Raw genomic sequence first — 54,237 nt, 5'->3', positions numbered from 1 at the left:
CCTACTCCCCTACTCCCCTACTCCCCTACTCCCCTATAGGCCCGATCTACGCCGCTTGCTTCCGTGACGAGTTTTTCCACAAGGGCGGCGGCCGGCATCTCCCGCAGCTTCGCAACGCCCTGCCCGGCCCAAATGGGCAAGAAATCAGCCCGCTTGCTTTCATCCTTTGCCATCGAAAGCGGCATGACCAGACTCGCCTGTAGCGGAAACGCCAGCGCAGCATCTTCCTCACCAGCCATTTCCATCACAAACCGGTTGCGCACCACGCGCGCTGGGCGGCCAGTGAAGCAGCGAGTCACCGACGTGCTCTCGTCGTTGGCCGAGCGCAATGCTACGCGATAGACTGGCTGCACATTGGCTTCAGGACAGGCCAGGAAAGCCGTGCCGATCTGCACACCAGATGCACCAAGTGCAAAGCTGGCAGCAATGCCGCGACCGTCGAAGATACCGCCGGCGGCAATTACAGGCACCCGCACGGCATCAACAATCTGCGGTACGAGGGCCATAGTGCCGGCAGTGCCGATAGCAGGGTCGCCAGTGAATGTGCCGCGATGCCCACCCGCCTCGTATCCCTGGGCGATAATGGCGTCCACCCCTCCTGCCTCAAGCTGGCGCGCTTCCGAGACAGTGGTAGCCGAACACAAGACAGTACAGCCGGCGGCCTTCAACTGCTGCACAATTGCGGTGTCGGGCAGGCCGAAGTGGAAGCTGACCACCTTGGGGCGCAGCTCGAGCACAATTTCGAGACGCTCACGATCGAAGGTGGGGAAGGGCTCGCCCGGCTCGGGCACCGGTCCGAGGCCGACCTCCTCATAGCAGCCGCGAAGGCGGTCTCGCATGCTTTGGGCTGCCGCATCATCGCGTGCCGGCGGCGGGTGCGCAAAGAAGTTGACGTTGATCGGACGATTGGTGGCGTGCTGCGTCGCCGTGAGTTGCTCGCGGATAGCCGCCGCAGGCAGAATGCCGCATCCGAGCGAGCCAAGCGCCCCGGCATTGCTGACTGCCGCCGCCAGTTCCGGCGTGGCGATGCCGCTCATCGGCGCCTGGATTATCGGGTGCTCAATGCCGAGGAGTTCCAGAAGATCAGTGCGCATCCACATTGGATCACCCTCCTCTTTCTCCCAGGAGAGATTTTACCCTAACTGACCTCCCGCTCAAGTCGGATGGGGGCTCCGAACCGGCTCGCGGCCGGCCACAGGCTAATGCACGCGGGCGGGAGTTCGGCGTCGACCCTGATCTACCTGCCGTCGATGCGCCGGGCTGGCGCCGTGTTTACGACGCGCCATGCAGCCGGCCTATCCGGCAGCCGCGGCCGACGTTAGCGGCCGACTTCCGATCCGACATAGGCGATGCGCAGCATGTTGGTCGATCCCGGCGTCCTCAGCGGCACTCCGGCCGTGATGATGACACGGTCGCCCGGCTTGCCGAAGCCTTCGTCGAAGGCGATGCGGCAGGCGCGATCGACCATGTCGTCGAGGTCAATGGCGTCGGGAGAAACGACGCAATGCGTGCCCCACAACAGCGACAGCCGCCGCGCCGTGTTGAGGATCGGCGACAGCGCAACGATCGGCACTTGCGGCCGTTCGCGCGCGGCGCGCAAGCCGGTTGTGCCGGACGCGGTATAGGTGATGATCGCCGACAGCTTCAGCGTCTCGGCTATTTCGCGAGCGGCGAGCGAGATGGCGTCGGCTCCGGTTGCTTCCGGTTCTGAGCGCTGCGCGTTGATAATGCCGGCATAGGTCGGGTCGGTTTCGACCTTGGTAGCGATCCGGTTCATCATCGCCACCGCCTCGACCGGATAGGCGCCGGCGGCGGACTCCGCCGACAGCATGATCGCATCGGCGCCTTCAAACACCGCGATCGACACGTCCGAGACCTCGGCGCGCGTCGGCACCGGCGCGGTGATCATCGATTCCAGCATCTGCGTGGCGACCACCACCGGCTTGCCAGCGCGGCGCGCAGCGCGGGTGATCTGCTTCTGGATGCCAGGCACGGCTTCGAGCGGCATCTCGACGCCGAGATCGCCGCGGGCAACCATCAGCGCATCCGAAAGCTCGATGATCTCGGCCAGCCGGGCGACGGCCTGCGGCTTTTCGATCTTGGCCATGATAAGCGCCCGGCCGCGTGCGATCTTGCGCGCTTCGGCCAGGTCCTCGGGCCGCTGCACGAAGGACAGCGCCACCCAGTCGACACCGGTCGCCAGAACCGCGTCGAGATCCCGGCGGTCCTTTTCCGTCAGCGCGCCGACCGGCAGGTCAGTGTCGGGCAGGCTGACGCCCTTCTTGTCGGAAATGATCGTGCCGGCGACGACGGTGCAGACGATCGCCTTGCCGTTGCCGCTGACCGCCTTGAGCTCGAGCTTGCCGTCGTCGATCAGCAGGCGATGACCAGCCTCGACCGAACGCAGGATTTCGGGATGCGGCAGGTAGACCCTCGTCGAAGTGCCGGGCTCGGGATTGTCGTCGAGCGTGAAGGTCTGGCCCACGGTCAGCACCTCTTTGCCGTTGGCGAACTTGCCGACGCGCAGCTTTGGCCCTTGCAGGTCGGCGAGAATGCCGATCGGCCGGCCGACTGCCTCCTCGACGGCACGAATGCGGCCGACAAGTGTGCGCATCAATTCATGGTCGGTGTGGCTCATATTGATGCGGAACACGTCGGCGCCGGCTTCGAACAGCTTCTTCAGCATCTCCTCGGACGAGGAGGCCGGACCGATGGTGGCGAGGATCTTGACCTTGCGGCTGCGTCTCATTGACTGTTTGTTCCCGGGGCGGCTGGAGCGCCATCCGTTGCGGGCTCGTCAGTCAGCTGGACCATCCAGCTTGCCTGCTCGCCCGTGTCATATTCCTGGAATCCGGCGCGCTGAAAGCCCCGGGCGACGCAATCGGTAACGCCGGCGATCTTGAACTCTTTTTCGGCCACGCACATGTTGATCGGGCCATCCCAGCGTCCGCCGCGCTCGGCGTCTTCTGCATAAAGATAGTAAAACCTTGATGACAACGGTCCCTCGATCAGCGTCTTGCAGCTCGATCCTTCGATGTGCCACCAGCCTTCGGTGATCCAGCCAGCTTTGGCGCGATAACCGATGCCGACACCAACCAGGTTCTGCGTGGCGTTGCAGACCCGGAAATCGGCCCGTGCCGGCGAGGCCGAAATCACCGCGAAAAGGCCCATGGCCGGTATCAGGAGCGGCATGGCCAAGGCATGGCGCACACGCAGCCTGCCGGCGAAACCCATCCCAAAACCCCTCAAGAACCACATTTGCATCTCTCAACGCCCCTTTTCGGAAAAGTCCGCACGCATGTCAACGCGCCGATCTGTCCAATTCCAATCGATTTAGAAGGCTCTGGCGCGCTTGCGGTCGCCCCTGCTCAGTTTTTTGGCAGAAACCGTGGCCAAACAACGGCATTGCGCGAGCGTTCTCTTCGTGGAATGACGATACCACCCTCCCCGGAAGCCAGCGAACAGACCTTTCCCGCCAATGACCCGATCCACAGTTTTCGCGCCTTTCGATATCGTCGAAGGCGATCGCAAGCGCGGCATGGTTCTTCTGGCCGATCACGCCCGCCGCGACCTGCCGGAGGAGTATGGCAGCCTTGGCCTGCCCGTGGCGGAGTTCGACCGCCACATCGCCTACGACATCGGCGTCGAGACTGTAACCCGCGAACTCGCAAGTCTGCTCGGCGTTCCGGCGGTGCTTGCCAATTTTTCGCGACTGCTGATCGACCCCAATCGCGGCGAAGACGATCCAACGTTGATTCGCCAGCTCTATGACGGCACCTTGATCCCGGGAAATTATCCCATGGCCCCGGAGGAGCGCGAAAGACGGCTGGACCGTTTTTACCGCCCCTATCATGATGCCATCGGCGCCATGATCGCCTCTGTGGCGCAAGCATCCGCGCAGGCACCCTTCATCTTTTCGGTGCATTCCTTCACGCCGACCATGCAGGGCTTCGTGCGGCCGTGGCATGTCGGCATATTGTGGGATCTCGACGACCGCGTGGCGCGGCCGCTGATCGACATGCTCTCCGAGGACAAGAGCCTCATCGTCGGCGATAACGAACCCTATGACGGCGCGTTGCGCGGCGATACCATGTTCAGGCACGCCATCGTCAACGGCTTTGCCCATGCGCTGCTCGAGATCCGCCAGGACCTGATCGCCGACCGCAAGGGTGCCCTCGCCTGGGCCGAACGGCTGGCGCCGATCGTTGACGCGATAGATCGACGTGCCGATATACATGCTGTGAAAATATTCGGCTCGCGCACCGGGCCGGTATGATTGAGGCCCAAGGGAGGCCAACAGGACATGACCGAACTCAGCGACGAACAAAAGCGCGATTTCGAAGCCGCTGCCTTCCGCCGACTGGTCGCGCATCTGCGCGAGCGTTCCGACGTACAGAACATCGACCTGATGAACCTCGCCGGCTTCTGCCGCAACTGCCTGTCCAACTGGTACCGCGATGCGGCGCAAGCCGAAGGTGTCGAACTCAGCAAGGAACAGTCGCGCGAAATCATCTACGGCATGCCCTATGCCGAGTGGCAGGCACTGAACCAGGTCGAAGCCTCCGACGCCAAGAAGGCCGAGTTCGAGGCAAGACGCCCCAGGGATCACTAGGGGAGGACGCCGTGCCTAAGATTGACGTTGCCGACGTGCCCGGACGCAAGGGCTCATCCTATCCACCGCCGTTCGGTGCACCCTGTGCCGAACGCGTGCGGCAGCGGCTGGGCAACGCAGGCGGGCTCACCGACTTCGGCATCAATCTCATGCGCCTGCCGCCGGGCAACTGGTCGAGCCAGCGCCACTGGCATTCGCACGAAGACGAATTCGTCTACGTGCTTGAAGGCGAGCTGACGCTCGTCGAAGATGCCGGCGAGACGGTGCTGCGCGCCGGTGATTGCGCGGCCTTTCCGAAAGGCTCAGGCAACGGTCATCACATGATCAACAAATCGGGCGCGATGGCGATCTATCTTGAAGTCGGTTCGCGCGGGCCCGACGACGTCACCACCTGCTCCGACATTGACATGATGAGCACCAACGCCGACGGCCGGTTTGTGCACAAGGATGGCGCGCCTTATCCCGAGCCGTAAGGATTTCGGAGTGGACCGCCGAGATGGTTGGCCGACGCGAGAGGACGTAGCGCCTGGTCCAAGCACTTTCGGCGAAGAGCGCTTGACTGTGAATTGAATCGATCTAATTTGCCGCGCAAAGCCATTTCCGGACCGGATTCTACCCGATGGACGCGCAGAAAATCACGCAGACCGCGATTCGTGGACGCTGGGCAGTGGCCGGCATCTTCCTCGCCAATGGCTTCCTGACCGGCAGCTGGGCGCCGCAGATCCCGGTGTTCCTGACCCGGCTGGACATCAGCAAGTTCACGCTCGGCCTGCTGATTCTGTTGTTCGGCGCCGGCGCCGTCACCGCCATGACCTGGTGCGGCCATCTGATCTCGAAGCATGGCTCGCGCACGGTGCTGCGCTGGTTCGGACTTGCCGGCAGCTTCGGCCTTTTGGTCGTGGCTCTGGCCCCCAACGTGCCCCTTGCAGCCGTCGCCATGTTCATCTTCGGCGGTTCGATCGGCGGCATGGACGTCGCCATGAATGCCAATGCAGTGGCAGTCGAACGGCGGCTGTCCCGTGCCATCATGTCGTCCTCACACGGCTTCTGGAGCCTTGGCGGTTTCGCTGGCGGCGCTTTGGGCGGGTTCGCCATCCAGAACTACGGTCACCTCGCCCATGCGACAGTGGTGACGGCTCTTGCCTTTGCCGTCATCGCCGTAGCGATCCGCTACCTGATCGCCGAGGACAAGCACCCAGTCGCCGAGCACCACAAATTCGCGCTGCCGGCAAACCCGCTGGTCTATCTGGTCGGGCTGATGGCGCTGCTGACGATGATCTCCGAAGGTGCGGTGCTCGACTGGGCGGCGCTGTATCTCAAGCAGGAGCTCGGCGCCGATCTTGCCATTGCTGGCCTGGCCTACGCGGCCTTTTCCGGTGTCATGGCCGTCATGCGCTTCCTTGGCGACGGCGTCCGTAACCGTTTCGGTGCCGTTACGACGTTGCGTGCCTCTGCCCTTGCCGCCGCAGCCGGCATGCTGGTGGCAGGGTTGGCGCCCTCGCCGTGGCTGGCCATTGCCGCCTTCGCCTTTTGCGGCCTCGGTATTGCCAACATGGTGCCGATCATTTTTTCGGCCGGCGGCAACCAGGAAGGCATGTCGTCGGGCACCGGCATGAGCGTCGTCACCACAATGGGCTACTCAGGCATTCTGGTAGCGCCGTCGGCGATCGGCTTTATCGCCGAGCATTCGAGCTTCGGCCCGATCTTCGTCGCCCTGTCCGGGCTGCTGATCCTCGTGCTGTTGATGGCCGGCCTCGCTCACCGCGCCGAATTTTCTGCCGAGGCCGCGCCAGCCGAGTAGCGCTTCAACTCCTCGTAGAGGAAATCCGCGACGCGGCGGATGCGCACGCTGGTACGCACGTCGCGGTGCATGGCCAACCACACCGGCAGCATCGGCAGCGGGAGGTCCGGCAGCACGGTTTCCACCAGCGCATCGCGCTCAGCCAGCGGCTCCTGGCCAAAGCCGATGCCGTTTCCCGCCCGCACCGCTTCCCAAAGCACCATCTGATTGTCGGTCCTGAAGCGGAAGGCATTGCGGGTGAGCGGCACGCCGAATTGGGCGAAGCCGCGAATGATCCCATCGCTGCGGTCGAAGCCGACCAGATCGTGGTCGACCAGATCGCGGGCCTCGCGCGGACGGCCACGCCGGTCGAGGTAGGATTTTGCCGCACAGGCGCGGAGCGGAATATCGGTCACCTTGCGCGCGACCAGTTCATTCTGCGCCGGCTTGACCATGCGGATGGCAATGTCTGCGTCGCGACGCAGCAGATTCTCGACCTGGTTCGACGCGACGATCTCGACCTCGACGCCGGGCTCCTCGATCCCAAGCCGCGCAGTCATTTCCGGCAGCACATAGGCCGCCACCACTTCGCTGGCGGCAATGCGCACCGTACCCTCGATCGCCTCGACCGATCCCAGCGCCATCAGAGAAAAGGCGCTCGCCTGCTCGCTCACCGCGCGGCCCCGCTCAAAGAGCGTGCTGCCCACTTCCGTGAGCGCATAGCCGCGCCGCCCGCGCCGGAACAGGGTGACACCGAGCGCCTGTTCCAACTCGGTGATGTGGCGGCCGAGCGTCGGCTGGCTCGCGGCAAGTTTTCGCGCGGCCGCCGACAGGCTGCCGGTCTCCGCCACCGTGACGAAACTTTTGATCAAGTTCCAGTCTATGTCCATTCAAAATTGAATATCAGATCGCCAGCTTTAGTCAATTTCCATTCGTTTGCGAAGAAATCACATTGGGTCATACGCAAACACGGAGACGAACAATGACCAAGATCGCAATTCTCGGCGCCAATGGCCGGCTCGGCCGCACGGTGGCCAAGGCCTTCATCAATGCCGGCTACGATGTCCGTGCCGTCACCCGCAGCGGCAAGGTGCCGGCGGAACTCAAAGGCGCCACGGCGATCGCCGGCGACGCGCTCGACCATGCTGCGCTGATCCGCGCGACCGAAGGCGTCGATATCATTTTCAACGGCCTCAACCCGCTCTACACCGACTGGAGCAAATGCCTGCCGATGGCCGAGAACGTCATGGCTGCCTGCCGGGCGAATGGCGCACTGCATCTCTTCCCGGGCACCGTTTACAATTACGGCTCGCCGATGCCGGCGGTGATCACTGATGACACGCCGTTTCGCCCGACGACGGAAAAGGGCCGCATCCGCGTCGCCATGGAGGACCTGTTTCGCCGCGAGGCCGACGCGGGTCGGGTGCGCACGATCCTGCTGCGCGCCGGTGATTTCTTCGGTGGTACCGGCAGCGGATCGTGGTTCGATCTGGTTGTTGCCGCCAAGATGACTAAGGGTATCTATACGGCACCGGGACCGGTCGATCTCGTGCATGAATGGGCCTATCTGCCCGACCTGGCCAAGGCTTTCGTCGGATTGGCTGACAATCTCGACAAGCTCGGCTTCTACCAGGCGCTGAACTTTCCCGGCCATGCGGTGACCGATCTGGCGATCAAGGCGGCCGCGGAGAAGGCGCTCGGGCGCACGTTGAAACTGACGATGATGCCGTGGTGGGTGCTGCGCGCCGGCAGCCCGTTCGTGGCCATGTGGCGCGAGATCGTTTCGATGTCCTATCTCCGCTTCGAGCCGCACCGGCTCGTTTCAGGCAGGCTGGAAAGCGTTATCGGTACGATCCCGCACACGCCGCTGGAAGATGCAGTGTCGGAAGCGCTCGAGGATATCGGCATCGCCACGCTCAAGACGACGCAAAAAGTTGCCTAACAACAAACCAAAAAAGGCGGATGGCCAGATGGTCATCCGCCGCGGTTCGGGAGAGAGGTTACGCTCAGATCCGGCCCATCAACAGCAGCACCAGGACAACGATCAGGATGACGCCGACGATACCGGATGGTCCATAACCCCAAGACCGGGAATGCGGCCACGCCGGAACCGCGCCGATCAGGATAAGAATAAGAATAATGACGAGAATGGTGCTGATCGTCATCAGAAAATCCTCGCTTTGAGGTTGCAATGACGGAACAATGCAGAAGGCCGCCCATTGTTCCAGGGCGGCCTTGCTTGATCAGGATCCGACTCTATTCGGCGGCCTTCGGGAAGGCGATCGCCGGTTCGGCGCCCAGATCGGCGTCCGGGCCTTTCGACGGGATGTCGGCCTTGCGACGCCCAAACAGACGACTGAACCAGCCACGACGCGCACCGGGTTTGAGCTTGGCGCGAGTGAACACCATCAGCATCGACGGCGTCACCACCAGCGTCAGCACGGTGGCGAAGGACAGCCCGAAGACGATCGCCGAGGACAGCGAAATCCACCATTGCGTCGACGGCGCGTTGATCGTCGTCTCGTGATGGAAGATTTCAAGGCCGAGGCCGAAGGCGATCGGCAGCACGCCGAGGATCGCCGACACCGCCGTCAGCACCACCGGACGGGCGCGTTCGCGGCAGGTCTGCAGAACGGCTTCGTATTTGTCCCAGCCCTCTTCACGCAACCGGTCGTAGGTGTCGATCAGCACGATGTTGTTGTTCACCACCACACCGGCCAGCGCGATGACGCCGATGCCCGACATGACGATGCCGAACGCCTCGCCTGTCAGCAGCAGCCCGAGGAACACGCCGATCGTCGCCATGACCACGCAGGACAGCACCAGCCAGACGCTGGTGAACTTGTTGAACTGCGCCAGAAGCACGATGAAGATCAGGAAGATCGCCGCACCGAAGGCTTTGCTGAGGAAGGCACCGGCCTCCGCGCTGTCCTCATTCGAGCCGGCAAGCTTCCAGCGAATGCCGCTGCCGAGGTTCATGTCTGCGACAGCCTTGGTGACCTCCTGCTGGACGGCAGCCACCTGGGCGCCGGCAGCGACGTTGGCCTGGACGACCACCGTTCGCGCACCGTCGATGCGGTTGAGGATACCGACCGTCGGCTCCGGCTTGCGCACGACGAAGTTCGAGATCGGCACCGAGCCTTGCGCTGTCTGCACCCTGAGTTCGTCGAGCGTCGACAGCGTGCGCCGATCCTCGGGCAGGCGCAGTCTGATGTCGACGGCATCATCGGCGCCTGCGGGCCGGTACTCGCTGAGCTTCAGCCCGTTGGTCACCAGTTGCACCACCGTTCCGACCGCGGTCGGGCTGATGCCGTACTGCGCGGCCTTGGCGCGATCGACCTCGAGCGCCCAGTCGACGCCGGGCGGCGCCAGACCGTCGGAAATATCGATGACGCCGGGCACCTTGGCAATGCGCGCGGCAACGGCGCGGGCCTTGTCGTCAAGGCCCTTTGGATCGACGGCCGAAAGCCTGATCTGGATCGGCTTGCCGGTGGGCGGGCCGGCTTCCGGCACGCGAACCTCGACGTCGACACCGGGGATGCCGGCCATCACGCCGCGCAGTTCGTCCAGGATTGAGTTCGCCGATTTGCGCTCGCGCCAGTCGACGAATTCGTACTGGATCACGCCGACCACGTCTTCCGGAACGTCCTGGCCGCCGCCCTGCGTCTTGCCGACACGGGTATAGACGGACTTCACGCCCGGCCAGCCGAGCAGCCGGTTTTCCGCCGTCTTGGTGGCCGCGTCCATTTCGGCAAGCGAAAGATTGCCGCGGGCGTGGACATAGAGCAGGCCGTAGTCAGGCTCGACATTCGGGAAGAATTCGACGCCGGCGCCGAATTTCGAATAGGCGTAGCCGACGCCGAACAACAGCGCCACGGTGAGGACAAGCACGGTGATGGGATAATGCACCGCCTGCTTGACCACGGCCATGTACCAGCCGTCGCGATTGTCGTCGGGGTGATGGGCCGGCGCCTTGGCGAATATCGCGCCCAGCGTCGGCGCGAAGACCAGCGCATAGAGCATCGAGGCCGAGAGCGTCACGATCAGCGTGATCGGCATATATTTCATGAAGTCGCCGATGATGCCCGGCCAGAACAACAGCGGCGAGAAGGCGGCAATGCGCGTCATCGTCGCCGCGATGACCGGGCCGGCCATGCGCTTGGCGGCAAGCGCGAACGCTTGCTCCTTCGGCATGCCCTCGCTCATGCGTCGCTCGGCGAATTCGGTGACGATGATGGCGTCGTCGACCAGCATGCCGACCGCCAGGATGAGGCTGAACAGCACGATCATGTTGATCGTGTAGCCCATCATCGCCAGCAACAGGATGCCGATCAGGAAGGATGAGGGGATGGCCAATCCGATCAGCAGCGAGGCACGGCCAGACAGCGCATAGAGAATGACGATGAACACCAGGATGACGGCGATCATCACGTGGTTCTGCAAATCGCCGAGCAACTGGTTCACGAAGACGGACTTGTCTTGCGTGTAGGTGACGTGCATGCCCTCCGGCATCGTCTTGATGAAGGCGTCGGACACCTCCCTGACCTTGCCAATCGTATCGATCAGGTTGGAGCCGATGCGCTTCTTCACCTCGATGGCAATCGCCGGCTTGCCGTCGAGGCGGGTAACCGTCTCGGCGTCCTTGAAGGTCGAGCGGATCGTGGCGATATCCTTGGCCTGCACCACCGCATTGGGGCCGGCGACGACCGGAAGCGCCGCCACATCCTCTGGCGTCTCGATAAGCGAGGGCACCTTGACCGCGTATTTGCCCTCGGACCCTTCGATGTTGCCGGCCGCGACAAGACTGTTGGAAGCGCCGACCGCACCGATCAACTGGTCGAGCTGCAGCCCGTAGGAAGACAGCTTCATCGGATCGATGACCACTTCGACGAGGTCGTCGCGGGCACCCTGCAGCGAGCCCTCGAGCACGCCAGGCACTTCCTCGATGCGGTCGCGCAGCTCGCGCGCCGCCGCCGTCAGCACGCGCTCGGGCACCTCGCCCGACAGCGTCACGACAAGGACGGGGAATTCGGAGATGTTGACCTCGGAGACCACGGGCTCCTCAGCCGCTTGCGGCAGGTCGGCCTTGCCGTCCTGCACCTTGCTGCGCGTGTCCTGCAGCGCGGTGGCGAGATCCGTCTGTGGCTGGAATTCGACCAGCACATAACCGCCGCCCTGGAAGGCGGCCGAGCGCATCTCCTTCAAGCCCTTCAGGCTCTTCAGCTTGGCTTCCATCGGCCGCAGCAGGAGGCGTTCGGAGTCTTCCGGCGAGATGCCCTGGTAGATCAGGCTGACATACATCATCGGAATCGGGACGTCGGGTTCCGCTTCCTTCGGCGTCGACTGGTAGGCGACCGCACCGGCAACGATGAGAAAGACCAGGACCGCAATGGTCAGCCGGGCATTGCTGATTGCAAGTTTGACGATGTCCATGATTACTGCGTCCCGGTCGTCGCTTCGCCCAACAGCTTTTGAATGGTCGCCTGGTCGGCCTCGACCGGCTTGACCACTTCGCCCTCCTTCACCAGCTCCTGGCCGGCGACGATGATGCGGGCGTCGGCCGGAATGCCGCCGAGCACCAGGCCGGTCGGCGTGTCGTCGACCAGGTCGATCGGGAAGAACACGACCTTGTCGTCCTTGTCGACGGCGCGGATGCCGAGGTCGCCCTTGTCGCCGAGCGTCACCACCGAGCGCGGCAGCATCACGGCGTCGGTCGGCTGGGCGCTGAGCGCGATTTCGGCCGTCATGCCGGCCGGTACGGAACCATCGGCGTTGGGGATGGCGACTTCGACCCGGAAGGTACGGGTTGCCGACGATGCATCCCGGCTGATGTAGCGGACGACGCCTTCGACATTCTGACCGCTGACCAGACGAACATTTGCCTTGTCGCCGATCTTCAGATAGCCGAGATCGCGTTCACTGACTTCGCCGCGTGCAACCACCGGGTCGAGGCTGAGAATGGTAGCCACCTCGCCGCCCTGCATCACCGAACTGCCAAGCTCCACCGGCACCCGGTCGATAACGCCGTCGAAGGGCGCCTTCACCTCATTGCGGTCGAGCTCAGCTTGCGCGGCGTCCAGTTGCGACTTGGCCAGCGACAGGTTGGAGCGGGCCGTATCGAGCTGCAGCGTCGGCAGGTTGCCGGTTTTCATCAGCCGCAGGGCAGCAGCCAGCTCTGCCTCACGTTGCACGACAAGCTGCTTGGCGTTGTCGACCGCCGAGATTTTTTCCTCGGCGGCAAGCATCAGGATCAGGTCGCCGGTCTTGACGTGCTGACCCTGCTTGACCGGCAGCTTGTCGATGACGCCGGCGACGCGTGTCGCCAGGACGGCGCGCTTATCGGCTTCGGTCAGTCCGGAAATGCGGATAGCGCGTGCATAGGTGCGCCGTGGCGGGGTTATGACCGCGACCGTGCGCAAGGGCGCCTTGGGCTGTTCCGCCCCGGCAGTCCCCGGCTTGGCTGCGTCGGCGGCCTTGGGCTGGTCGACCTCTCCTGACTTGGGCTTGTTGTCGGCGGATGCGCTGCCGACGGACGAGAATTCGCCTGTCGCCATCCAGCCGGCGAACCCGATAAGCACAACAATGGCTGCAAGCTTGTGAAACCTGAATTTCGGCATCGTCATTTTTTCCAGTGCGCGGGGTTCGGCCAGGCCGCATCTTCTACTTGGGGCGCGTCGCCGATATGGGTGCGCGCGAGGCCGTATTCAAATTGCCGTGATCGGCGAAGCGCGCTTCTACCTCAAAGTTGCGTCGCAATATAGTCAGAAAAGTTGATGGATTGTTGCTTTGTCCGCAAAGATGCGGCTGCAGCATCGGCTGTTGATCGCCAAAACAGCGGTATGGCAGCAAGTGTCAGGATGATTGGACAGATTGCGATGTCATCTGCTTTGCGGAGGAGCCAGAGCAATTCCAGAAAATGTGTGAAACGGTTTTCCGTCGGAATTGCGTCAAAACAAAAAAATAGAGCGGTTCGGCGTTTCCGTGCAGCGATGAACCGTTCTAGGCCGGACGGCGGGCGGCCTCGGGCTGCTTGCGCGCCGCAAGAAATTCCTTGACCCTCCGGCCCGGCGCCGGCCCGCGCACCGGCTTCAAGCCGTCGTCGAGCTCGCCGGACAGATCGATCGTCGGCCGCTTGCCGACGGCGTCATAATTTTCTTCCAGCCAGTCACTGGCTGCGGTGCGGCCGAGGTCCCGCAGATAGGCAAGGAACGCCCATTCGGCATTGACCTTGGACGATGCCGACAGATCCTTGAACGCTTCGTCGGCATCGATGCGGTGCATGCGGATGTCGCGATATTCGCCGTGCGGCAATCGGCCGGCGGCGATCAATTCCTTGACGAAGGCGATCGAGCGGAATTCGCGCAACAGCCCGGCATTGAAGGTGATCTCGTCGATGCGGTTCTGGATCTCATTGGCGCTCTTCGGCGTCCCCTCGCGGACCACCGGATTGATCTGCACCAAAAGCACGTCCTCAGTGGCCGCGGTCTTGAAGAACGGGAACAGTGCCGGGTTGCCGCCATAACCGCCATCCCAATAGGGCACGCCCTTGATCTCGACGGCACGGAACAATTGCGGCAGGCAGGCCGACGCCATCACCGTGTCGAGGTCGATCTCGCCGTCCGAGAAGACCCGCAACTGGCCGGTCTCGACATTGGTGGCGGAAATGAACAGTTCCATCGACTTGCAGGCGCGCACATTGTCGAAATCGATCTCACGTTCGACCACGTCGCGCAGCGGATTGATGGCGAGCGGATTGGCGACATAGGGCGAAAATACCCGAGACATCGTATCGAACAGGAAATAGCCGGGCGTGTTCTCGATCGACCAATTGCCCCAGGCGACGTCCCAAGGCATGCGCTGCACCGGGCTGAAGCGGCCCTTTGCCGCCACCGCACGCCAGAAATCATCGAGCTTCCGCCGCGCGCCCTCGACCCCGCCGCGGACAAAGCCGTCGGCCAGCGCCACGGCATTCATGGCGCCGGCACTGGTGCCCGAAACCGCCGTTATATCGAGGCGCCCGTCCTCGAGCAGCCGATCGAGCACGCCCCAGGAAAATGCCCCGTGCGAACCGCCGCCTTGCAGCGCGATGTTGATCTTCTTTGGCTCTTCCGCCTTGCCGTTTTTCGGCATGGCGTGGCCCTTGACCGCTGGAAGGCTCACTGAGCGGTCCAGCCGCCGTCGACAGAGATGTGCGTGCCGTTGATCTGCGCCGCCTCATCCGAGCATAGGAACGCCGCGGCCGCCGCAACCTGCTCGACGGTGACGAACTCCTTGGTCGGTTGCTTTTCGAGCATGACCTCACGGACCACCGTCTCGCGGTCCATCTTGTTGGCCTTCATCTGGTCGGGGATCTGCGCCTCGACCAGCGGTGTCAACACATAGCCCGGACAAATGGCATTGCAGGTGATCTTGTCGCGCGCCAGCTCCAGGGCGACAGTCTTGGTCAAGCCCATAATACCATGTTTGGCCGAGACGTAAGCCGACTTGAACGGCGAGGCGACCAGGCCGTGGGCCGAGGCGACGTTGACGATCCGGCCGCCACCGGCTTGCTTCATCAACGGGATGGCGGCGGCGATCGTATGGAAGGCCGATGACAGGTTGATGGCGATGATCGCATCCCACTTCTCGATCGGGAAGCTTTCAACCGGCGCGACATGCTGGATGCCGGCATTGTTGACCAGGATGTCGACCGAGCCGAATGTCTCGGCTGCCTTCGCCACCAAAGCCCGGCACTCGGCCGGCTTCGACATGTCGGCCTTGACGTAGACGGTCTTCACCTTGTGGTGCTTCGCGATCGCGTCGGCGATGGCGTGGTCGTCGGCGGTGTCGGAAAAGGAATTGACGACGATGTTGCAGCCTTCGGCCGCGAGTGCGTGGGCAATGGCCAGGCCGATGCCCGAGGTTGAACCGGTGACGATGGCGGTTTTTCTAGCGGTCAAGGCGGCTTATTCCTTTCGAGGCGGGCTCCCGTGGAACCATGCTGCACTGCAGCATATAGGTTCTCTGTCACCCAAGAACAGCGGATGTGTGGAGCAATGACATGAAATTTTTGTCATGTAGACCTCTCTCATCTTGAAGAGAGAGGTGTCCGGCACCGGCTGTAGCGGGCCGGTTTCCGTAAAGCATTCGGGGAAAAATCCTCAGGCGACGAGGTCCGGCACCGGCCCGATATAGCGCGACTGCGGCCGGATCAGCCGTCCACTCGTCTGCTGCTCGCGCGCATGGGCGATCCAGCCGGCGACGCGCCCGGCAGCAAAGACATTGGTGAACGCCTCTTTTGGAAAGCCCGCCGCTTCCAGCAGAAGTGCTGTGAAGAACTCGACATTGGTCTGGAGCGAGCGCGACGGCTTGGCGATGCGAAGCACTTCGAGCGCCGCTTGCTCCACGCTTTCGGCAAACGCCAGCCGGTGGCCGGCTTCGCCCTTGGCGCCGCGTTGCCGCACCACCGCTTTCAGCACGTCGGCACGCGGATCGCGCACGCGGTAGATGCGATGCCCGAAGCCCATGATGCGCTGGCCGCGCCCGATCTCGTCGCGCAGCCAGCCGGCGGCGTCGCCATGCGCCTCGATCGCATCCAGCATTTCGATCACCGGACCTGGCGCGCCGCCATGCAGCGGCCCCTTGAGCGCTCCGAGCCCGGCCAGCACCGCCGAAGCAAGCCCAGCCTGCGTCGAGGCGACCACGCGCGCGGCGAAGGTCGACGCGTTGAGGCCATGGTCGCAAACCGTCACCAGATAGGTATCGAGTGCCTTCGCCAATTTCGGCGAGGCCGCAATGCCGGTCAGCATCCGCAGCATGTCGGCGGCATGATCGGCCTTGCTATCAGGCGCAATCGGGCTTTCGCCGCGCTGCAAGCGCAGCAAGGCCGGCGTCAGCACGGCAGGTGCTGCAACCAGCCGCAGCGCGTCCGGCAATTTGTCACTATCCGGCAGCAGGGCAATGCCGGCGCGCATCGCGCTGTAGATATCGAGGGATGCGAGAAACGGCAGCAAGGGTTCGATCAGCTCGAACACTTCGCTGCGCGCCCGACCGATTGCGTTCGCCAGCTCCCTGCCGTCGGGAAGATCGTCGAAAAAGCCGTCGAACAGCAGATGAACCACCTCGGCGTATTTCCAGCGGCCTGCCAGTTCGGGCAACGAATGGCCCCGGATGGTCAGGCGGCCACCAAGACCGTCAACATCGGAGAGCACCGTTTCCGCCGCCACCACATCATCGAGCCCATTCGCCATTGGTTTTCTCCTTGACCCTTTCCGGGCGGTAGATAAGGGTTGGCGATTGGACCATCAATCTTGATCAACTGAATCAACATGACAAGGCTGACATGACGGAGTGGCTGACGCGGGACGAAGCCCTGGAGCGTCTCAAGGTGCGCGCCCAGACGCTCTATGCCTATGTCAGCCGCGGACGCATCGGCATGCGGCCGGATCGGGCCGACCCACGCCGCAGCCAGTATCGCGCCGACGACATCGCGGCGCTGGCGAGCCGCCGGGCGCGCGGCCGAAATCCCCAGGCAATAGCCGAAAGTGCAATTGCCTGGGGTGAGCCGGCGATCGCCACCACGATCTCGACCGTTTTGCACGGCCGCCTCGTCTATCGCGGCCAGGATGCGGTCACGCTCTCCGAGACTGCCACGCTGGAGCAGACGGCAAACCTGCTTTGGGCATCTGGCGCACCAGTGTCGTTCGGGTCGGCGAGCCGCCATGGCAACGGCGCAACTGGCCGGCCGGCTGCCTTCGCGGAATTGGCCGCGTTGGCGGCCAACAGCCGGCCTTCGCTCGGCCGCCGATCGGCTTCGCTCAACCACGATGCGGCCGGCGCCATCGCCGCTTTGGCCCAGGCGCTCGGCGCGGTTCGCGGAAGCGGTGCCGTGCATGAAAGGCTGGCGCAGGGCTGGTCCCTCGATGCCGCCGGCACAGACTTGATCCGCCGCTCGCTCGTGCTGTTGGCCGATCACGAACTGAACGCTTCGACCTTCGCCGCTCGGGTCGCCGCATCCACCGGCGCACCTGTTTCGGCCTGCCTGCTTGCCGGCCTCGCCACCCTCTCCGGTCCGCGCCATGGCGCCGCCGCGGAGGCGGTCATGATGTTGGGCGAGGATGCGCAGAGATTGGGGCCGGATGCGGCTGTCGGTCGCTGGCTCGGTCACGACAGGCCACTGCCCGGATTTGGCCATCCGCTTTATCCCGACGGCGATCCGCGTGCGGAGCCGTTGCTGGCCGCGATAGATGTCGATGATGGGCTGTCAAGGCTTTGCGATGCGGCCTTTGCGGCAACAGGCATGCGCCCGAACGTCGATTTCGCCTTGGCTGCGCTGACGCGCAGCCTCCGTTTGCCGTCCGATGCGCCGTTCCGCCTGTTCGCGCTCGGCCGCAGCGTCGGCTGGGCCGCGCATGCCGTGGAGCAGGTGACAAGCAACGGCCTGATCCGGCCGCGCGCCCGCTACCAGGGACCGCTGCCGGAGCGGCTCTAGCCGCGCTGTTTGCGACGTCTCAGCGGCACTTTAACGAAGGTTCGACGCGGCGCTTCGCCGGCCGGCAGTCACGACATCGTGTCGAGCTTGCGCTGCATCGCGGCGATCTGCTCCTTCAGCTCCTGAAGGTCGTCTGGTTTTTCCGATGTTTCTTTCTTGGCCGGTTCGGGTGGTGCTGCTGCCGGCGCAGAGCCCGCGGGCGGGAACGGCGTGAACAGCCGCATGGCGTTCTGGAACATTTCCATGTTGCGCCGCGTCTGCTCCTCCAGCACCTTGATCGGCGTCGCGATCTTCATCATGTCCATCGGCGACTTGCCGAGTGCATCTTTCATCTGCTCGCGAAAGCGTTCCTGCTCCTTAGAGAAGGCCAGCATCGACTGTTCGAGAAAGCTCGGCACGATCATCTGCATCTGGTCGCCGTAATAGGCGATAAGCTGACGCAGGAACGGGATCGGCAGCATGTTCTGCCCGTCCTTGTTCTCCAGCTCGAAGATGATCTGGGTCAGTACCGGATGGGTGATGTCGTCACCGGTCTTGGCGTCCTGGACAGTAAAGTCCTCGCCTTTTTTGACCATTTCAGCGAGATCCTCGAGCGTCACATAGGTGCTGGTGCCCGTATTGTAGAGACGGCGATTGGCATATTTCTTGATAACAATAGGTTCGTCTTTTGCGGCCATCTGCATCCTCCCCGGACACCGGGCAGCTTAAGTAAGCCGCCGGTAACGATTGCGCCTTTTTAAAGGATATGCGCAAAAGCGTCATGAATCCAAGCAGTTTGTGCAGTGCGGGAACATTTTATGCTGCGCAGCACGGACGGGCCGCCGTTGCAGCGACGCGCGGCATGCTTGCGGCAGTGGGACGCCATGCCCATTTCGGGTTTGACTCGGGTTGTGGAAAGGGCAAGAAAAGTCCCCGACGGCACCCGAAATTGCTCCCCGAAAGTCTGGAGAAGAACATGTCCGCTTCCAACGCCATCGTTGTCGCCAGTGCGGCGCGCACGCCTGTCGGCTCCTTCAACGGCGCCTTCGCCAACACGCCAGCTCATGAACTGGGTGCCGTCGCCGTCAGGGAAGCGCTTGCCCGCGCCGGGGTCGACGGCAAGGAGGTGGACGAGGTCATTCTCGGCCAGATCCTGACCGCGGCTCAAGGGCAGAACCCGGCGCGGCAGGCGGCCATGGCCGCCGGCGTGCCGCAGGAGGCGACCTCCTGGGGCCTGAACCAGCTCTGCGGCTCCGGCCTGCGCGCCATCGCGCTCGGCATGCAGCAGATCGCCCAGGGCGACGCAAGGATCATCGTTGCCGGCGGCCAGGAATCGATGTCGATGGCTCCGCACGCGCAGCATCTGCGCGGTGGCATCAAGATGGGCGATTTCAAGCTGATCGACACCATGATCAAGGACGGCCTGACCGATGCCTTCTATGGCTATCATATGGGCAACACTGCGGAGAACGTCGCCCGCCAGTTCCAGATCACCCGCGACGACCAGGACCAGTTCGCCCTGGCCTCCCAAAACAAGGCCGAGGCCGCGCAGAAAGCCGGAAAATTCAAGGACGAGATCGTTGCCTTCACAGTCAAGGGCAGGAAGGGCGACACGATAGTCGACCAGGATGAATACATCCGCCACGGCGCGACAATCGATGCCATGACCAAGCTCAAGCCGGCCTTCGACAAGGAAGGCACGGTAACCGCTGCCAATGCCTCCGGCATCAACGACGGCGCCGCCGCCGTGGTGCTGATGACCGAAGCGGAAGCCGCAAGGCGCGGCATCACACCGCTGGTGCGTATCGTTTCCTGGGCGACCGCCGGCGTCGACCCGCAGGTCATGGGGACGGGACCAATCCCCTCCTCGCGCAAGGCGCTGGCCAAGGCCGGCTGGTCGGTCGGCGACCTCGATCTGGTCGAAGCCAACGAGGCCTTCGCCGCGCAGGCCTGCGCCGTCAACAAGGACATGGGCTGGGACCCGGCCATCGTCAACGTCAATGGCGGCGCCATCGCCATCGGCCATCCGGTCGGCGCCTCGGGCGCCCGCATCTTCAACACGCTGGTCTACGAGATGCGCCGCAGAAGTGCCAAGAAAGGTCTTGCCACGCTGTGCATCGGCGGCGGCATGGGTGTTGCCATGTGCGTGGAAGCATTGTGATGAGATAAGCGATACGAATAGGATGCTGGCGCAAAGCGAGTAGGGAGTAGAGGGCAAACCCCACCGCTTCAACGCTCAGTCATCTGCATTTCCCGGGAGGACACATGACAAAAGTTGCAATCGTCACAGGCGGGTCGCGCGGCATCGGCGCGGCGATATCGGTCGCCTTGAAAAGCGCCGGCTATTCGGTGGCCGCAAACTACGCCGGCAATGAGGAAGCGGCGGCAAAGTTCAAGGCCGCGACCGGCATCCCGGTCTATAAATGGTCGGTCGCCGACTACGAGGCCTGCGCCGCCGGCATCAAACAGATAGAGGCCGATCTCGGTCCCGTCTCGGTGCTGGTCAACAATGCCGGCATCACTCGCGACGCGATGTTCCACAAGATGACGCGAGAGCAATGGAAGGAGGTCCTCGACACCAACCTTTCCGGCGTCTTCAACATGACGCATCCGTTGTGGGGCGGCATGCGCGACCGCAAGTTCGGTCGCATCATCACCATCTCCTCGATCAACGGCCAGAAGGGCCAAGTCGGCCAGGTCAATTATTCGGCCTCGAAGGCCGGCGATATCGGCTTCACCAAGGCGCTGGCCCAGGAAGGCGCGCGCGCCGGCATCACCGTCAACGTCATCTGCCCCGGCTATATCGCCACCGAGATGGTCAAGGCGATGGACGAGAAGGTGCTTAACGAGCGCGTCATCCCGCACATCCCGGTCGGCCGTCTCGGCGAGCCGGAGGAGATCGCGCGCTGCGTCGTCTTCCTCGCTTCCGACGATGCCGGTTTCATCACCGGCTCGACAATATCAGCCAATGGCGGCCAGTACATTAGCTGAGGCTTGGGATGTCGCGGATGTCCCCGTACCGGCCCGACGGCAGGTACGGGCAGATAACCGCGCCGTCACGCGGCAAGCTTCAGCGCTGGGCTGGCTTCAGGCTGGGTTCGGGCGATTGCACCTGCCTCGCACGCGGGTGCCGGCAGACGGGCAAGCGGCGCCCGACTGAGGCCCGACAGCTTCAAGGCGATGCGGCGCTTCAGGAATGGTGTGAGGTTCAGCACCGACAGCACGAGGTTGCGGACGAACCGCTTCACCGGACTGCGGGTAAGCGCCATGCCGGTCATCATGCCAGCCAGGTCAAGCACCTCCTGGGCCGCCGGGCGTCGCAGCGTTTCATAGAGTTCGAGCTCCGCTTCCGGGCGCACGCCGTTCACCACGTCGCCAAGCAACTGACCAAGCACGACCGCGTCGACGATGCCGGTATTCATGCCTTGCCCTCCCGCCGGGCTGTGTACGTGCGCGGCATCGCCCATCAGGAACAACCGGTCCTTGCGGTATGACCGGACCAGGCGGTGATGCACGCGAAAACGCGAGCTCCATTTCAGGTCGAGCACCCGGCCTCGTTTGCCGGTCGGTCCGCGGCTGTCCAGCAGCGCCTGTATGTCGGCGACCGCGGGTTTTTCCGGCGCGTCGTCCATTGTCGCGACGACGCGGTACGATCCGTCCGGAAGCGGCGCCACCACCACCAGCCCGGCTGGCGCAAAGAACAGCGACACTTCGGTTGGCCCAACCGGCCAGTCGAGACGAACGTCGGCGAGAACAAACGACGCCTCATAGGCGGCGCCGTCGAACTCGATGCCGGCCGAGCTGCGCACCAGGCTGTGCATGCCGTCGCCGCCAACGACATAGCGTGCCGATATGACCTTCTCGCGGCCGTTCTCGACCACCGTCACGCACGCACCGTCAGTGTCCTGAGCCACGGCCTTGGCCTCGACCATGCGGTGGATCACGCCGCCGAGGGCGGCAATCCGCTCGGCGAACACCTTCTCGGTGAGATTCTGAGGCAGCATCATCAGATAGGGATGCCTCGACGGAAGCCTTCCGAAATCGAGCTTGAGCAGTGCCCTGTTGCGGTCGCGGATGGCGAAATTCTGCAGCTTCAGGGCAAGTTCGCTCAGCCGCTGCGTGACGCCCAGCGGCTCCAGCGCTTCCAGCGTCTGAGCGTGGATGACGCCAGCCCGCGAGGTCTGAAGGCTCTCCCCAAGCCTGTCGATCAGAACATGGTCGACCCCGGCCTGGTGCAGCACGATGGACAGCGCCAAGCCGGTTGGGCCGGCGCCAATAATCAGGACGTCCGTTGTATCGGGCAACATTTTCTCTCTCCATTTGTCACCATATGTTGACTTTTTAGCCGAAGCCATTGCATTTGTCAACGGTCGTTGGCATATGCATTTTCATGGCCGAGAATCAGTCGAAGAAACCCAGCAAGTCGGATCGCACCCGGGCTCAGATTCTTGAGGCCGCGAGGCTCCTGTTCGCCGAACGCGGCTATGACGGCGCCTCGATCCGTGACGTCGCGGCCCATGCTTCGATCGATCCGGCCATGGTGATCCGCTATTTCCGCAGCAAGGACGAGTTGTTTGCCAGGGCGGCGGTCGTCGATCTGAAATTGCCCGCACTACGGGTGATCGACCGAACCGACATCGGCAAGACACTGATCAGGCGATTTCTCGAAATCTGGGAAGATCCGACCAACGGTACCGGCATGGCAATTCTGCTGCGTTCGGCGACGTCGAACGAATTTGCCGCCGAAAAGTTGCGCGATGTATTTGCCAACCAGGTGAGGCCCCTGGTTGCGGCGGTCGCTGATCCCGCCGATGCGGGCCGGCGGGCCGGGCTCATTTCCAGCCAGTTGCTGGGATTGGCGATGTGCCGGTACCTGCTGCGGCTCCCGCCGGTCGTCGCCCTGTCTCACGACGAAATCATCCAGAACGTTGGCCCCACATTGCAGCGCTATGCCGTCGGAGCGGACGTATCCTGAACAAGCCGTTCGGCATGGTTGGCCGAGTTCTGAGCCTCACGCACTAAGCGCGTCGACCCGATGGCCATGATGCCGCGTGTGCCGAACCAGTACACAAAGGTTAACGGCCGCTGCGCAACCTGTGCAAAAACCGACCGGCAGCATGTGGATTCTCGGTGGAAAAGCTGTTCACAACACAACATGTTGCAGTGAACAAACCAAGAAACTTCGGCTATCTCTGATTCGTCGCCGATTCGTTCCGGTTTTGAGCGGAACGTTAACGGCGAGAGCTGAAAACACCCTCGAAATGATTAAAGCGCATTAGGAAACATCAATAATTTCATAATGTTGCGCGAAGCAGGTTGGCCGGCCACGATCATTCACCGGCAAAGGTTAACCGTGGTGCTGGCTTGGATGCCGCCTGCATGAATCGGGCCAGTTTCCGGGATTCAGCATGTGGTGAGATTCGCCGGCAGAAAGCCCAGATGTAGCCGTGAACAAAACCTGAATCAGCGCGAGTCAGTGATTCGTCGCTGATTCGTTCCAGACTCGTTCCAACTGTTAATCGGGAACAGATTTTTGGCTTTGAAGCGACCAATCGGCCCGCCCTCGGCACATTCCGCTTTCGCTTCGCGCCCGAAATCCCTATGTGTCGCCTGTCATACGCGGCCAATATGGGCGCGCTCCCGACAATGCGAGGCAGAGAGCCTTATTTCCAGGCCGATGAACATCCATCCGAAACACACTGAACCGCTGATCCTGTCGGGTCGAGACGTGACGGCCGTGCTCGGCCCGACCAACACCGGCAAGACCCATCTCGCCATCGAACGCATGGTGGCGCATGAAAGCGGCGTCATCGGCCTGCCGCTCAGGCTGCTTGCCCGCGAGGTCTATACGCGCGTCTGCGAGAAGGTCGGCGCCCATAAGGTTGCGCTCATCACCGGCGAGGAAAAGATCCAGCCGGCTGGCGCGAAATACTCGGTCTGCACCGTGGAAGCGATGCCGCGCGAGACCGACGCCGCCTTCGTTGCCATCGACGAGGTCCAGCTCGCCGGCGATCTCGAACGCGGCCACATCTTCACCGATCGCATCCTGCATCTGCGCGGCCGCCAGGAGACGCTGCTGCTGGGTGCGGCCACCATGCACGGCATCCTGCAGCGCCTGCTGCGGGGCGTGTCGGTGGTGACCCGGCCACGGCTATCGCACCTTGCCTATGCCGGCTCGAAGAAGCTGACCCGCCTACCGCGGCGCACCGCGATCGTCGCTTTCTCGGCCGACGAGGTCTATGCCATCGCCGAGCTGATCCGCCGCCAGCAGGGCGGTGCCGCCGTCGTGCTCGGCGCACTCAGCCCGCGCACCCGCAACGCCCAGGTGGCCCTGTTCCAGTCGGGCGACGTCGACTATCTCGTCGCCACCGACGCCATCGGTATGGGCCTCAATCTCGACCTCGACCACGTCGCCTTCGCCCAGAACCGTAAATTCGACGGCTACCAGTACCGCAACCTGACGGCGGCCGAGCTCGGCCAGATTGCCGGCCGCGCCGGCCGGCATCTGCGCGACGGCACCTTCGGCGTCACCGGCCAGGTCGATCCGCTGGATGAGGAACTGGTCAAGAAGATCGAGGCGCATGATTTCGACCCGGTGAAAGTGCTGCAGTGGCGCACCGCGCATTTCGATTTCGCCAACCTCGATGCGCTGAAGCGCTCGATTGAGACCAACGCCCCGGTCGAAGGTCTGACGCGCGCACTGCCGGCAGTAGACGCGCAGGCGCTCGAGCATCTGTCGCGCGACGAGGACGTCCGGGCACTCACCACCGATGCCAGACGCGTGGCGCTGCTGTGGGAAGCCTGCGCGCTGCCCGACTACAGGAAGATCGCGCCGGCCCAGCACGCCGACTTGATCGCCTCCATCTACATGGACCTTGCCAGGCACGGCCATGTCGACGAGAACTACATGGCCGAGCAGGTGCGCCGTGCCGATACCACCGAAGGCGACATCGACACGCTATCGCACAGGATTGCCCATATCCGCACATGGACCTTCGTTTCAAACCGGCCCGGCTGGCTGGCCGATCGGGCACACTGGCAGGAAAAGACGCGCGAAATCGAAGACAGATTGTCGGATGCGCTGCATGAGCGGTTGACGAAACGTTTTGTAGACCGCAGGACTTCCGTCCTCATGCGGCGCCTTAGAGAAAACACGATGCCTGAAGCCGAAATCAGCCCAACCGGAACCGTCCTCGTCGAAGGCCATCACGTCGGCGAGTTGCAGGGTTTCCGCTTCACCGCCGACCAGAGCGCCGGCGGCGAGGACGCCAAGGCAGTGCGGGCGGCGGCGCAGAAGGCGCTTGCCGCCGAGTTCGAGGCGCGGGCCGAGCGCTTCGGCGCCTCTGCCAATGGCGACATCGCGCTGGGTTCGGATGGCACGCTGCGCTGGATCGGCGCGCCGATCGGCACGCTGGTTGCCGGCGAGGACGCTTTGAAGCCGCGTCTCGTTCTGCTCGCCGACGAGCAACTCACCGGCCCGGCCCGCGACAAGGTTGCGGCGCGCGCCGAGCGCTTCGTCAATTTCCAGATCGAATCCCTGCTGAAGCCGCTGGTCGATCTCAAGAATGCCGAGCAGATCACCGGCATCGGCCGCGGCATCGCTTTCCAGCTTGTCGAGCATTTCGGCCTCATCAACCGTCGCGACATCGCCGACGAGATGAAGTCGCTCGACCAGGAAGGCCGCGCGGCACTTCGCCGTCTCGGCGTGCGCTTCGGCGCCTACCATGTCTTCGTGCCGGCGTTGATCAAACCGGCGCCGGCCGGGCTGATAACGCTGCTGTGGGCGCTGAGAAACGACGGCAAGGACAAGCCCGGCTTCGGCGATGTCGTTCACGCACTGGCCTCCGGCCGCACCTCGGTGGTCATCGATCCGACCTTCGACAAGACCTTTTACAAGCTTGCCGGCTACCGCAATCTTGGCCGGCGTGCCGTACGCGTCGATATTCTCGAACGGCTGGCCGACCTGATCCGGCCGGCGACCAACTGGAAGCCGGGCCTCGGGCCTCGCCCTGACGGCGCCTATGACGGTCAGTCCTTCATGGTGACGCCGCCGATGATGTCGATCCTCGGCGCCACCGCCGACGACATGGAAGAAATCCTGAAGGGACTCGGCTATCGCGCCGATGCCAAACCGGCAGCCGAGGTCAAGGCGCGGCTCGAAGCCCAGGACAATGCCGCGCGTGAAGCTGCCGCTGCAAAGCAGGCGGCGGAAGAGGCTGCGCGAGTCGAGCAGGCGAGGATAGCGGAAGCATCTGCCGCGGCAGAGCCGCAGGCGGAGGTTTCCGAACCAGTGTCGGATGCGACCCCAGTTGCGGAGGCTGCAGCCGAAGCGGCGGCAGAGCCTGTCGCGGAAGCTCCAGCCCCAGAAGCTGCGGCAGAAGTCACGCAAGAGACCCGGCCCGCCGCCGAGCCGACTGCTGAAGCGCCTGCGGAACCAGCGGCTGAGCCAAGGGCGGAACTTGGGGCGGAAACTGAGGCTGCGGCACCGGCAGAGCCGCCGGTTTTCGAAACTGCGGAAGCATCGCCGGCCGAACCTGCAGCAACGGCGGAAGCCGTCGCCGGCGAAGCTGCTCCAGAAGCCGAGGAGCCAAAACCCATCCTGTTGTGGCGGCAGGCTCGTTTCGACCAGCGCCCACGTCATCGCCAGCATGACAACCGCCCCCGGGACAATCATCGGGACAATCGTGCGCGCAATGGTCAAGCTGCGCCGGGCGGCCGCGTCGATGCGCCGGTAGATGCCGGCGCGCAACCGACGCCGGGCGACGGGCCCGCCCGTCAGGGGCGCCACGACCAGCGCGACGGCGCCGGCAAGCCGCGCTTCGACCGCAGCAAGTTCAAGCCGAGGCCGCAAGGCGAGGCGGCGGAGCAGCGCGCCGGCAAGCCGCAAGGCGAACGTCCCGAACGGCGCGAAAATCGGCCCGACTGGAAGGCTGGCCGGCAGGACGGCAAAGGCGGCGCCCAAGGCGCAAAACCCGCCTTCCAGCCAAAGCCGCGTGAGGAACGCCCGGTCCGCTTCGATCCGGACTCGCCCTTCGCCAAGCTCGCCGCGTTGCGCGACCAGCTGAAGAAGTAAGCTGCTCATCCGATGGTCACTGATGCCCGCCAGCGCATCGACAAGTGGCTGTTCTTCTCGCGCGCGGTAAAATCGCGCACGCTGGCAGCCAAGCTGGTGGTCGCCGGACGCGTCCGCATCAATCGCGACAAAGCAGCGCAGGCCTCCGACACGGTCAGGCCGGGCGACGTTTTGACCATCACGCTGGAGCGGCGGATCTTCGTCTGGAAAATCCTTGGCACCGGCGTACGGCGTGGCCCGGCCGAAGAAGCCCGCCTGCTCTACGAGGATATGTCGCCGCCCCCGGTGCCCAAGGGCGAGGCGCTTCCCGATGCGGTGCCGCCGTTGCGCGAGGCCGGCAGCGGCCGCCCGACGAAGAAAGAACGCCGCCAGACCGACCACCTGCTCGGCGACGATTGAGCAAACTCGAACGTCCGCTTTGCCGGCCCTCTGGAATTCCATTCCGGAAACCGCGGCACCGCTGGCAAGGGCCGCCCTTGCCACCAGCGGACAAAGGCGTTACCTCACCAAAAAAGCCCAACAAAATGGGACGTCCCGGAGCCGACCAATGACCTACGTCGTGACCGACAATTGCATAAAATGCAAATACATGGACTGCATTGAGGTCTGTCCGGTCGACTGCTTCTACGAAGGTGAGAACATGCTCGTCATCCACCCGGACGAGTGCATCGATTGCGGCGTCTGCGAACCGGAATGCCCGGCCGACGCGATCAAGCCCGACACCGAGTCGGGCCTCGACAAATGGCTGCAGATCAACACCGAATATGCCGAGAAGTGGCCCAACATCACCGCCAAGAAGGAGCCGCCGGCCGACGCCAAGAACTTCGATGGCGAAACTGGCAAGTTCGAGAAATATTTCTCCCCGGAGCCCGGCGAAGGCGATTGACGAGCCTGCCGGCTGCGGCGGCCTGACGCCGCGTAACAGACGTGATACATTAACTGCCTTGACAGGCGGCGACGGCGCATGGCCTTCGCGCGTGCAGCAAAACCTTGATTCTTCCGACTTTTTGTGTTACATGAGCCAAACATGCCGGTGACACAACGTCGATTTATGGCGCAAACGCCCCAAATCACTGAAAGGTGAATTTCTCAATCCGGACCAGAGCGATCTGGGGCAGGCGGTCGCAATGTTGCGATTTGCCGGTCCTGGCCTTTCCGGTGAGTTCATCGTTGTGTGGCTAAGGACCGGTCACCCCGGTCGCACGAGTTCGGGCCGGCACGATGCCGGTACCACAACAAGGAGTTCAGGGCGTAATGGCAACGATCACCCCGCAGAAGAAGTCCACCGCAGCGCGCCACGGTTTCAAGACCGGCGAGTACATCGTCTATCCGGCGCATGGTGTCGGCCAGATCGTCTCGATCGATGAGCAGGAAGTCGCGGGCCACAAGCTGGAGCTGTTCGTCATCGACTTCCAGAAGGATAAGATGCGCCTCAAGGTGCCGGTCGCCAAGGCGACCTCGATCGGCATGCGCAAGCTGTCGGAAGAGGATTATGTCGAGCGCGCGCTGAAGGTCGTGCAGGGCCGCGCCCGCGTCAAGCGCACAATGTGGTCGCGCCGCGCCCAGGAATATGATGCCAAGATCAACTCCGGCGATCTGATCTCGATCTCGGAAGTTGTGCGCGACCTTTACCGCGCCGACAACCAGCCGGAGCAGTCCTATTCCGAACGCCAGCTCTACGAGGCGGCGCTTGACCGCATGGCCCGCGAGATTGCGGCCGTCAACCGCATGTCGGAGACCGAAGCGGTGCGCCTCATCGAGGTGAACCTCAACAAGGGCCCGAAGCGCGGCGCCAAGGCCGACAACGAGGAAGCTGAGCAGGAAGAAGCTGCCTGATTTTTTCTCGCCTTCGAATTCAGAAAGACCCGGCCTCGCGCCGGGTTTTTTTGGGGTTGGACGACTTGAACCCATAGGGCCAAGCAGGTCGATCTATCCCTGTGAATTGCAAGCGCCGCGCTGCCCCTCATCCGCCTGCCGGCACCTTCTCCCCGTATAGTGACGGGGAGAAGGAACTTGTCGCGACCCTCTGCACCATTTCATGCAACGCCGGAGATTGGCGAAATCCTTTGCGAAGGCGTCTTTCTCCCCGTCACTATACGGGGAGAAATGCCCGGCAGGGCAATGAGGGGCGGCGCAAGCCTGCGAAACCTAAGCGCTCCCGCCGCCCTCCCTTTCCGCCTCGTGCTTCAGCGTGGCGATAAACCGCTTGGTCCGCTGGCGTTCCGGGTTGCTGAACAGCACCGCAGCTGGGCCTTGTTCGACGATGTTGCCGGCATCGAGGAACACCACTTCCCGCGCGATCTTCGAGGCGAGCCGCAGATCATGCGTCGCCATCACCATGGTCGTGCCCTCGCTGGCGAGCTTGCCGAGCACGTCGACCACTTCCTGCGCCAGTTCCGGATCGAGTGCAGAGGTCGGCTCGTCGCAGAGCAGGACTTTCGGCGAAGGCGCCAGCGCCCGGGCAATCGCCACGCGCTGCTGCTGGCCGCCTGACAGCGTCGCCGGCCAGGCATCGGCCTTGTGCGCCATGCCGACCTTTTCGAGCAGGGCCAGCGCCCGTTCGCGCGCCCTCTCCCTGGGCCATTTCAGCACCGTCACCAGTCCCTCCATGATGTTCTCGATCGCAGTGCGATGCGGAAACAACTGGAAATTCTGGAACACCATGCCGGTCTGCAGCCGCAGCCGCTGGATATCCCTGGTCGAGACCCTGCCGCCGGGGTGGAATTCGAGTGCATCGTCGCCGATCCGCACCGTGCCTGAAGTCGGCAGCTCGAGCAGGTTGATGCAGCGCAAAAGCGTGCTTTTCCCGCCGCCCGAGGGTCCGACGAGCGCCGTGACGCTGCCTTCCTCGATGGTGACGGTCACACCCTTCAGCACCAAATTGTCGCCGAAACGCTTTTCGATGTTGGTGAGGCCGATCATGCGCGCGCCTCCAGGAAGCCGCCATAACGGTTGAGCCGCGTTTCCAGCCGCGCCTGCAAGGCCGACAGCACGGAGCTCATGACCAGGTAGAGGGCCGCCGCCTCGACATAGAGGATCAGCGGCTCGTAGGTGGTTGCGACGATGCGCTGCGCTGCCTGGAACATCTCCGGCACGGTGATGGCGGCGGCGAGCGAAGTGTCCTTGACCAGCGAGATGAACGTGTTGGACAGCGGCGGCACGGCGACACGCCCCGCCTGTGGAAGAATGGTGCGCCGCATTGCCTGGGCCCAGGTCATGCCGATCGAATAGGCCGCTTCCCACTGGCCCTTCGGCACCGAACCGATGACGGCGCGGATGATTTCCGACGAATAGGCACCGATGTTCAAGGTGAAGCCGATCAGTGCTGCCGGAAAGGCGTCGAGCAGGATGCCGACCGATGGCAGGCCGTAGAAAATAAGGAACAGTTGCACGAGAAGCGGCGTGCCGCGGAAGATCCAGACGTAGAAGCGGACCACGGCGACCAGCGGTTTGGGACCGAACAGCCGGACAAGTGCCACGACTAGGCCGAGGACAAGACCGAATGCAAACGACAGCAGCGTCAACGGCACCGTGAAGATCAGTGCAGCCCACAGCAGCGTAGGCAGGGATTCCAGCATCAATTGCAGCCAGTGCGGCACGAAGGCTCCTCCTTGCCAGATTGCCGTCGCTCATATCACGCGAAAGCGGCGGGCCGTCAAAAGACAGCTCGCCGCGATATGAACGACGCGGGCCGGCGTTCGGCCCACACGAGAAAGCCGTTTTACTTCGAAACGTCCTGGCCGAAATAGGTGTCGGCGATTTTCTGGTAGGTGCCGTCGGCCTTGATGTCGGCCAGCGCCTTATTGATGGCGGCCACCAGTTCCGGATCGCCCTTGCGCACGATGACGCCGGAATAGTCGGCGTTTTCTTCCTGCGCGGCAATCTTCACATTGGCGTCTGGCTTGTGCTTCTTGAAGTCGAGGAAGGACAGGCTGTCGTTGATGGTGGCGTCGGCGCGGCCGGCGAGAAGCAGCTGGATCGACTGGTCGAAGCCGTCGGTGCCGACGAGTTCGGCGCCGTTGGTTTCAGCCAGCTTGCCGAAATTCGAAGTCAGCGACTGCGCCGCCTTCTTGCCCTTGAGGTCGGCGAAGCTCTTGATATCGGTGTTGTCGCCACGCACGATCAGCACTGCCTTGGAGGCGATGTAGGGATCGGAAAAGTCGTATTTGGCCTTGCGCGCCTCGGTGATGCCGACCTCGTTGATCACGGCATCGTAACGGTTGGCGTCGAGACCGGCGATCAGCCCGTCCCATTTGCCTTCGAGGAACTGGGCTTTGACGCCGAGGCGCTCGGCGATGGCCCGCGCGATCTCGACGTCGAAGCCGACCAGCGCGCCGGAAGCATCATGATAGGTGAAGGGCGCATAGGTTCCTTCCGTGCCGACCTTGAAGACGCCGGACTGCTTGATCTGGTCGAGATTGGCGCCGGTATGACCGGCGGCGATGGCCAGAACCTGCAGCGTCCCGGCGATAATGAGCGATTTGAGCCATTTCATTTTTCTGTGATCCCGTCCTTGGCCGATGTCCGGCGTCATTGCGAGTGCCGGAAAATGACAGATGCGCGATGCCAGAATAAGAAACTACATTTCAAAAATCTCGCGCCCTTGAAATCCCATTCTCAACCAGCATCTCCCGGCGCCATCCAGCTGAGTCAAGGCCGGTGGCGAATCGCCTGGAACAGCGCAATCGACATGACAGTCCGGGGGAACATTCCCCCGCATGGCACGTTCTTCGCTGTTGTAGGGCGCGGCGCCGCCATTTCAACCATCGGCGCCAACTCACGATTCGATCGCACCGCAACGCCTGAAGCAGGAGCGCGGCATGATGGAAGACAGTGCAGGACGGACCATGGTTCGCGCGGCGATGAAAGCCCCTTATCTGGAACGTGACGAAGAGCATCTCCTGGCGCTGCGCTGGAAGGAAAATAATGACCAGCACGCGCTGCACCGCATCACCGTCGCGCATATGCGGCTGGTCATTTCCATGGCGTCGCGGTTTCGCCACTACGGCCTTCCGCTGGGCGACCTGATCCAAGAAGGCCATGTCGGGCTGCTGGAGGCAGCGGCCCGTTTCGAGCCGGAGCGCGAGGTGCGGTTCTCGACCTATGCGACCTGGTGGATCCGGGCCTCGATGCAGGACTACATCCTGCGCAACTGGTCGATCGTGCGCGGCGGCACCAGCTCGGCGCAAAAGGCGCTGTTCTTCAACCTGCGGCGCCTGCGCGCCCGCCTGGCAAACGGCGCCGAGCAGACGTCGAATGCCACGCTCTACCGCGAAGTGTCGGCGGCTCTCGGAGTTTCCGAGGCCGATGTGGCGATGATGGATTCCCGCCTTTCAGCACCCGACAGTTCGCTCAATACGCCGCTTGCCGACGACGCGGGCGCAACCGAGCGGATGGAGTTCCTGGTTTCGGATGACCCACTGCCCGATGAGGTCGTCGGCGATACGATCGACGTCGAACGCCGCTCGGTGTGGCTGAGGACGGCACTCGGCGCGCTCAATGCGCGCGAGCTCAGGATTATCGAAGAGCGCCGGCTAAGCGACGAGGGCGCGACGCTCGAAGCGCTCGGCGAGACGCTCGGCATCTCCAAGGAACGTGTCCGCCAGATCGAGGCGCGCGCCATGGAAAAGCTCAAGGCGGCGCTGGTGAAGCAGAATCCGGAATTTCTCGCAGCCTGAATCGCGTCGGCTGCTATTTGTCGGTGACGATCTTGACCTTGTCGCCGGCTGAAACCGCGGCACCCGGCGACAGCGCGTTCAGTACCCTGAACAAATCCAGCTTGCGGTCGACGCCGACCATCTGTGCGGCCAGCGAGCCCATTGTCTGGCCGGGCTGCACCGTGACGATGCGGATACGCAGCGGCTTCAGCGCTGCCTTCTCGGCAGCACTCAGGATGCGGAACGAGCCGCTGACCGAGCGCGCCACCGTGCTCAGCGAGGTGCTGGCTGACGGTGCAGCGGTCAGCAAGCGGTAGACCTGGCCGCCGGCGCGGATCACCGCAATGTCGAATTGCCAGCCATCGGCGCTGGCATGCGCGGTTGCCGCTTCGTTGCCGTTGATCGTTTCCTGGCGAACGCTGCTGTCGTCGAGGCCGGCGACCCAGCCGCTGCGGATGTAGTCGGTCAGCGAGCGGTCCTTGTCGATCGACACGCCGTCAAAGCGGATTGCCATGTCGCCCGGGCCTGTCGCCGTCACCGCCGCCGCCGAATTGTCGATGATGAAGCCGTTAGGCACCGAGAACGACACGCCGAGGCCAGGATGCAGGAAGGTTTCACCGCGCACATAGCCTTCCTCCGGCGTGTCGCCGTAAAGCAGCCCGTCTACGCCGGCAAGAAATGAATCGCGGTCGCGCGACCCGACACCGGGCGCGCCGAACTGGCGGGCGTGGCGCTGCGCGAGATCGATACGCTGCGGCGTGTTGGGGTGCGTCGCCAGGAAGTCGAGGCTGGCGTCGGTGGCGCCGCTGATCGAGCGGAAATCGGTATAGGCCGACATCGACTGCAGGAAGCGGCCGGCGGCGTAGGGATCGAAACCGGCTTCGCCGATCGACTTGATGCCGATGGCATCGGCCTCCAGCTCTTGATTGCGCGAGAACTGGGCCAGCCTCAGCTTGCCGCGGATCAGCGCCGCCTTGGCCGTCGGGTTGTCGCCGAGCACGTCAGAAACGACCTTGGTCGCCAACCCCTCTTCGGCCTCCAACTGCTGGCGCTGCAGGCCGTGGTTGGCCGTAACGTGGCCCATTTCATGCGCAATGACGGCGGCAAGCTCGGCTGAATCATTGGCCAACGCCAGCAGGCCGCGGGTGATGTAGAGATAGCCGCCCGGCAGCGCGAAGGCATTGACGTTGGGCGAGTTGAGGATGGTGATGCGGTAGGTCTGGGTCGGGTTGGCCGACACCACGGTCAGTCTGCCGACGATCTTGGCCACCATGCGCTCGAGCTTGGGGTCGGAATACTCACCGCCATAGGTGGCAAGGATGCGCGGGTGCTGCGCCTTCGCCAGTTGGGCGAGCTTGCTGTTGGCGGCGACATTGTCGACCGTGATCGGCTTGTCGGAGGGCTGGAAGCCCGATTCCTGCACGTCGGGAGGCGTGAACATCTGGCAGCTTGCCAGCGCCAAGGCAAGACCGGCCAGCGCCAGAAAGCGCGCCAGCGGTTTCACTCTCCGATTGTCGATGCCGGTCGGCAGATCGGCTTCCTTTCAAGTCCTGGGACGTGATCGCGAAAATCGGGCGCGATTTCCGGAAAGCATCACGCGCAAAATCAAGTGCTACGGCGTCCTTCGTGCGTCCGACAGATACGAGGCAGCAAGGCCAAATCACGGTCTAGGCCGGACCAGCTCCTGGGGACCTAGCCACACTACCTCGACCATGGCAAGCAAGCGCCGCTTCGCCTTCCGCCGGTTTGACCATAAATTATGTCCGCTTCCGGGCAACATCTCGTGATCCAGCCGCAAACGGACCCGAGCCGATATAGCGTCGGAATGCCTCCGGTCCAGCCCCGACGAAAAAATCGGCGGCGGTGCCCGTCGCGGCAACCGTGCCACCATCCAGGAAAACCATGTTTTGGCCGATGCGGCGCGCATCGTCCGGCTGGTGCGTGACGAACAGCACCGTCATGCGCTGCTCCGAATGGACGTCGGCCACCAGGTCGAGCATGTCGTCGCGCAGTGCCGGTCCGAGCGAAGCGAACGGCTCATCGAGCAACAGCACCGGCCGGTCGCGCACCAGGACCCGGGCGAGCGCGACGCGCTGCCGCTCGCCGCCGGAGAGTTCGCTCGGCAGCCGGCTTTCCTTGCCGGCAAGGCCGACGCGCTTCAGCGCTGCGGCGATTGCGGCGCGGTCAGCCTCGCTCAGCCTGAGCGAAGGCGAGCGGCCGAGCCCAACATTCTGCCCGACGGACAGATGGGCAAACAGGTTGTTTTCCTGGAACACCATCGATACCGGCCGCGCTGAAGGCGGCGCAGTGCTGACGTCGGCGCCGCCGATCAGCACGCGGCCCGACCGCGGCGTCTCGAAACCGGCCGCCAGATTGAGCAGCGTCGACTTTCCCGACCCGCTCGGCCCCATGATGGCGGTGATCTCCGACGCCGGGAAATCGACATCGAACATGAGCGGCGTTTCACCATAGCTGAACGAGACGTTGTCGAGCCGCACCGCCGCGCCTTTTTCCACCGAAATCGACCGTTCCGGGCTGATCGGCATCATGATTTCTCCCTCTTTCCCAGCCAGTCCGCGGTCAGCACCAGCGCCAGGCAGACAAGGCCGAGCAGCAGCGCCAGCCCGGCCGCATCCTCGGTGCGGTAACTGCCCATGCGCGCCAGCAGCAGATAGGGTAAGGTCTGCACGGAATCGCTGCCGAACAGCGCAATGACGCCGAGATCGCCGAGCGACAGCGCCATGGCGAAAGCGAATCCGGTGGCGAGCGGCCGCCGCAGCGACGGCCAGTCGACCAGCCGCAACCGGTTCCAGCCCGAGATACCAAGCTGTGCACAGAGCCGTTCGTGGCGTTCGCTCGCCGCGTCATAGGCAGGGCGGATGGCGCGGATGGCGAACGGCATCGCCATCACCGCATTGACCGCAACCACCATGACAGGGGCGATCGCAAAGACATCGCTGACGGCGCGCAAGAGCAGGAACCAGCCGGCGCCGATGACGATGGGCGGCACCACCAGGACGAACCCCGCACCGGTGTCGGCCAGATGTTCGAGCAGTGTCCGCCGGCCTGTCCGCCGGGTGAGCGCCAGCGCCCGGCGCGCCATGACCAGCGACAGCGACAATGCCACAGAGAGCAGCGCCGACAAGAGGGAGAGTCCAGCACTGGTCGCCGTCGCTTGCCGCACCGCGCTCTCGCCGGCCAGTCGACCGAGATCGGCGCCAAGCCCGGCTGCCAGCGTCGCCGCCATCGGCCCGGCGACAAACAGCAATGCCAGCCCGATCACCAGCGCGTTCAGCACGGTCTCGGCCGCACCGGCTGAAAAATACCGGCGCGGCGCCACCGGCAGATTGGCGTCGCCGGTCACATTGGCGCCGAGCCGTGTCAGTGCCAGCACGACCACGAAGGTCAGCGCAATTTGCAACAAGGTCAGCGTCACCGCCCGCGCCGGGTCGAAGTCGAAACGCAGCGCCTGGTAGATGGCAACCTCCAGCGTCGTCGCGCTGGGTCCGCCGCCGAGCGTAAGCACGATGGTGAAAGAGGTGATGCACAGCATGAAAACGAGCCCGGCGATGCCCGGCAGGGCCGCACGCAGCGGCGGCCATTCGATCAGCCGAAAGGCCGGCGCAGCGCCCATGCCAAGCTGGCTCGCCAGCCGCCATTGGTTGGCCGGCACGGTCTGCAATGCTTCCAGGAACAGCCGCGTTGCCAGCGGCAGGTTGAAGAAGACATGGGCAACGAGGATGCCCGACAGGCCGTAGATGCCGGGCCAGCTCTGGCCGCCTAGCGCGCCCAGCGTGCCGGCAAAATACCCGGCACGGCCGTAGAGCGCCAGGACACCGAGTGCGGCAACAATGGCCGGCAGCGCCAGCGGCAGGGCGAAAAGCTGCAGGATAAAGCCTCGCCCGAGAAACTGTGGATGCCGCGACAGGGCGCGCGCGACGAACAGCGCCGGTGCAACGGAGAGCAGGGTCGAAAGGACTGCCTGCCAGAGCGTGAAACGGGCGACGCGCAAGAGATAGGAATCGAAAGCGGCGCCGGCGCCGGACGGGTCGCGCATGGCTTGCAGGATGAGACCTGCGAACGCCCCGCCGATCAGCAGCGCGATGGCTGCGAGCGCGACGATACCGGCAGTGACGCGGGAGTCCACTGATGACGCGCGTTGCACGCTACACCGCCCGATTCGAGATTCTTAGCGAGGACAGCGTTCCTTCGCGCCCCCCTCTGTCCTGCCGGACATCTCCCCCACGAGGGGGGAGATCGGCTGTCACTTCGGCCTTAGCCAATTTCCAACGTTGCAGGACTGAGCGAGACGCCGAAGCTGCCAATCTCCCCCCTCGTGGGGGAGATGTCCGGCAGGACAGAGGGGGGCGCCGTAGAGTGACCACCTTGATCAGCTCGCCACGACTACTTGCTCATCGCCGCAAGCCACTCATCGACCCAGGCCTTGCGGTTGGCCGCGACTTCCTCCGGGCTGAACAGCAAGGTCTTGGTCGGTTTGACAAGCTTGTCGAACGCCGGATTGAGCGGCTTGTCGGTCTTGCCGGCCGGGAACATCCAGTTGGTTTCGGGAATGACATCCTGGAATTTCGGTCCGGTCATGAAGGCAATGAACTTTTCCGCCAGCGGGTTCTTCGCGCCCTTGGTGGTGATCCCCGCAACCTCGATCTGCAGATATTCGCCCTCCTCGAAGGACGCTGCCTGGTAGCGCTCGGTGTTTTCGGCGACCATGTGGTAGGCCGGCGAGGTGGTGTAGGACAGCACCATCGGCACCTCGCCCTTGGTGAACAGGCCGTAGGCCTCGCTCCAGCCTGGCGTCACCGTCAGCACCTTCGCCTTGAGCTTGGCCCAGGCTTCGGGCGCCTTGTCGCCATAGACCGACTTGACCCACAACAGCAGGCCAAGGCCCGGCGTAGAGGTGCGCGGATCCTGGATGACGATCTTGTCGCCGGCATTGCCCTCGACCAATTCCCTGAGGCTTTTCGGCGGGCTCTTCAGTTTTTCGGTATCGTAGACGACGGCGAAATAGCCATAGTCGAACGGCACGAAAATATCGTCGCTCCAGGCTCCCGGGACGCTGACGCCCGACACGGCGCCGTGTGGCGAAAACAGGCCGGTTGCCTTGGCGTCGGCGGTCAAATTGGTATCGAGGCCAAGCACGATATCGGCCTTGGTCGCGGCGCCTTCCAGCTTCACACGATTGAGCAGCGCTACGCCGTCGGCGACCGAGACGAATTCAACGACGCAGCTGCATTCGGCCTCGAAGGCCTTCGTCACAGCGGGTCCCGGACCCCAATCGGCGGTGAAGCTTTCATAGGTATAGACGGTCAGCTTATCCTGTGCCGATGCCTGCCCTGGCAGGGCGAGCGCGGATGCCGCAAGCAGGATAATCGAGACAACAGAGTGAAAAAAACCGCGCATCGGCGCCTCCTTCGTTCGCGTTGAAAGGAATTGAGGCGTCGGGCTGTCCGAAACGTCTAATCCCTCCGCCGGTACAAACCGGATCAGGTTCAGCGGGTTGGCAGTCTTGCCTCTCAGCCGGTCCGCGAAAATCGCGTCCGGCACCCCGTTAGAGCGTTGCGACACATAGGCCCGGCCGAAGTGCTGCGCAAGCGGAAGTTTGCCGGACATCCAAAGCCCAGCCTTCTGCCGTTTCATCTTCCGTTTCCGGGGCAGGGCTGGTAAGGGCCACGAGATATGAGCAAATTCACCATCCTGCTTGGCGGCGATCTCATCCGCACGCCGCTGCTCGACCGCCAGGTCGAAGGCTCGCGCGTCATCGCCGCGGATGCCGGCATCGGCCATGCGCGCATGCTGGGCCTCAGGCCGGAACTCTGGATCGGCGATTTCGATTCGGTGCCTGCCGATTTGCCGGAGGATCTGGCCGCCGTGCCACGGCAGGTGTTTCCCGCCGAAAAAGACAAGACCGACGGTGAACTCGCTATCGCCGCCGCACTCGAATGCGGTGCGACCAGCCTTGTGCTCGCAGGCGCCTTCGGCGGCAAACGCACCGACCACATCTTCCTGCATCTGGCGCTGAGCGTCCGGCTGGCGGAAGGCGGGACGGAAGTGCTTTTGACCAGCGGCGCGCAGGAAGGCATTCCCTTGCTGCCGGGAAAGACTGACTTCGACTATGCCGACGGCACGCTGTTTTCGGTGCTCGGCTTCTCCGATCTCGCCGGCCTGAGCGTCACCGGTGCCAAATGGCCGCTCGACCATGTCGAGGTCGCGTTCGGCTCGTCGCTGACCATTTCCAACGAGGTCAGGGGCCGGCTGGAAATCGCGCTGGCCAGCGGCCGCGCGCTGCTGCTCGCGCATCCTTTTCCCCTACCCGAAAGCTGACATGGCGCCGCCACTTCTCAATCTCGACGGGATAAAGCTGACCTTCGGCGGCACGCCGCTGCTAGACGGTGCCGCCCTGACGGCCTCAGCTGGCGACAAGATCGCCCTGGTCGGCCGCAACGGCTCTGGCAAGTCGACGCTCCTCAAGATTGCCGCCGGGCTGATCGAACCGCAGGACGGCGAAGTCTTCCGCCAGCCTTCGGCGACCGTGCGCTACTTGCCGCAAATTCCCGACATGGACGGCTTTGCGACCGTCCGCGCCTATGTCGAGGCAGGGCTCGGACCCGCCGACGATCCCTACCGCGCCACCTATCTGATGGAGCATCTCGGCCTGACCGGCGAGGAGCGGCCGAACGACCTCTCCGGCGGCGAGGCGCGGCGCGCCGCCCTCGCCCGCGTCATGGCGCCGGAGCCCGACATTCTCCTCCTCGATGAGCCGACCAATCATCTTGACCTTTCGGTTATCGAATGGCTGGAGGAGGAGCTTGCCCGCACCTCCTCGGCACTGGTCGTCATCTCGCATGACCGTCGTTTTCTCGAGCGCGTGTCGCGCGCCACAATCTGGCTCGACCGCGGCCAGACCCGCCGTCTCGACAAGGGCTTTGCCTTTTTCGAGGAATGGCGCGACACGGTGCTGGAGGAGGAAGAGCGCGAGCAGCACAAGCTCGGTCGCCAGATCGTGCGCGAGGAGCACTGGCTGCGCTATGGCGTGACAGCACGGCGCAAGCGCAACATGCGCCGGCTCGGTGAGTTGCAGACCATGCGCCAGCGCTTTCGTGGTCATCGCGGCGCCGAGGGTGCGGCGACGATGACAGCCAGCGACGCCGCCGAATCCGGCAAGCTGGTGATCGAAGCCAAGAACATCGAGAAGAGCTTTGGCGATCTGACTGTGGTCAAGGGATTCTCGACCCGCATCCAGCGCGGCGATCGCGTCGGCCTGGTCGGGCCGAACGGCGCCGGCAAGACGACGCTGTTGAAGATGCTGACCGGCGAATTGAAGCCGGACGCAGGTACGGTGCGGCTCGGAACCAATCTGGAGATCGCCACGCTCGACCAGAAGCGCGAGGCCGTCGATCCGCAGGAGACACTGGCGCAGTATCTCACCGACGGTCGCGGCGAGAACCTCGTCATCAATGGCGAGCAGCGCCACGTCGTCTCTTACATGAAGGACTTCCTGTTCAAGCCGGAACAGGCGCGCACGCCGGTGCGCGAGCTTTCGGGCGGCGAGCGGGCCCGGCTGATTCTCGCCCGCGTTTTGGCACGGCCGGCAAACCTGCTTGTGCTCGACGAGCCGACCAACGACCTCGACATGGAGACGCTGGAACTGCTGCAGGAACTGGTCGCCGGCTTTGCCGGCACGGTGATCCTGGTCAGCCACGATCGCGATTTCCTCGACCGCACCGTGACCAGCATTATTGCGCCGGATGGTGACGGCCGCTGGATCGAATATGCCGGCGGCTATTCCGACATGCTGGCGCAGCGCGGCGGCACCAGGCTGGATGACCGCAAGGCGCGGCCGAAGGTAGAGACCAGCGAGGCGATGGCTGCAAGCAGGACCAACGCGGCCGCTCCCAAGGGCCCGGCCAAGAAACTGTCGTTCAAGCAGAAATTCGCGCTGGAAACCTTACCCAAAAAGATCGAAGCGGTGTCGGCCTCGATCTCGCGGCTGGAGAACAACATCGCCGATCCGGCCTATTACGAGCGCGACCCGGCCTCGTTCCAGAAGACGATTGCCGCGCTCGACAAGGAGCGCGTCACACTGGCAGCGCTCGAGGAGGAATGGCTGGAACTCGAGATGCTAAGGGAAGAGATGGAGAGGTAATTCGCGAGTTCGAGCACCTTGTCATTGCGACTAGACAGAAATGCGCATATATTATGCGCATGCTGTGGAGGTGATCATGCGCAAGATAGCTGTGAATGCGGTCCGTCAGCCGGCAAATCTGTCTATCGACTCAAAGCTCATGAAGGAAGCCAAGGGGCTCGATGTGAATGTCTCGCGCGCCGCTGAAGCCGGCATCGCAGAGGCAGTGGCCGCCGAAAAGACGCGGCTGTGGAAGCTTGAGAACCGCGCGACGATAGATGCGTGGAACGAATATGTCGAAAAACACGGTATTCCGCTGGCAGAACATCGGCAATTCTGATGGCGCGCTACGACGTCTTCGCGGGTAGCATCGAAGGCGGCTATCTCCTCGACGTCCAGGCCGATCTGCTCGACCATTTCAAGACCCGGGTGGTCGTCCCGCTTCTGCCGGCTGCGATGGCGCCGTCACCAATGCGAAAGCTCCACCCCATTTTCGAGATCAATGGTCGGAAGTTGGTCATGGCCACCCATTTGATCGCCACCGTTGCGGCGACGGAACTGGGCGAGAGCCGACTGAATCTGACGAGGCATCACGACGACATCGTGAGCGCGCTCGACATGCTGTTCCAAGGCTTCTGAGCCAGAGAGGCGTTGGGCTGGTGAGCCGGCCTCACCCCGCCGTCTTTGTCTGCCAGGCCTTCAGCGCCTCGTCGAACACCTTCTCGCCGGGAATCCCCTTTTCCATGGTGAGCAGCGCCCGCCGCCCGGTCTTGTAGACGACCGGGACGTCGATCCAGTCCTGGCCTCTGAGCAAGGTCAGATTGGCGTCTTCATCCGCTTTGGTGTCGTTGAGCGCAACCAGGAAGAAACCGTCGGCGATCTTGGCCGGGATGCCTATCAACGGGCTGCCGGCATCCTGCTCGGAGCCCTTCATGGCGACACGCAGGATGTTATCGACGCCGCCGCCCTCGAAGCCCTCAGGCGTCAGGAAGATCATCTCGATAATGTGGCTTGCCGGCAGCGTCTGGTCGGTGTTGCGACGGATCGTCATGCGCAGCTGGATATCCTTGCCTGGAATAGTCGCCTCGGCACGGATCGCCGGCTCTGGCGGCAGGTCGCCGCCGGGCGATTCCTGCACCAGTGACCAGACGATGTTGCCGGGCTCGGCCGAGCCTTGAGCGGTGCTGGTGCGCTCCTCGTAGAAGATCGCCTTCTGGCCGACGGCCAACGTGGCTTGCGGCGGAACTGCCGTCGGTGCCGCTGCCGGTGCGGGCGGTGGGGCGGCCGTTGCAGGCGCTGCTGCCCCGTTCGCTGGCGGCGTTGCGGGAGTTGGTGCAGCGGCCCCATCGACCGCTGGAGGATTGGCCGTGGCTTGCGTGTCGGCGGGCGCGGCCGGTGCCGGCGCGGCGGGTGCCGGGGTGGTCGGCGTTTGCGCGGCCGGCGGCGGCGTGGTCAGTGCGGCCACGGATTCGCCTTCGCCGATGCCCGCCTGCCCGGCCGCCGGGCCGGGGTCGACTTCGTGGCCCTCGGGCGTCAGGCGCTGCGTGAACTTCGCGCCTTCGCCGGCCTCCGTCGGCGGTGCCGCGGCCGGTACGGCCGCATCGGCCACCGGCTTGGCCGGGGCTGGTTTCACCAGCGGTTCGGTGGCGACGGCTTTGGTCTCGTCGAGGCCGAGCATGCTGCCGAACGCATCCTTGTTCAGCCAGATGCCATAGCCGCCACCGGCAATGACCAGCAAGGCAATGGCGGCGGCGATCACGCCGCCATAGCTGCGCCTGCGCTCGGCGGGATGGAGCCGCTGGAACCTGTCCTCCGCGGGGCTGCCGTCGTTGGAAAAGTCGTCGCCCCGAAAAACGCCGTCTTGGTCCTCGGCCGTCGGAATATCTATATTGGGCGGCGGCGGACCAGCGCGCACCTGAGAAAGAGCGACGGGCTGCGGCTTTTGCCAGTTCGGCGCCGCCTTGGCGGGCGTAGGCTGCCAGGCTGGCCCAGCCTTTGCTGGCTCCGTCTTTGCCGGCTCGGTCTTTGCCGGCTGCCGGACATGGCTGGACTGGTTCTTGTTGCGGTCGATGGAGGAGAAGATGTCCTCCAGTTCCGCCAGCGGGTCGGGTGGCGGCGCAGGCTTGGCGAAGTCCCGCTCGACTTTGGCGATGGCGTCTTCCAGCACACGCATCTGCCGGTCGACATCGGAAGGCGTCATCGTAGCCTTCTCTGCGAGTTGTTTCGCGATTGACGAACGGGCCTTGTCATAGACCCTGGCGCGCACTTCCGCCGACGGCTCACCGAGTTTATCGAGCGCCTTTTTCAGAATGGGAACAAAATCTACCATACGTCAGTCGACCTGCATTTGTTTCTGGGCCGGCCCCCGCAAATCAGCGCAATGCCCGGAAAGGCTGAGAAACTAGTCTTGAAACGGATCGGTCACAAGTATCGTGTCGTCCCGTTCAGGGCTGGTGGAAAGGAGTGCGACCGGCGCGCCGATCAGCTCTTCGATGTAGCGGACGTACTTTACCGCCTGGGCCGGCAGGTCGTTCCAGCTGCGCGCGCCGGCGGTGGTGCCTTTCCACCCTTCCAGCGTCTCGTAAACCGGTTCGACGCGCGCCTGCGCGCCTTGGCTGGCCGGCAGGTAATCGATCGCCTCGCCGTCGAGGCGGTAGCCGGTACAGACCTTGATCTCGTCCAGCCCATCGAGCACATCGAGCTTGGTCAGCGCAATGCCCTTGATGCCGTTGACGGCGACGGCCTGGCGGACCAGCACGGCGTCGAACCAGCCGCAGCGGCGCTTACGGCCGGTGACGACGCCGAATTCATGGCCGCGCGTGCCCAGGAACTCGCCGATCTCGTTCTTCTGCTCGGTCGGAAACGGGCCTTCGCCGACGCGCGTCGTATAGGCTTTGGTGATGCCGAGCACATAGCCGATGGCGCCCGGGCCGACACCCGACCCGGCGGCGGCCTGACCGGCAACCGTATTGGACGAGGTGACGAATGGGTAGGTGCCGTGGTCGATATCGAGCAGCGTGCCTTGCGCGCCCTCGAACAGGATGCGCTCACCGGCGCGGCGCTTGTCGTCGAGGATTTTCCAGACGCGGTCCATATAGGGCAGGATCTCGTCGGCGACCGAAATCAGCTCGCTCATGATCGCCTCATGCGTGACCTCGGCATGGCCGAGCCCACGGCGCAGCGCATTGTGGTGCGTCAGCAGCCTGTCGACCTTTAAGGGCAGCGTTTCCAAATCCGCCAAATCCATCACCCTGACCGCGCGCCGGCCCACCTTGTCTTCATAGGCGGGACCGATGCCGCGACGGGTCGTGCCGATCTTCGTTCCGGAATTGGAAGCGGCGTCCTCGCGAAATCCGTCCAGCTCTCGGTGCAAGGACAGGATAAGCGCGGTGTTTTCGGCTATTTTCAGGCGGTCCGGCGTCACCTCCACGCCCTGCGCTTTCAATTTCGCAACCTCCGCGACGAAAGCGTGCGGATCGAAGACGACGCCATTGCCGATGATGGACAGCTTGCCTTGCCGCACCACGCCGGACGGCAGCAGCGACAGCTTGTAGACCTTGCCGTCGACGACCAGCGTGTGGCCGGCATTGTGGCCGCCCTGGAAGCGCACGACAACATCGGCGCGCTCCGACAGCCAGTCTACGATCTTGCCTTTGCCCTCATCGCCCCATTGCGAGCCGACGACCACCACATTGGCCATATTTCTTTTCCCTTGAGACGCCGCACGAGCAGCTTGAAACAATTCGAAACGATAGGCCTCTATCGCATCGGCCCCCAAAAACGGAATCGATTTGGGAAAGCACGACGCGAGGATTAAAGCCTTCCGACGCGTAGCGTCCAATTGCACGCACGTCGCTCTATAGCGTCAAGACCCGGCGAGCGCGACCATTCTTTGCCGCCGAAAACGCTCCGAGGCACAACAATTTTCGCCTTTGACATCATTTACTTGCGCGAGCTGCCGCAATAGGCCCGCAACGACCGCGCATTTCTCTCCGCCTGGCCGGGAGTTCACGATGCATCGAGCCGCCTACCTATTCCTGCTGTCCACCACCTTGCTGTGGGGCGGCAACTCCGTGGCCGGCAAGCTGGCGGTCGACCACATTTCGCCGATGACGCTGGTCTTCCTGCGTTGGATCCTGGCCGTTCTGATCCTGCTGCCGATCGGCTGGCGGACGCTGCATGAGGACTGGCCGGTGGTGCGTAGGCACTGGTTGCTGCTTGGCGGGCTCGGCGCTTGCGGCTTCGCCTTTTTCAATGTGATCTTCTACACGGCGCTCAACTACACGACGGCGATCAACGTCTCGATCGAGCAGGCGGCGATCCCGATCGTCATCATCATCGCCAATTTTGTGCTGTTTCGCCTGCGCGTCAATGGCGTGCAGGTCATCGGCGTCGTGCTGACCATCATTGGCGTAGCGGTGACGGCGAGCCATGGCGACCTGCGCCAGCTTCTCAAGCTGGATCTCAACTTCGGCGACGCGATCATGCTGGTCGCCGTGCTTTGCTACTCCTTTTATTCGGTGGGGTTGCGGCTGAAGCCGGTCATCCGCTGGCAGAGCCTGATGCTGGCGCTATCGGTTGCCGCACTCATCACATCGCTGCCTTTCTTCCTGTGGGAGATTGCCGCCGGCAAGGTCATCGTCCCCGATGCCCGCGGCTGGGCGGTCGCGTTCTATACCGCCATCGGTGCTTCGGTCATCTCGCAAATCTTCTATATCAGAGGCAACGAGCTGATCGGCGCCAACCGGGCCGGCCTGTTTATCAATCTGGTGCCGATCTTCGGTACGCTGCTGTCGGTGGTGATTGTCGGTGAGACATTCCAGCTCTATCAGGCGCTGGCTCTCGCGCTGGTGCTCGGTGGCATCAGCCTCGCCGAATACAGCGGACGGATGATGGCGGCATCTGCTGCTGAATGAAGTCGTTTGCCGCGACGTTTCCCTGCGAATCCATCAGCGACCGCGGAAGCGCCCCGCGTGCTGCTGCACACGGGGCGACCGAATTTCAGGCCGCGCCGACGTCGAAATGCAGCCGCTTGGCCGAGTCGATCGACTTGTGCGAGCGCACCTGCGCCAACACGTTTTCCGGGAACGGCGCGTCGAGATAGAGCAATGCAATGGCATCGCCACCCGGCCGGTTGCGGCCGAGCTGGAAGTTGGCGATGTTGACGCCGTTCTCGCCGCAAACCGTGCCGAGCAGACCGATGATCCCAGGCGCGTCGGCATTGGTCGTGTAGAGCATGTGCTGACCGACCTCGGCGTCGAGGTTGATGCCCTTGATCTGGATAAAGCGCGGCTTGCCGTCCGAGAAGCAGGTGCCGGCGATCGAGCGCGTCCTGTGCTCGGTCTTGACCGTCAGCTTGATATAGCCGTCGAACACGCCCGACTTGTCGCGCTTGACCTCGGCGACGATGATGCCGCGTTCCTTCACCATGATCGGCGCCGACACCATATTGACGTCGGAGACCTGCGGCCGGATCAGCCCGGCAAGGGTGGCACTGATCAGCGCGCGCGTGTTCATCGTCGCGGTCGAGCCGTCGAACAGTATCTCGACCTCCTTGATCGGATCCTCGGTGACCTGTCCGACAAAGGCGCCGAGCACTTCGGCAAGCTTGACGAAAGGTTTCAGCCGCGGCGCCTCTTCGGCGGTGATCGACGGCATGTTGATGGCGTTGGAAACGGCGCCCTTGATCAGATAGTCGGACATCTGCTCGGCGACATGCAGGGCGACATTCTCCTGCGCTTCGGTGGTCGACGCGCCGAGATGCGGCGTCGCCACGACATTCTCCATGCCGAACAGTTCATTATACTCCGCCGGTTCGACCTCGAACACGTCGATGCCGGCGCCTGCCACCTTGCCGCTTTTCAGTGCCGCGATCAGGTCGGCCTCGACGACCAGCCCGCCACGCGCGCAATTGATGATGCGCACACCGGTCTTCATCTTGGCGATCGCCGCGGCGTCGATGATGTTGCGCGTCTTGTCGGTAAGCGGTGTGTGCAGCGTGATGAAATCGGCGCGGGCGAACAGTTCGTCGAGCTCGACCTTTTCGACGCCGAGCTCCTCGGCGCGGCTGTCCGACAGGAATGGATCGAAGGCGATGACATGCATCTTCAGGCCGACGCCGCGCGCGGCCACGATCGAGCCGATATTGCCGCAGCCGATGATGCCCAGCGTTTTGCCGGTGATCTCGACACCCATGAAGCGGTTCTTTTCCCATTTGCCGGCATGGGTCGAGGCGTTGGCCTCCGGTATCTGGCGGGCCAGCGCGAAGATCATGGCGATCGCATGCTCGGCGGTGGTGATCGAATTGCCGAAGGGCGTGTTCATCACGATGATGCCCTTGCGGCTCGCCGCCGGTATGTCGATATTGTCGACGCCGATGCCTGCGCGACCCACGACCTTCAGCCTGGTCGCGGCGTTGATCAGCTTCTCCGTGACCTTTGTCGCCGAGCGGATGGCCAGCCCATCATACTGGCCGATCACTTCGAGCAGTTTTTCCTTGTCCTTGCCGATATCCGGCAAATAGTCGACCTCGATGCCGCGATCCCTGAATATCTGCACGGCGGTGGTGGAAAGTTTGTCTGAGACGAGAACGCGGGGCATTGGCGTGATCCTTTGCAATTGGCGTCCCTCCCCCTTGAGGGGAGGGTCGGCGCGAAGCGCCGGGGTGGGGTCGGTACGGCCGGATGCGGCCTAATCTTCTTAAGAGATGTCGAGTCAGGCGGAGGCGACCCCACCCGGCCCTTCGGGCCACCCTCCCCTCGAGGGGGAGGGATCAGGCGGCCGCCTTCAGCGACGCCTTTTGCGCGGCAAAGGCCCAGTCGAGCCAGGGCAGCAGCGCTTCGAGATCGGAGGTCTCGACTGTCGCGCCGCACCAGATGCGCAGCCCGGGCGGTGCATCGCGGTAGGCGCCGATGTCATAGGCGACGCCTTCCTTGTCGAGCGCCGAGACAATTGCCTTGGCGAACGCAGCCTGTCCGTCGGCGTCGAGTGCAGCGACTTGCCGGTCGGTGAAGGAAAGGCAGACCGATGTGTTCGAACGCGTCGCCGGATCGACGGCAAGATGGCCGAGCCAGGAAGATTTCCCGACAAAGTGATCGAGAACAGCGGCGTTGGCATCCGCTCTGGTGACCAGAGCGTCGAGACCGCCGATCGACTTCGCCCAACGCAGTGCGTCGAGATAGTCCTCGACGCACAGCATCGACGGCGTGTTGATGGTCTCGCCCTTGAAGATGCCTTCGATCAGCTTGCCGCCCGAGGTGAGACGGAAGATCTTCGGCAGTGGCCAGGCCGGCTTGTAGCTTTCCAGCCGTTCGACGGCGCGTGGGCCGAGGATCAGCATGCCGTGCGCGCCCTCACCGCCCAAGACCTTCTGCCAGGAGAAGGTGACGACGTCGAGTTTCCGAAAATCGAGCTTTTGCGCAAAGGCCGCCGAAGTGGCGTCGCAGATGGTCAGGCCCTTGCGGGCGGTCGGGATGAAATCGCCATTCGGCACGCGCACGCCCGACGTCGTGCCGTTCCAGGTGAAGACCACGTCGCGGTCGAAGTCGATTTTGGTCAGGTCGGGCAGTGCGCCGTAGTCGGCCTCTAACCTGCGCACATCGGCGAGCCTCAGCTGCTTGACCACATCGGTGACCCAGCCGGAGCCGAAGCTCTCCCAGGCGACCATGTCGACGCCGCGTTCGCCGAGCAGCGACCACAGCGCCATTTCGACCGCGCCGGTATCCGAGGCCGGCACGATGCCGATGCGGTAATCCGCCGGAACCTGGAGGATTTCCCGGGTCAGCTCGATCGCTTGTTCGAGCTTGGTCTTGCCGATCTTGGCGCGGTGCGAGCGCCCGAGCGCGGCATTTTTGAGCGCCTCGACCGACCAGCCGGGGCGTTTTGCACATGGACCTGAGGAAAAATTGGGATTTGCCGGACGGAATCCGGGCTTCGTATGCGTGGTCATCGTGGTCTATCCTTCCAGATAGTGGCCCCTCGTTGGGGAGGGGTGGCCCACGGATGGCGATATGCGTTCAGGCTTTCGGCGTCAAGGGGAAAGTTTTTGTCGCTGTCGGGATATTGCCGGGCGAAACGCAAACGGCGGGCCTACGACCCGCCATTGTCCACGCCTCGACTTCGGCCGGGCCTACCAGAGATCGTACCGTAGTCCGACTTTGACTTGATGATTGTTGATTCCTTTGCGGATCGGAAAAGAAGTCAGGCTCTCGGCAGTCACATATTCGGCGTCTGGCGCGGAAAAATACTGATAGCCCAGATCGACTGAGACGTTCTTGGACACCTGGTAGGCAAGGCCGGCATTCAGCGTGTAGGCGAAGGAATATTGGGTCTTGTCGTCACGCAGGACGAAATCGTCGGCGGGGTTGGCGTTGTCGGTGAAGTAGCTCGCCGAGAGGCGACGCTTGCTCTGAACGACACCGACACCAGCGCCGAGATAAGGTGTGATTCCGACATAGGTGCCAAGGTCGACATAGCCATTGAGTATGCCTGAGAAGGCATAGTTCTTCAGGGTCGCCGATGCCACGGTCGTTCCGTCGTTATAACCGACGTCGATCTTGTTGCCGGGAAGATAGCCGACATTGAGATCGGCGCGCAGATAGTCGTTGAAATGATAGCCGAAGCCAATGCTGGCGAAGATGGGATCTTCCTTTTCGTCGAAGCTCGCGGGCGTGAAGGCGAAATGCTCATCCTTGAAGCTCTTCTGCACCAGATAGGAGACATCGCCGCGCAGATACCATCCCGAGCCAACCTCGACCGGTACATAGTCGGGCGCCTGGTCGACATAGACCGGCGGTTCGTAATCGGCGCCAAGCGCCGGCGTCAGCGGCATCAGGACGACTGCTGCAAGCGCCAGTGCTACAGGCGATTTGGATGTCATGGTCCTCGGCTCCCGAACTTGGCGCATTCGCGATTGCGCGCGCCGTTTCAGACAGCATTGTTAACCATAGTGGTTAAGTGCGAGTTAAGGATAACAAGGCGTTAGCAATTGATTTGATCCGTTTTCAGTCCTCGAGCTGGACAGCGTTACAGAGCAACGCAGCATCCTTAGGCAGCCAAACGAAACCGCCCGGCATCAGCCGGGCGGTCGACAAAATCCTCGATTTCGAAGCGACTACTTCGTGTAGACCGGCTCCGGTTCCGGAACATAGGGTTCCGGTTCGACGCAGTCCGATCTGCCGAACTGATAGCGCAGGCCGCCGCGCACCTCATGAACATTGATGCCGTCGTCATAACCGGGGCCGACGCCGCTGCCGAAGTCGAACATCTTCCCACCGTTTATATGGCTGTAGCGGTAGCCGACGTCGAGCTTGACGCGATCGGTCAAACAGTAGGATGCACCAATCATGGCAGCATAGGCAAAACGCCAGCCCTTGCCGCCGTGGTGGAAGAATTCACCGTCTTCATCACTGTTGTGGAGTGTATCCCACTTAACCCAGGCGCCGCCGATGCCGGCACCGACATAGGGCGTGATACCGTGCCATGTGCCGATATCGACATAGGCGTTGGCGAGCAGCAGCAGCGCCGTATAGGACGAGGTGTCGACCGAAGTACAGGGATCCCCATCGAGGCAGATGCCGCTGGTCGAGCCGCGGAAAGTGGATTTGCTCATCCAGTCCGCGGTCAAGTCGGTGCGGAAGTGCCGGTCGATTTGATAGCCGACGCCGGCACCGGCCGAGAAGGCACTCTTCAGCTTGCCGCTGTCAAAAGTGCCGGTTCCGGGAGGCGGTCCGTAGGTGATGTAGTCGGCGCCGCGAAACTTCGACCAGTGATAGTCGATGTCGCCACGGATATACCAGCCGCCAAAGTCGGCCGGCTGCTCGTAGGCGATCGGCGGCGGCGCCTCCTCGACTACGGGCGGCTCGACGAAATCGGCGGCGAATGCCGGCCCGGCGCCGGCAAACAGCGCGGCCAGGAGAGCCATTCTTGCTGTGTTGAACATGCTTATCACCCCTGAGAACCCTCGAACGGCGAACGCGCCCGAAATGTGATTGACCTCAGTTGTGGATAATGAATCGGAAAGGTTAAAAGGCGTTTAACCGTATTGATTAACCACGAATCTCTAAAATTCGAGCAATCTGGCGGCCGTTGCTGCAGGCGGTGCTGGCCGTGACCCAATAAAAAGCCCGTCGGCAAGGCGGGCTTTTGAACCGATGTTGGAGGGAGTTCAGGCGGCGCTGCGCGTTTCCGAAATGACCTCGACAATGTCGTTGACGACGGACTCGACAAGCTGCGGGTCGTCGCCCTCCGCCATGACGCGAATGAGCGGCTCCGTGCCGGACGGCCGGATGACCAGGCGCCCGGCCTTGCCGAGGCGATTGCGCGCATCTTCGATCGCCGCCTTGACCGGCGCCTCCTCCAGCGGCTTGCCGCCGGAAATATGCACATTCTTCAAAAGCTGCGGCACTGGCTCGAATTTCTTCGACAGTTCGCTGACCGGCCGGTTATGCCGCTTGATGCAGGCGAGCACCTGGAGCGCCGAGACGAGGCCGTCGCCGGTGGTCGAGAAATCGGACAGCACGATGTGGCCCGACTGTTCGCCGCCGACATTGAGTCCATGGGCGCGCATGTGCTCGACGACATAGCGGTCGCCGACCTTGGTGCGATGCAACTGCAGGTTCATGTCGCTAAGGAAGCGTTCGAGGCCGAGATTGGACATCACCGTCGAGACGACGCCGCCGCCGGCCAGCCGCCCGCTCTGGTGCCAGGACTCGGCAATCAGCGCCATGATCTGGTCGCCATCGACGATCGCGCCGTTCTCGTCGACGATGACGACGCGGTCGGCATCGCCGTCGAGCGCAATGCCGATATCGGCGCGCACCTCGTGCACCTTCTTTTGCAGGCCGGCCGGATGGGTCGAGCCGCATTCCTTGTTGATGTTGAAGCCGTTGGGCTCGACATTGATGGCAACGACCTCGGCGCCGAGTTCCCACAGCGCGTCGGGCGCCACCTTGTAGGCGGCGCCATTGGCGCAATCGACGACGATGCGCAGGCCTGACAGCGACATCGAGCGCGGCAGCGTGCGCTTGGCGAATTCGATATAGCGGTCATGCACGCCGTCGACGCGTTTGGCACGGCCGAGCCCATCGGAATCGGCGAGCGCCAATTCGATATCCTTGTCGAGCATTCCCTCGATACGCTCCTCGATCTCATCGGACAGCTTATAGCCATCGGGGCCGAACAGCTTGATGCCGTTGTCGTAATAGGGGTTGTGCGAGGCAGAGATCATCACGCCGATATCGGCGCGCAGCGAGCGCACCAGCATGGCAACAGCCGGCGTCGGGATCGGGCCGAGCAGGAAGACATCCATGCCGGCGGCGCACAGGCCGGATACCATCGCGTTCTCGATCATGTAGCCGGAAAGCCTGGTATCCTTGCCGAGCACGACGCGGTGGCGGTGGCTGCCGCGCTGGAACGAGAGGCCGGCGGCCATGCCGACCCGCATGGCGACCTCCGCCGTCATTGGAAACTTGTTGGCTCGCCCACGAATGCCGTCCGTACCGAAATAATGTCCTGCCATGTTCGCCAGCTTCCCGATGGTTCTTTCCGAGCATCTCATGCCATAAAATGGCCCAAGCCCCGTCATCACATTGTATGATTATGGAGGACCAATCCTTAGAAAATTGTTGTCTTGTGTGTTTTGCGTCACGCTAGTGCGTTGATTTTCAAGTTCCGAGCCCTTGTTGGGCAGCAGCATCAGAAACGTCAACTTAAACCTCATCTGGATCCTTTGGTCTGTGGCAGTGTGGCCTTGAACCCGAATCCGCATCGTGCTGCTCCAGACAGCGGTAGGCTCAGGTTCGCCGCACCCGCCGATTTGACTGGCTGTCATGCGACGCAGTGCCCTCGCTGGGAACCAGCCATATGCGCGCGCTTCGTGCAATGCACCCGGACGAACTTGGCTGGGAGACAGTCCCGGCAACGAATTCATCACCTTAAAGAAAAGAATGCACTTCTAAATTTGTCTCTACGCTAGTTAGCATCTGGCGCAACCAGCCGTTGAGCGCTATTGCTGCACTGGGACATATCATGAACCGCCGTAGGGAGAACAAGCATGCTCATCCATCGACTTGCCACTTTGACGGGTCTCGCCGTCGCGACCTTATTCCTGGCGGCGCCTGCCAATGCGCTGACCATGGCCGAGTGCAGCACCAAGTATAACGCGGCCAAGGATGCGGGAACGCTTGGCGGGCAGAACTGGAACCAGTTCCGCAAGGCCCAATGCGGCACCGATGCCACCGCCGCTACGACCGACACCGCGCCAGCCAAAGCCGCGGCCAAGGCCACTGACACGACCAAGGCAGCCGCCGGCGACGATGCGGCGCCAGGCCTGACGGCGAAGGAGTGCAGCACCAAGTACCAGGCGGCAAAAGCCGCCGGCACGCTGAACGGCATGAAATGGAACGATTTCCGCAAGACCCAGTGCGCCGCCGGCGCGACGGCAGCCGCACCCGCCGCCACGACCAAAGCAGCGGCGGCCAGCAGCGATGACGCGGCGCCTGGGCTGACGGCCAAGGAATGCAGCACCAAATACCAGGCCGCCAAGACTGCCGGCACGCTCAACGGCATGAAGTGGAACGACTTCCGCAAGACTGAATGCGCCGCCGGCGCAACTGCAGCGGCACAACCTGCCGCGGCACCTGCCAAGGCGACGACAGCTGCCGCGACCGATACCGGCAAAGGCCTCAGCATGGCGGATTGCAGCGCCAAGTATCAGGCTGCCAAGGCCGGCAACACGCTGAACGGCATGAAGTGGAACGACTTCCGCAAGAGCCAATGCGGCGCCGGCGCAGCCGACGACGACACCCTGCCGGCTCCCGATGCCAAGTACACCGGCGATCCGCAACCGCCGACCATCACCGCCCCCCAGGGCGTGAAATTCCCGACGGCGATCTCCAAGAAGTATGCAACCGAGACCCCGGCCAAGGGCCGCATGCACACCTGCCTCGACCTCTATTACGCCAACAAGGACGCCAACACGCTGGGCGGCCTCAGGTGGATCCAGAAGGGCGGCGGCTTCTATAGCCTCTGCAACGCCAAGCTGAAGAGCTGACCGGCGCCACCATCCGACGACATGAGCCCGCGAGCCGCAAGGTTCGCGGGCTTTTTTGTTGCTGCCGACTCCAAGGAGAGGCCCTGCGTTGCAAGGTGGCAGCGTCGATGACGCTGCTAATCTCCCCCCTCGTGGGGGAGATGCCCGGCAGGGCAGAGGGGGGCGCGAAGGATCGCAAACCTTTAATTTGTTTTCTCTGATTGGGATCAGATCAGTTGTGGCGTGGCTGCGATACGTTGGCAGGTCGGCGGGACAGCGCCCCCCTCTGTCCTGCCGGACATCTCCTCCACAAGGAGGGAGATTAGCCATCATGCCGGCCTTCGCCAATCGCCAACGTTGGCGCAAGGTTGCGGACAACTCCCTAATCGAAAGGTGCCTGAAACAAAAAAACCCGCCTTGGCGGGCGGGTCGTTGGAGCCAATTGGCACCATACCCAAATTAGTAGCATAGCTGCCGGCACAAAGCAAGAACAAAA

The 54,237-nt window shown here is 63.3% G+C and carries 46 protein-coding genes and 1 riboswitch; of the genes, 20 read left to right on the top strand and 26 right to left on the bottom strand.

The genetic code is table 11. The annotated features are described in order from the left end of the window. Positions 1-17: 17 nt before the first annotated feature. The 3 genes from AC0L2X_RS27625 to AC0L2X_RS27615 all read right to left on the bottom strand — a co-directional run bounded on the left by AC0L2X_RS27625 (position 18) and on the right by AC0L2X_RS27615 (position 3,192). The gene (locus tag AC0L2X_RS27625; protein WP_473600711.1) at positions 18-1,100 is read right to left on the bottom strand and encodes an NAD(P)H-dependent flavin oxidoreductase; all 1,083 of its coding nucleotides are present in this window, start codon (positions 1,098-1,100) and stop codon (positions 18-20) included. Between the two features lie 218 nt (positions 1,101-1,318). Then, positions 1,319-2,749, bottom strand: a complete 1,431-nt coding sequence (pyk, locus tag AC0L2X_RS27620; RefSeq protein ID WP_473600710.1) for a pyruvate kinase — start codon at positions 2,747-2,749, stop codon at positions 1,319-1,321. Continuing rightward, positions 2,746-3,192 carry a DUF1036 domain-containing protein gene (locus AC0L2X_RS27615; RefSeq protein WP_473505739.1) on the bottom strand — a complete coding sequence of 149 codons (447 nt, stop codon included), beginning with the start codon at positions 3,190-3,192 and terminating at the stop codon, positions 2,746-2,748. The genes pyk and AC0L2X_RS27615 overlap by 4 nt, the downstream gene beginning before the upstream one ends. A gap of 286 nt (positions 3,193-3,478) precedes the next feature. Between AC0L2X_RS27615 and AC0L2X_RS27610 the strand changes: the two genes are divergently transcribed. The 4 genes from AC0L2X_RS27610 (at position 3,479) to AC0L2X_RS27595 (ending at position 6,413) form a co-directional block, all read left to right on the top strand. After that, entirely contained in the window at positions 3,479-4,276 is a 798-nt protein-coding gene (locus AC0L2X_RS27610) for an N-formylglutamate amidohydrolase (RefSeq protein WP_473600709.1), read from the top strand. Between the two features lie 27 nt (positions 4,277-4,303). After that, positions 4,304-4,612 carry a DUF1244 domain-containing protein gene (locus AC0L2X_RS27605; protein WP_292663476.1) on the top strand — a complete coding sequence of 103 codons (309 nt, stop codon included), beginning with the start codon at positions 4,304-4,306 and terminating at the stop codon, positions 4,610-4,612. An 11-nt stretch (positions 4,613-4,623) separates the two neighbouring features. Beyond that, positions 4,624-5,085 (top strand): cupin domain-containing protein, encoded by a 462-nt coding sequence (locus AC0L2X_RS27600; protein WP_473600708.1) that lies wholly within the window; start codon positions 4,624-4,626, stop codon positions 5,083-5,085. Positions 5,086-5,231: 146 nt separating this feature from the next. After that, positions 5,232-6,413 carry an MFS transporter gene (locus AC0L2X_RS27595; protein ID WP_473600707.1) on the top strand — a complete coding sequence of 394 codons (1,182 nt, stop codon included), beginning with the start codon at positions 5,232-5,234 and terminating at the stop codon, positions 6,411-6,413. On the opposite strand, the gene AC0L2X_RS27590 is transcribed toward AC0L2X_RS27595, so the two are convergent. Further along, complete coding sequence (locus AC0L2X_RS27590; protein WP_473600706.1) at positions 6,371-7,282, bottom strand: LysR family transcriptional regulator; 912 nt, start codon at positions 7,280-7,282, stop codon at positions 6,371-6,373. The genes AC0L2X_RS27595 and AC0L2X_RS27590 overlap by 43 nt on opposite strands. Before the next feature lie 92 nt (positions 7,283-7,374). Between AC0L2X_RS27590 and AC0L2X_RS27585 the strand changes: the two genes are divergently transcribed. Further along, a complete protein-coding gene (locus AC0L2X_RS27585) occupies positions 7,375-8,334 on the top strand; it encodes an SDR family oxidoreductase (RefSeq protein WP_473600705.1) in 960 nt (319 codons plus the stop codon). A gap of 64 nt (positions 8,335-8,398) precedes the next feature. On the opposite strand, the gene AC0L2X_RS27580 is transcribed toward AC0L2X_RS27585, so the two are convergent. The 6 genes from AC0L2X_RS27580 to AC0L2X_RS27555 form a co-directional block, all read right to left on the bottom strand. Beyond that, a complete protein-coding gene (locus tag AC0L2X_RS27580; RefSeq protein ID WP_352564626.1) occupies positions 8,399-8,557 on the bottom strand; it encodes a DUF3309 family protein in 159 nt (52 codons plus the stop codon). Positions 8,558-8,648: 91 nt separating this feature from the next. Next, positions 8,649-11,825 (bottom strand): efflux RND transporter permease subunit, encoded by a 3,177-nt coding sequence (locus AC0L2X_RS27575; protein ID WP_473561488.1) that lies wholly within the window; start codon positions 11,823-11,825, stop codon positions 8,649-8,651. 2 nt (positions 11,826-11,827) lie between these two features. Next, positions 11,828-13,009 (bottom strand): efflux RND transporter periplasmic adaptor subunit, encoded by a 1,182-nt coding sequence (locus tag AC0L2X_RS27570; protein ID WP_473600704.1) that lies wholly within the window; start codon positions 13,007-13,009, stop codon positions 11,828-11,830. Between the two features lie 382 nt (positions 13,010-13,391). Beyond that, positions 13,392-14,522 (bottom strand): patatin-like phospholipase family protein, encoded by a 1,131-nt coding sequence (locus tag AC0L2X_RS27565; RefSeq protein ID WP_023721007.1) that lies wholly within the window; start codon positions 14,520-14,522, stop codon positions 13,392-13,394. A gap of 26 nt (positions 14,523-14,548) precedes the next feature. Next, positions 14,549-15,331, bottom strand: a complete 783-nt coding sequence (locus AC0L2X_RS27560) for a 3-hydroxybutyrate dehydrogenase (protein ID WP_473600703.1) — start codon at positions 15,329-15,331, stop codon at positions 14,549-14,551. Between the two features lie 201 nt (positions 15,332-15,532). Further along, positions 15,533-16,621: a citrate synthase/methylcitrate synthase gene (locus AC0L2X_RS27555; RefSeq protein WP_473600702.1), complete on the bottom strand. Its 1,089-nt coding sequence runs from the start codon at positions 16,619-16,621 to the stop codon at positions 15,533-15,535. Positions 16,622-16,713: 92 nt separating this feature from the next. Between AC0L2X_RS27555 and AC0L2X_RS27550 the strand changes: the two genes are divergently transcribed. After that, the gene (locus tag AC0L2X_RS27550; RefSeq protein ID WP_473600701.1) at positions 16,714-17,862 is read left to right on the top strand and encodes a citrate/2-methylcitrate synthase; all 1,149 of its coding nucleotides are present in this window, start codon (positions 16,714-16,716) and stop codon (positions 17,860-17,862) included. A 68-nt stretch (positions 17,863-17,930) separates the two neighbouring features. Here AC0L2X_RS27550 and phaR read toward each other — a convergent pair whose 3' ends face one another. Further along, positions 17,931-18,539 carry a polyhydroxyalkanoate synthesis repressor PhaR gene (phaR, locus tag AC0L2X_RS27545; RefSeq protein ID WP_473600700.1) on the bottom strand — a complete coding sequence of 203 codons (609 nt, stop codon included), beginning with the start codon at positions 18,537-18,539 and terminating at the stop codon, positions 17,931-17,933. A 278-nt stretch (positions 18,540-18,817) separates the two neighbouring features. Between phaR and AC0L2X_RS27540 the strand changes: the two genes are divergently transcribed. Together AC0L2X_RS27540 and phbB are read left to right on the top strand one after the other, a co-directional pair. Further along, the gene (locus AC0L2X_RS27540; RefSeq protein ID WP_473600699.1) at positions 18,818-20,002 is read left to right on the top strand and encodes an acetyl-CoA C-acetyltransferase; all 1,185 of its coding nucleotides are present in this window, start codon (positions 18,818-18,820) and stop codon (positions 20,000-20,002) included. Positions 20,003-20,106: 104 nt separating this feature from the next. Next, positions 20,107-20,832 (top strand): acetoacetyl-CoA reductase, encoded by a 726-nt coding sequence (gene phbB, locus AC0L2X_RS27535; RefSeq protein WP_352666211.1) that lies wholly within the window; start codon positions 20,107-20,109, stop codon positions 20,830-20,832. Between the two features lie 65 nt (positions 20,833-20,897). Here the strand turns inward: phbB and AC0L2X_RS27530 are convergent, their stop codons facing one another. Continuing rightward, positions 20,898-22,148: an FAD-dependent oxidoreductase gene (locus tag AC0L2X_RS27530; RefSeq protein ID WP_473600698.1), complete on the bottom strand. Its 1,251-nt coding sequence runs from the start codon at positions 22,146-22,148 to the stop codon at positions 20,898-20,900. An 83-nt stretch (positions 22,149-22,231) separates the two neighbouring features. On the opposite strand from AC0L2X_RS27530, the gene AC0L2X_RS27525 reads away from it, so the two are divergent. The 5 genes from AC0L2X_RS27525 (at position 22,232) to AC0L2X_RS27505 (ending at position 28,750) form a co-directional block, all read left to right on the top strand. Then, complete coding sequence (locus tag AC0L2X_RS27525) at positions 22,232-22,816, top strand: TetR/AcrR family transcriptional regulator (RefSeq protein ID WP_473600697.1); 585 nt, start codon at positions 22,232-22,234, stop codon at positions 22,814-22,816. Between the two features lie 702 nt (positions 22,817-23,518). Further along, a complete protein-coding gene (locus AC0L2X_RS27520) occupies positions 23,519-26,914 on the top strand; it encodes a helicase-related protein (protein ID WP_473600696.1) in 3,396 nt (1,131 codons plus the stop codon). Positions 26,915-26,926: 12 nt separating this feature from the next. Next, positions 26,927-27,313, top strand: coding sequence for an RNA-binding S4 domain-containing protein (locus AC0L2X_RS27515; RefSeq protein ID WP_473561470.1), 387 nt, complete (start codon positions 26,927-26,929; stop codon positions 27,311-27,313). A 148-nt stretch (positions 27,314-27,461) separates the two neighbouring features. Next, the gene (gene fdxA / locus AC0L2X_RS27510) at positions 27,462-27,800 is read left to right on the top strand and encodes a ferredoxin FdxA (RefSeq protein WP_292664799.1); all 339 of its coding nucleotides are present in this window, start codon (positions 27,462-27,464) and stop codon (positions 27,798-27,800) included. A gap of 368 nt (positions 27,801-28,168) precedes the next feature. Then, a complete protein-coding gene (locus tag AC0L2X_RS27505) occupies positions 28,169-28,750 on the top strand; it encodes a CarD family transcriptional regulator (protein ID WP_006327799.1) in 582 nt (193 codons plus the stop codon). 312 nt (positions 28,751-29,062) lie between these two features. Here the strand turns inward: AC0L2X_RS27505 and AC0L2X_RS27500 are convergent, their stop codons facing one another. The 3 genes from AC0L2X_RS27500 to AC0L2X_RS27490 form a co-directional block, all read right to left on the bottom strand. Beyond that, positions 29,063-29,836, bottom strand: a complete 774-nt coding sequence (locus AC0L2X_RS27500; protein WP_473561468.1) for an amino acid ABC transporter ATP-binding protein — start codon at positions 29,834-29,836, stop codon at positions 29,063-29,065. After that, entirely contained in the window at positions 29,833-30,513 is a 681-nt protein-coding gene (locus AC0L2X_RS27495; RefSeq protein WP_023721020.1) for an ABC transporter permease subunit, read from the bottom strand. Before AC0L2X_RS27495 ends, AC0L2X_RS27500 begins: the two co-directional genes overlap by 4 nt. Positions 30,514-30,635: 122 nt before the next feature. Beyond that, a complete protein-coding gene (locus tag AC0L2X_RS27490; protein ID WP_473561466.1) occupies positions 30,636-31,409 on the bottom strand; it encodes an amino acid ABC transporter substrate-binding protein in 774 nt (257 codons plus the stop codon). A gap of 325 nt (positions 31,410-31,734) precedes the next feature. Between AC0L2X_RS27490 and AC0L2X_RS27485 the strand changes: the two genes are divergently transcribed. Further along, positions 31,735-32,592: an RNA polymerase factor sigma-32 gene (locus AC0L2X_RS27485; protein WP_352489278.1), complete on the top strand. Its 858-nt coding sequence runs from the start codon at positions 31,735-31,737 to the stop codon at positions 32,590-32,592. Between the two features lie 13 nt (positions 32,593-32,605). Here AC0L2X_RS27485 and AC0L2X_RS27480 read toward each other — a convergent pair whose 3' ends face one another. The 4 genes from AC0L2X_RS27480 to thiB form a co-directional block, all read right to left on the bottom strand. Further along, positions 32,606-34,075, bottom strand: coding sequence for a M48 family metalloprotease (locus AC0L2X_RS27480; RefSeq protein ID WP_473561463.1), 1,470 nt, complete (start codon positions 34,073-34,075; stop codon positions 32,606-32,608). Between the two features lie 253 nt (positions 34,076-34,328). After that, positions 34,329-35,120, bottom strand: a complete 792-nt coding sequence (thiQ, locus tag AC0L2X_RS27475) for a thiamine ABC transporter ATP-binding protein (RefSeq protein ID WP_473561460.1) — start codon at positions 35,118-35,120, stop codon at positions 34,329-34,331. Further along, the gene (thiP, locus tag AC0L2X_RS27470) at positions 35,117-36,718 is read right to left on the bottom strand and encodes a thiamine/thiamine pyrophosphate ABC transporter permease (RefSeq protein WP_473561459.1); all 1,602 of its coding nucleotides are present in this window, start codon (positions 36,716-36,718) and stop codon (positions 35,117-35,119) included. The genes thiQ and thiP overlap by 4 nt, the downstream gene beginning before the upstream one ends. A 257-nt stretch (positions 36,719-36,975) precedes the next feature. Continuing rightward, positions 36,976-37,989: a thiamine ABC transporter substrate binding subunit gene (thiB, locus tag AC0L2X_RS27465; protein WP_473561458.1), complete on the bottom strand. Its 1,014-nt coding sequence runs from the start codon at positions 37,987-37,989 to the stop codon at positions 36,976-36,978. A 43-nt stretch (positions 37,990-38,032) separates the two neighbouring features. Continuing rightward, positions 38,033-38,147, bottom strand: a riboswitch (TPP riboswitch). 118 nt (positions 38,148-38,265) lie between these two features. Between thiB and AC0L2X_RS27460 the strand changes: the two genes are divergently transcribed. From AC0L2X_RS27460 to AC0L2X_RS27445, 4 genes are all read left to right on the top strand, one after another. Continuing rightward, the gene (locus tag AC0L2X_RS27460; protein ID WP_352564645.1) at positions 38,266-38,910 is read left to right on the top strand and encodes a thiamine diphosphokinase; all 645 of its coding nucleotides are present in this window, start codon (positions 38,266-38,268) and stop codon (positions 38,908-38,910) included. A 1-nt stretch (position 38,911) separates the two neighbouring features. Continuing rightward, a complete protein-coding gene (locus AC0L2X_RS27455) occupies positions 38,912-40,732 on the top strand; it encodes an ABC-F family ATP-binding cassette domain-containing protein (protein WP_473561456.1) in 1,821 nt (606 codons plus the stop codon). Between the two features lie 76 nt (positions 40,733-40,808). Continuing rightward, a complete protein-coding gene (locus AC0L2X_RS27450) occupies positions 40,809-41,051 on the top strand; it encodes a type II toxin-antitoxin system CcdA family antitoxin (protein ID WP_254816484.1) in 243 nt (80 codons plus the stop codon). Next, positions 41,051-41,350, top strand: coding sequence for a CcdB family protein (locus AC0L2X_RS27445; protein WP_473561454.1), 300 nt, complete (start codon positions 41,051-41,053; stop codon positions 41,348-41,350). Before AC0L2X_RS27450 ends, AC0L2X_RS27445 begins: the two co-directional genes overlap by 1 nt. A gap of 31 nt (positions 41,351-41,381) precedes the next feature. On the opposite strand, the gene AC0L2X_RS27440 is transcribed toward AC0L2X_RS27445, so the two are convergent. Together AC0L2X_RS27440 and AC0L2X_RS27435 are read right to left on the bottom strand one after the other, a co-directional pair. Beyond that, positions 41,382-43,040 carry a hypothetical protein gene (locus AC0L2X_RS27440; protein WP_473600695.1) on the bottom strand — a complete coding sequence of 553 codons (1,659 nt, stop codon included), beginning with the start codon at positions 43,038-43,040 and terminating at the stop codon, positions 41,382-41,384. A gap of 72 nt (positions 43,041-43,112) precedes the next feature. After that, positions 43,113-44,411 (bottom strand): adenylosuccinate synthase, encoded by a 1,299-nt coding sequence (locus AC0L2X_RS27435; RefSeq protein WP_023680654.1) that lies wholly within the window; start codon positions 44,409-44,411, stop codon positions 43,113-43,115. A 313-nt stretch (positions 44,412-44,724) separates the two neighbouring features. Here AC0L2X_RS27435 and AC0L2X_RS27430 point away from each other — a divergent pair, with 313 nt between their 5' ends. Continuing rightward, positions 44,725-45,627 carry a DMT family transporter gene (locus tag AC0L2X_RS27430; RefSeq protein WP_352489269.1) on the top strand — a complete coding sequence of 301 codons (903 nt, stop codon included), beginning with the start codon at positions 44,725-44,727 and terminating at the stop codon, positions 45,625-45,627. Positions 45,628-45,712: 85 nt separating this feature from the next. On the opposite strand, the gene serA is transcribed toward AC0L2X_RS27430, so the two are convergent. The 5 genes from serA to glmM all read right to left on the bottom strand — a co-directional run bounded on the left by serA (position 45,713) and on the right by glmM (position 52,229). Continuing rightward, entirely contained in the window at positions 45,713-47,311 is a 1,599-nt protein-coding gene (serA, locus tag AC0L2X_RS27425) for a phosphoglycerate dehydrogenase (protein WP_473600694.1), read from the bottom strand. A gap of 172 nt (positions 47,312-47,483) precedes the next feature. Further along, a complete protein-coding gene (locus AC0L2X_RS27420; RefSeq protein ID WP_473600693.1) occupies positions 47,484-48,659 on the bottom strand; it encodes a phosphoserine transaminase in 1,176 nt (391 codons plus the stop codon). A gap of 180 nt (positions 48,660-48,839) precedes the next feature. After that, positions 48,840-49,589 (bottom strand): outer membrane protein, encoded by a 750-nt coding sequence (locus tag AC0L2X_RS27415; protein WP_473561450.1) that lies wholly within the window; start codon positions 49,587-49,589, stop codon positions 48,840-48,842. A 234-nt stretch (positions 49,590-49,823) separates the two neighbouring features. Further along, positions 49,824-50,651: an outer membrane protein gene (locus tag AC0L2X_RS27410; protein WP_473600692.1), complete on the bottom strand. Its 828-nt coding sequence runs from the start codon at positions 50,649-50,651 to the stop codon at positions 49,824-49,826. A 225-nt stretch (positions 50,652-50,876) separates the two neighbouring features. Next, on the bottom strand, positions 50,877-52,229 hold the full coding sequence (gene glmM / locus AC0L2X_RS27405; RefSeq protein ID WP_473600691.1) for a phosphoglucosamine mutase: 1,353 nt from the start codon (positions 52,227-52,229) through the stop codon (positions 50,877-50,879). 873 nt (positions 52,230-53,102) lie between these two features. Here glmM and AC0L2X_RS27400 point away from each other — a divergent pair. Further along, complete coding sequence (locus tag AC0L2X_RS27400) at positions 53,103-53,762, top strand: hypothetical protein (RefSeq protein ID WP_473600712.1); 660 nt, start codon at positions 53,103-53,105, stop codon at positions 53,760-53,762. The last annotated feature ends 475 nt before the right edge of the window (positions 53,763-54,237 follow it).

The sequence above is a fragment of the Mesorhizobium sp. WSM4828 genome (assembly GCF_055811175.1).
This window is presented reverse-complemented; position numbering and strand designations above follow the sequence as displayed.

What these genes read in the sequence shown, in the direction of transcription:
- AC0L2X_RS27485 (WP_352489278.1), top strand. Translation starts at nt 31,735, where the DNA reads ATGATGGAAGACAGTGCAGGACGGACCATGGTTCGCGCGGCGATGAAA.
- AC0L2X_RS27610 (WP_473600709.1), top strand. Translation starts at nt 3,479, where the DNA reads ATGACCCGATCCACAGTTTTCGCGCCTTTCGATATCGTCGAAGGCGAT.
- AC0L2X_RS27525 (WP_473600697.1), top strand. Translation starts at nt 22,232, where the DNA reads ATGGCCGAGAATCAGTCGAAGAAACCCAGCAAGTCGGATCGCACCCGG.
- phaR (WP_473600700.1), bottom strand. Translation starts at nt 18,539, where the DNA reads ATGGCCGCAAAAGACGAACCTATTGTTATCAAGAAATATGCCAATCGC.
- AC0L2X_RS27410 (WP_473600692.1), bottom strand. Translation starts at nt 50,651, where the DNA reads ATGTTCAACACAGCAAGAATGGCTCTCCTGGCCGCGCTGTTTGCCGGC.
- AC0L2X_RS27400 (WP_473600712.1), top strand. Translation starts at nt 53,103, where the DNA reads ATGAAATGGAACGATTTCCGCAAGACCCAGTGCGCCGCCGGCGCGACG.
- AC0L2X_RS27415 (WP_473561450.1), bottom strand. Translation starts at nt 49,589, where the DNA reads ATGACATCCAAATCGCCTGTAGCACTGGCGCTTGCAGCAGTCGTCCTG.
- AC0L2X_RS27590 (WP_473600706.1), bottom strand. Translation starts at nt 7,282, where the DNA reads ATGGACATAGACTGGAACTTGATCAAAAGTTTCGTCACGGTGGCGGAG.
- AC0L2X_RS27445 (WP_473561454.1), top strand. Translation starts at nt 41,051, where the DNA reads ATGGCGCGCTACGACGTCTTCGCGGGTAGCATCGAAGGCGGCTATCTC.
- phbB (WP_352666211.1), top strand. Translation starts at nt 20,107, where the DNA reads ATGACAAAAGTTGCAATCGTCACAGGCGGGTCGCGCGGCATCGGCGCG.
- AC0L2X_RS27490 (WP_473561466.1), bottom strand. Translation starts at nt 31,409, where the DNA reads ATGAAATGGCTCAAATCGCTCATTATCGCCGGGACGCTGCAGGTTCTG.
- AC0L2X_RS27450 (WP_254816484.1), top strand. Translation starts at nt 40,809, where the DNA reads ATGCGCAAGATAGCTGTGAATGCGGTCCGTCAGCCGGCAAATCTGTCT.
- AC0L2X_RS27555 (WP_473600702.1), bottom strand. Translation starts at nt 16,621, where the DNA reads ATGGCGAATGGGCTCGATGATGTGGTGGCGGCGGAAACGGTGCTCTCC.
- AC0L2X_RS27605 (WP_292663476.1), top strand. Translation starts at nt 4,304, where the DNA reads ATGACCGAACTCAGCGACGAACAAAAGCGCGATTTCGAAGCCGCTGCC.
- AC0L2X_RS27615 (WP_473505739.1), bottom strand. Translation starts at nt 3,192, where the DNA reads ATGCCGCTCCTGATACCGGCCATGGGCCTTTTCGCGGTGATTTCGGCC.
- AC0L2X_RS27540 (WP_473600699.1), top strand. Translation starts at nt 18,818, where the DNA reads ATGTCCGCTTCCAACGCCATCGTTGTCGCCAGTGCGGCGCGCACGCCT.
- AC0L2X_RS27575 (WP_473561488.1), bottom strand. Translation starts at nt 11,825, where the DNA reads ATGGACATCGTCAAACTTGCAATCAGCAATGCCCGGCTGACCATTGCG.
- AC0L2X_RS27435 (WP_023680654.1), bottom strand. Translation starts at nt 44,411, where the DNA reads ATGGCCAATGTGGTGGTCGTCGGCTCGCAATGGGGCGATGAGGGCAAA.
- AC0L2X_RS27565 (WP_023721007.1), bottom strand. Translation starts at nt 14,522, where the DNA reads ATGCCGAAAAACGGCAAGGCGGAAGAGCCAAAGAAGATCAACATCGCG.
- thiQ (WP_473561460.1), bottom strand. Translation starts at nt 35,120, where the DNA reads ATGATGCCGATCAGCCCGGAACGGTCGATTTCGGTGGAAAAAGGCGCG.
- AC0L2X_RS27420 (WP_473600693.1), bottom strand. Translation starts at nt 48,659, where the DNA reads ATGACCACGCATACGAAGCCCGGATTCCGTCCGGCAAATCCCAATTTT.
- fdxA (WP_292664799.1), top strand. Translation starts at nt 27,462, where the DNA reads ATGACCTACGTCGTGACCGACAATTGCATAAAATGCAAATACATGGAC.
- pyk (WP_473600710.1), bottom strand. Translation starts at nt 2,749, where the DNA reads ATGAGACGCAGCCGCAAGGTCAAGATCCTCGCCACCATCGGTCCGGCC.
- AC0L2X_RS27595 (WP_473600707.1), top strand. Translation starts at nt 5,232, where the DNA reads ATGGACGCGCAGAAAATCACGCAGACCGCGATTCGTGGACGCTGGGCA.
- AC0L2X_RS27505 (WP_006327799.1), top strand. Translation starts at nt 28,169, where the DNA reads ATGGCAACGATCACCCCGCAGAAGAAGTCCACCGCAGCGCGCCACGGT.
- AC0L2X_RS27430 (WP_352489269.1), top strand. Translation starts at nt 44,725, where the DNA reads ATGCATCGAGCCGCCTACCTATTCCTGCTGTCCACCACCTTGCTGTGG.
- AC0L2X_RS27440 (WP_473600695.1), bottom strand. Translation starts at nt 43,040, where the DNA reads ATGGTAGATTTTGTTCCCATTCTGAAAAAGGCGCTCGATAAACTCGGT.
- serA (WP_473600694.1), bottom strand. Translation starts at nt 47,311, where the DNA reads ATGCCCCGCGTTCTCGTCTCAGACAAACTTTCCACCACCGCCGTGCAG.
- AC0L2X_RS27625 (WP_473600711.1), bottom strand. Translation starts at nt 1,100, where the DNA reads ATGTGGATGCGCACTGATCTTCTGGAACTCCTCGGCATTGAGCACCCG.
- AC0L2X_RS27515 (WP_473561470.1), top strand. Translation starts at nt 26,927, where the DNA reads ATGGTCACTGATGCCCGCCAGCGCATCGACAAGTGGCTGTTCTTCTCG.
- AC0L2X_RS27460 (WP_352564645.1), top strand. Translation starts at nt 38,266, where the DNA reads ATGAGCAAATTCACCATCCTGCTTGGCGGCGATCTCATCCGCACGCCG.
- AC0L2X_RS27455 (WP_473561456.1), top strand. Translation starts at nt 38,912, where the DNA reads ATGGCGCCGCCACTTCTCAATCTCGACGGGATAAAGCTGACCTTCGGC.
- thiB (WP_473561458.1), bottom strand. Translation starts at nt 37,989, where the DNA reads ATGCGCGGTTTTTTTCACTCTGTTGTCTCGATTATCCTGCTTGCGGCA.
- AC0L2X_RS27550 (WP_473600701.1), top strand. Translation starts at nt 16,714, where the DNA reads ATGACGGAGTGGCTGACGCGGGACGAAGCCCTGGAGCGTCTCAAGGTG.
- AC0L2X_RS27570 (WP_473600704.1), bottom strand. Translation starts at nt 13,009, where the DNA reads ATGCCGAAATTCAGGTTTCACAAGCTTGCAGCCATTGTTGTGCTTATC.
- AC0L2X_RS27520 (WP_473600696.1), top strand. Translation starts at nt 23,519, where the DNA reads ATGAACATCCATCCGAAACACACTGAACCGCTGATCCTGTCGGGTCGA.
- glmM (WP_473600691.1), bottom strand. Translation starts at nt 52,229, where the DNA reads ATGGCAGGACATTATTTCGGTACGGACGGCATTCGTGGGCGAGCCAAC.
- AC0L2X_RS27585 (WP_473600705.1), top strand. Translation starts at nt 7,375, where the DNA reads ATGACCAAGATCGCAATTCTCGGCGCCAATGGCCGGCTCGGCCGCACG.
- AC0L2X_RS27530 (WP_473600698.1), bottom strand. Translation starts at nt 22,148, where the DNA reads ATGTTGCCCGATACAACGGACGTCCTGATTATTGGCGCCGGCCCAACC.
- AC0L2X_RS27500 (WP_473561468.1), bottom strand. Translation starts at nt 29,836, where the DNA reads ATGATCGGCCTCACCAACATCGAAAAGCGTTTCGGCGACAATTTGGTG.
- AC0L2X_RS27580 (WP_352564626.1), bottom strand. Translation starts at nt 8,557, where the DNA reads ATGACGATCAGCACCATTCTCGTCATTATTCTTATTCTTATCCTGATC.